The organism is Roseofilum halophilum BLCC-M91 (assembly GCF_030068445.1).
Taxonomy (GTDB): domain Bacteria; phylum Cyanobacteriota; class Cyanobacteriia; order Cyanobacteriales; family Desertifilaceae; genus Roseofilum; species Roseofilum halophilum.
Genome location: NZ_JAQPOK010000139.1, coordinates 1 through 41,200, shown reverse-complemented (window position 1 = coordinate 41,200; position 41,200 = coordinate 1). Strand labels below are relative to the sequence as shown.

The 41,200-nt window shown below is 48.6% G+C and carries 29 protein-coding genes; 11 read left to right on the top strand and 18 right to left on the bottom strand.

Annotated elements, in window-relative coordinates; all coding sequences use genetic code 11:
• Positions 1 to 291: 291 nt before the first annotated feature.
• The gene (locus PJF56_RS18050) at positions 292 to 924 is read right to left on the bottom strand and encodes a PQLLE family protein (RefSeq protein WP_283764095.1); all 633 of its coding nucleotides are present in this window, start codon (positions 922 to 924) and stop codon (positions 292 to 294) included.
• 153 nt (positions 925 to 1,077) lie between these two features.
• Between PJF56_RS18050 and PJF56_RS18045 the strand changes: the two genes are divergently transcribed.
• The gene (locus tag PJF56_RS18045; protein WP_283764094.1) at positions 1,078 to 2,394 is read left to right on the top strand and encodes a cytosine deaminase; all 1,317 of its coding nucleotides are present in this window, start codon (positions 1,078 to 1,080) and stop codon (positions 2,392 to 2,394) included.
• A gap of 46 nt (positions 2,395 to 2,440) precedes the next feature.
• On the opposite strand, the gene PJF56_RS18040 is transcribed toward PJF56_RS18045, so the two are convergent.
• Positions 2,441 to 2,911, bottom strand: a complete 471-nt coding sequence (locus PJF56_RS18040; RefSeq protein WP_283764093.1) for a DUF3592 domain-containing protein — start codon at positions 2,909 to 2,911, stop codon at positions 2,441 to 2,443.
• A 42-nt stretch (positions 2,912 to 2,953) separates the two neighbouring features.
• Complete coding sequence (gene pcrA / locus PJF56_RS18035; protein WP_283764092.1) at positions 2,954 to 5,347, bottom strand: DNA helicase PcrA; 2,394 nt, start codon at positions 5,345 to 5,347, stop codon at positions 2,954 to 2,956.
• A gap of 66 nt (positions 5,348 to 5,413) precedes the next feature.
• On the opposite strand from pcrA, the gene PJF56_RS18030 reads away from it, so the two are divergent.
• Complete coding sequence (locus PJF56_RS18030) at positions 5,414 to 6,244, top strand: ATP-grasp domain-containing protein (protein WP_283764091.1); 831 nt, start codon at positions 5,414 to 5,416, stop codon at positions 6,242 to 6,244.
• Positions 6,245 to 6,257: 13 nt separating this feature from the next.
• Positions 6,258 to 6,662 carry an acyl-CoA thioesterase gene (locus PJF56_RS18025; protein WP_283764090.1) on the top strand — a complete coding sequence of 135 codons (405 nt, stop codon included), beginning with the start codon at positions 6,258 to 6,260 and terminating at the stop codon, positions 6,660 to 6,662.
• 152 nt (positions 6,663 to 6,814) lie between these two features.
• On the opposite strand, the gene opcA is transcribed toward PJF56_RS18025, so the two are convergent.
• The 3 genes from opcA to fbp all read right to left on the bottom strand — a co-directional run bounded on the left by opcA (position 6,815) and on the right by fbp (position 11,094).
• Complete coding sequence (gene opcA / locus PJF56_RS18020) at positions 6,815 to 8,149, bottom strand: glucose-6-phosphate dehydrogenase assembly protein OpcA (protein ID WP_283764089.1); 1,335 nt, start codon at positions 8,147 to 8,149, stop codon at positions 6,815 to 6,817.
• Positions 8,150 to 8,465: 316 nt separating this feature from the next.
• Positions 8,466 to 9,995, bottom strand: coding sequence for a glucose-6-phosphate dehydrogenase (gene zwf / locus PJF56_RS18015; protein ID WP_283764088.1), 1,530 nt, complete (start codon positions 9,993 to 9,995; stop codon positions 8,466 to 8,468).
• 70 nt (positions 9,996 to 10,065) lie between these two features.
• Positions 10,066 to 11,094 carry a class 1 fructose-bisphosphatase gene (fbp, locus tag PJF56_RS18010; protein ID WP_283764087.1) on the bottom strand — a complete coding sequence of 343 codons (1,029 nt, stop codon included), beginning with the start codon at positions 11,092 to 11,094 and terminating at the stop codon, positions 10,066 to 10,068.
• 403 nt (positions 11,095 to 11,497) lie between these two features.
• On the opposite strand from fbp, the gene PJF56_RS18005 reads away from it, so the two are divergent.
• Complete coding sequence (locus tag PJF56_RS18005; RefSeq protein ID WP_283764086.1) at positions 11,498 to 12,349, top strand: Npun_R2479 family HD domain-containing metalloprotein; 852 nt, start codon at positions 11,498 to 11,500, stop codon at positions 12,347 to 12,349.
• A 64-nt stretch (positions 12,350 to 12,413) separates the two neighbouring features.
• Positions 12,414 to 13,187, top strand: a complete 774-nt coding sequence (hisA, locus tag PJF56_RS18000) for a 1-(5-phosphoribosyl)-5-[(5-phosphoribosylamino)methylideneamino]imidazole-4-carboxamide isomerase (RefSeq protein WP_283764085.1) — start codon at positions 12,414 to 12,416, stop codon at positions 13,185 to 13,187.
• A gap of 77 nt (positions 13,188 to 13,264) precedes the next feature.
• On the opposite strand, the gene PJF56_RS17995 is transcribed toward hisA, so the two are convergent.
• The 4 genes from PJF56_RS17995 to PJF56_RS17980 all read right to left on the bottom strand — a co-directional run bounded on the left by PJF56_RS17995 (position 13,265) and on the right by PJF56_RS17980 (position 17,905).
• A complete protein-coding gene (locus tag PJF56_RS17995; protein ID WP_283764084.1) occupies positions 13,265 to 14,524 on the bottom strand; it encodes a serpin family protein in 1,260 nt (419 codons plus the stop codon).
• A 204-nt stretch (positions 14,525 to 14,728) separates the two neighbouring features.
• On the bottom strand, positions 14,729 to 15,109 hold the full coding sequence (locus tag PJF56_RS17990; RefSeq protein WP_283764083.1) for a hypothetical protein: 381 nt from the start codon (positions 15,107 to 15,109) through the stop codon (positions 14,729 to 14,731).
• Positions 15,110 to 15,770: 661 nt separating this feature from the next.
• Positions 15,771 to 17,210 carry a glutamate--tRNA ligase gene (gene gltX, locus PJF56_RS17985; RefSeq protein WP_283764082.1) on the bottom strand — a complete coding sequence of 480 codons (1,440 nt, stop codon included), beginning with the start codon at positions 17,208 to 17,210 and terminating at the stop codon, positions 15,771 to 15,773.
• A 458-nt stretch (positions 17,211 to 17,668) separates the two neighbouring features.
• Positions 17,669 to 17,905, bottom strand: coding sequence for a photosystem II protein, Psb35-related (locus tag PJF56_RS17980; RefSeq protein ID WP_283764081.1), 237 nt, complete (start codon positions 17,903 to 17,905; stop codon positions 17,669 to 17,671).
• 286 nt (positions 17,906 to 18,191) lie between these two features.
• On the opposite strand from PJF56_RS17980, the gene ilvC reads away from it, so the two are divergent.
• The 4 genes from ilvC to PJF56_RS17960 all read left to right on the top strand — a co-directional run bounded on the left by ilvC (position 18,192) and on the right by PJF56_RS17960 (position 21,097).
• The gene (gene ilvC / locus PJF56_RS17975; protein WP_283764080.1) at positions 18,192 to 19,187 is read left to right on the top strand and encodes a ketol-acid reductoisomerase; all 996 of its coding nucleotides are present in this window, start codon (positions 18,192 to 18,194) and stop codon (positions 19,185 to 19,187) included.
• Positions 19,188 to 19,287: 100 nt separating this feature from the next.
• Positions 19,288 to 19,866, top strand: a complete 579-nt coding sequence (locus PJF56_RS17970; protein ID WP_283764079.1) for a DUF6391 domain-containing protein — start codon at positions 19,288 to 19,290, stop codon at positions 19,864 to 19,866.
• A 97-nt stretch (positions 19,867 to 19,963) separates the two neighbouring features.
• A complete protein-coding gene (locus PJF56_RS17965; RefSeq protein WP_283764078.1) occupies positions 19,964 to 20,173 on the top strand; it encodes a photosystem I reaction center subunit IV in 210 nt (69 codons plus the stop codon).
• A gap of 48 nt (positions 20,174 to 20,221) precedes the next feature.
• The gene (locus PJF56_RS17960; protein ID WP_283764077.1) at positions 20,222 to 21,097 is read left to right on the top strand and encodes a DNA-formamidopyrimidine glycosylase; all 876 of its coding nucleotides are present in this window, start codon (positions 20,222 to 20,224) and stop codon (positions 21,095 to 21,097) included.
• 342 nt (positions 21,098 to 21,439) lie between these two features.
• On the opposite strand, the gene PJF56_RS17955 is transcribed toward PJF56_RS17960, so the two are convergent.
• The 8 genes from PJF56_RS17955 to PJF56_RS22260 all read right to left on the bottom strand — a co-directional run bounded on the left by PJF56_RS17955 (position 21,440) and on the right by PJF56_RS22260 (position 40,607).
• Positions 21,440 to 24,838, bottom strand: coding sequence for a Swt1 family HEPN domain-containing protein (locus PJF56_RS17955; protein WP_283764076.1), 3,399 nt, complete (start codon positions 24,836 to 24,838; stop codon positions 21,440 to 21,442).
• A gap of 233 nt (positions 24,839 to 25,071) precedes the next feature.
• Positions 25,072 to 28,023, bottom strand: a complete 2,952-nt coding sequence (locus PJF56_RS17950; RefSeq protein ID WP_283764075.1) for a DUF1156 domain-containing protein — start codon at positions 28,021 to 28,023, stop codon at positions 25,072 to 25,074.
• 13 nt (positions 28,024 to 28,036) lie between these two features.
• Positions 28,037 to 28,426: a type II toxin-antitoxin system VapC family toxin gene (locus PJF56_RS17945; protein ID WP_283764074.1), complete on the bottom strand. Its 390-nt coding sequence runs from the start codon at positions 28,424 to 28,426 to the stop codon at positions 28,037 to 28,039.
• Entirely contained in the window at positions 28,423 to 28,656 is a 234-nt protein-coding gene (locus PJF56_RS17940; protein WP_283764073.1) for a hypothetical protein, read from the bottom strand. Before PJF56_RS17940 ends, PJF56_RS17945 begins: the two co-directional genes overlap by 4 nt.
• Entirely contained in the window at positions 28,653 to 32,306 is a 3,654-nt protein-coding gene (locus tag PJF56_RS17935) for a helicase-related protein (RefSeq protein WP_283764072.1), read from the bottom strand. The genes PJF56_RS17940 and PJF56_RS17935 overlap by 4 nt, the downstream gene beginning before the upstream one ends.
• A 479-nt stretch (positions 32,307 to 32,785) precedes the next feature.
• Positions 32,786 to 39,958, bottom strand: coding sequence for an eCIS core domain-containing protein (locus PJF56_RS17930; protein ID WP_283764071.1), 7,173 nt, complete (start codon positions 39,956 to 39,958; stop codon positions 32,786 to 32,788).
• 321 nt (positions 39,959 to 40,279) lie between these two features.
• Complete coding sequence (locus PJF56_RS17925) at positions 40,280 to 40,498, bottom strand: DUF4926 domain-containing protein (RefSeq protein ID WP_283764070.1); 219 nt, start codon at positions 40,496 to 40,498, stop codon at positions 40,280 to 40,282.
• Positions 40,499 to 40,511: 13 nt separating this feature from the next.
• Positions 40,512 to 40,607 (bottom strand): DUF6883 domain-containing protein, encoded by a 96-nt coding sequence (locus tag PJF56_RS22260; RefSeq protein ID WP_347179581.1) that lies wholly within the window; start codon positions 40,605 to 40,607, stop codon positions 40,512 to 40,514.
• Here PJF56_RS22260 and PJF56_RS17920 point away from each other — a divergent pair.
• A complete protein-coding gene (locus PJF56_RS17920; RefSeq protein WP_283764069.1) occupies positions 40,575 to 40,739 on the top strand; it encodes a hypothetical protein in 165 nt (54 codons plus the stop codon). The genes PJF56_RS22260 and PJF56_RS17920 overlap by 33 nt on opposite strands.
• Positions 40,740 to 40,750: 11 nt before the next feature.
• Positions 40,751 to 41,005: a DNA cytosine methyltransferase gene (locus tag PJF56_RS17915; protein ID WP_283764067.1), complete on the top strand. Its 255-nt coding sequence runs from the start codon at positions 40,751 to 40,753 to the stop codon at positions 41,003 to 41,005.
• Positions 41,006 to 41,200 lie beyond the last annotated feature (195 nt).

Sequence of the window (41,200 nt, the reverse complement as noted above, 5' to 3'; positions counted from 1 at the left end):
CTTTTCCCAGGGTAACGGCTACTCGGTTAAATGATTTTCTGATTTTACGCCAAACGCAACCGCACAATCGGGTGATTCGAGCGGTGCAAAACTGGAGTCGGAAATTGGAGCAGCGCAGATGACTCTTACATTGTATAAATGAACTCTGGAACGTTATCATCGGGCGATCGTGCGTCCTCCTCTGCGACGGTATTTAGACCATCATCCCTATCCAGAAGACATTTTTTGTCTGAACGTAGGGAGCAAGATGCTCCCACTACAGTAATATCAATCGATTGATCGCCTTTTTCTTTAAGCGTTTTCGATTCCTAAAACGGGTAACAATTCGGGACGATCTTCGATCGCAATTTGGGCGATCGCCAGAAAGTCCGCGATCCAATCAGCTAACACATCGATCGCATCATCTCGATGGCGTATGGCTGCTTCTATGCCGTCTTGATAGCTTGCATAGGCCTTATCAACCGCTTCTACCTTAACTTTTCCGGCCTCTAAACGCTCCTGACTTAGGCCATAATCGGCTAAAACATCCACAAGGCTCAAATCATCTAAACTCTGAGTATAGAACTGTTTGGCTTGCATCAGCCAACCGGATAAACTCGGTTTGCGATCGCCCATTAACCCCAGTTTTACATGGGTTACCCCATCTTTGCGAAACGCCACACGAGCGATCCTTAAATGCATATCGTAGCTCGGTTGAGCTACTGCTAAAGCTTCTTCCACAATGCTCATATCCCGTTCTCCGGGTATGGGTTGCTTCATCAGCGCTTCCCAAGCTGAATCGTACAGGGCTTTTCCCCGCTCCATGCGCTCCGGGGTATAGCCAAATTCGAGCAAGTCATTTTGAATCTCTGAATGGTTGAGAGCGCCTTCGAGGGCGACTTTAGACGATAGAAAAAAGCGATCGATACTTTCACTCAAAGACATAGACAAATCAACTCCACACCATGGTTCTTTACTCTATAACATTTTTTATGCCGCCTCTCCTCTGGGAGAGAGGGTTGGGGGTGAGGGCTGCATGTCTCGTACAAAAGAAAAGGCGTAAAGTAGTATAATCAATCCTTTGCGCCCTACTCCCCCATGACCCCTCAGAGTATTCTAGAACAGGATCGCTACTGGCTCTGTAACGCCCAAGTTCCTCTGTGTCTGTTTCTTCCTAAACATTGCCCTCCCACAATTACGCCGAACTCAGAAAAATTGGTGCGGGTGGATATTCATATCGAGGAGGGCATGATTACGGAAATTTGCGCCAGTGGCGATCGCCCTCCGAGCAATGAAAAGGATGTCTATGATATGAAGGGGGGCCAAGTTTGGCCAACCTTTGTCGATATCCATACCCATCTGGATAAGGGCCATATTTGGCATCGGAGCCAGAATCCTGATGGTACATTTTCTGGGGCGATCGCCGCTTCTATGGAAGATGGCGATCGCTATTGGACAGCCGACGATCTCTATCGGCGGATGAATTTCGCCCTAAAATGTAGTTATGCTCACGGAACCACAGCCATCCGCACCCATCTCGACTTTAGAGGCGAAGAAACAGAAGTCACTTGGGAAGTCTTCCAAACCCTCCAGCAAGAATGGCAAGGGAAAATTCACTTGCAAGCGGTGAGTTTAAGCACGTTAGAAGAATTACTGACCCCAGAAGGACGACAGTCGATCGATCGCCTAGCGGAAATGGGCGGAATTTTAGGGGGAATGCCCCTGATGAACCCTAATCTGGAGCGCCAACTGAGTCAGGTGTTTCCTATGGCTAAAGAGCGTAACTTAGACCTAGATTTTCATACCGATGAAAATCTAAATCCAGAAGCGCGTACCCTCTATCACGTAGCCAAAACAGCCCAAAATCATCAATTTCAAGGGCAAATTACCTGCGGTCATTGTTGTAGTTTAGCCGTACAACCGCCAGAAATGGTTCAAGAAACCCTAGAAGCAGTCAAAGCGGCTAACATTGCGATCGTCAGCTTACCCCTGTGTAATCTCTACCTGCAAGACCGACAACCGGGAAAAACCCCCACCTATCGCGGGGTGACCTTAATTCAAGAAATGCAACAGATGGGAATTCCCGTCATGTTCGCTTCTGACAATTGTCGCGATCCCTTCTTTGCCTTTGGCGATCATGACTTGCTAGAAGTCTTTAATCAAACCGTGAGAATTGCCCATTTAGATATCCCCTATGGAAATTGGCCGCAAGCGGTGACCACAATTCCCGGTAAAATCATGAAATTACCCAATCCAGTAGCGATCGCCGTCGGTTTACCCGCTAACCTCATTCTCTTCAAAGGACGACGCTTTACCGAACTGTTAGCCCGTTCCCAACATGACCGCATCGTACTCCGTAACGGTCAACCCATCGATACCACCTTACCCGACTATGCCGAATTAGATCGCCTTTGAACTCCAACTTACAGCAGTTACACCGCTTTACACTCTCAGCCACCATTCAGCTTGTCGTATCCCCTCCCTGACGGATAGCAAAATAGAGTAACACCACTCCAATGAAGAAAAACACACTACCATTCAATCCTGTAATCATCGCAATCAGCCACAAATCCCAAAACGAATCAATTTTTGCCTGATTGACTTCTTCAGGATTATAGAGAACAATTACCGATTGTCCAGTCTGAAACGCGGGGGGATTACTACCCCTATTCGATTCAAATTCGACCGCTTCTCCATTAGCCGTTTCAAATTGTATCACTGGATGAAAAACGTAAGACCGGCTCGTGCTACTACTGCTATTGCTGCTTCTTCTCCGGATTAACTCCACCACTGAGCCTTCTGCTTTTTTAGCCACTTCAAGGAAGGAGCGAGTATTAAACCCCAGAACGCCAGTGACAATCAACAGGAGAAAACCAATACTGGAAAACGTAATCCCCACGACTTTGAGTGTTTTCTGATTCGAGCCTGACATATCGCACTCCTTTTCCAAAAATTCCTGCAAAAAGACTAAACTTTATAATTTTTGCAAAGGGACTACTTTAGGATTGAGGATTTTTCGCCCTAAACCAGTAAACTGAACGGCAACCGATTGCTGTTCTTCCTTAGCGCCGAAAACATGGGTAATTTGCCCAACTCCAAAGCTCCGATGCAGTACGCGATCGCCCACTTGCCAATCCGTATTTTTTTTCTGGCTCTTTTTGCCCTTACTGGTAGGTTTACCGGCTGATTTTTTCTCTGGTTTACTCACCGTTTTGGGCGGTGACTTTTTAGGAGCTGGACTCGGAGCAGTAACTAGGGCTTGGTAAGCCGTACCTCCCTTTAACAATTCCCGGGGTAATTCCCCTAAAAATTGAGAGGGAGTAGCCGATTCTCGATTTCCCCATAACCGACGCTCCTGGGCATGGGTTAAAAATAATTGTTCCTGAGCGCGAGTAATGCCGACATAACATAAGCGCCGTTCTTCTTCTAGGGCAGCCGGATCATCCATGCTACGAAAATTGGGGAATAAACCCTCTTCTAAACCCACTACAAACACAATCGGAAATTCTAGCCCCTTGGCTGCATGAAGCGTCATCAGGGTAACCGCATTTTCCCCTTCTTCTAGTTTATCTAAATCCGATTGTAAGGGAGCATAATTGAGATAACTGGATAAATGGGGATCTCCAGTTTCTTCCTCATATTGGGTAATGGCACTCAACAGCTCTTGCAGGTTTTGTAGGCGATTTTCAGATTCGTCCGTTCCTTGGTATTTCAAATCTTTGAGATATTCGGAGTCGGTTAAAATACCTTGGGCAATGGTTGAAGCATTGTCGGTTTCCACCCGCGCTTGCCAACGGGTAATCAGGTTATAAAAGCTCATCACTGCTTTGGTTGAGCGTCCGGCTAATGTCCGCACAGAGGTTTCATCACTGATAATTTCCCATAGGGGAATCCCCAGTTCTGCGGATGCGCCTAAGAGCCGATCTAAGGTAGATTTGCCAATCCCACGACGGGGCACATTAATGATGCGTAGCAAACTGACGGTATCGGCGGGATTGATTAAGAGTCTTAGGTAGCAAATGGCATCCTTGATTTCCTTGCGATCGTAAAATTTTAATCCCCCCACCATCCGATATTTGATATTCTGACGTACTAAGACATCTTCAAAGGCACGGGACTGGGCGTTGGTGCGATATAAAATGGCAAAGCTGCCCCAATTCACATCGGGATTCTTTTGTGTCAGTTGACGAATCTGACGGATGACAAATTCTGCTTCCTCGATTTCATTATCGGCTTGGTAACAAGTAATGGGAACGCCTGAATCACGAGTGGGGCGTAACACCTTGTCAATTCGTTCTTGGTTGTTCTGAATCAGTGCATTGGCGGCTTGTAGGATATTTTCCCGCGATCGATAATTTTCTTCGAGTTTAACGATTGTCTTGCTCTGGCGATCGGGTAAACCATCGCCGAAGTCTTGTTGAAAATCCATCAAAATCCTGAAATCTGCCATGCGGAAACTATAAATGGATTGATCTGCATCGCCGACGACAAAAATGGAGCGATTTTCCCAGTCTTTATAGTCACGGCTATTGACTTCTCCTGTTGCTAACAGGCGAATCAAGTCATATTGGGTGCGGTTGGTATCCTGATATTCATCGACTAAAATATGACGGAAGCGGTTATGCCAGTAGGCTAAAACCTGCTCATTTTGGCGCATTAACTTCACAGGGACTAAAATTAAATCGTCAAAATCGAGGCCATTATTTTCTGCTAGTCGTTTCTGGTACATTTCATAAACTTCAGAAATGACCCGTCCTCGATAATTGGGTTGTTCCTGCTGAAAGTCTTGGGGGGATAAACCTTTGTTTTTGGCATTACTAATGGCGTAACGCACGGATTTATGATTGAATTTTTTGTCATCAAGGTTTAAGTCTTTGGTGACAATTTCCTTCACCAGACCTTGCACATCGGATTCATCAAAGATGGAGAACTGTTTATCCCACCGTCTGCCCCTTTCATCCTGATATTTATCGATGTCGTAGCGTAACATGCGAGCGCAGGAGGCATGAAATGTTCCCACCCATAAGGGTTTAATATAATCATGATAGATGCGCGATCGCAACCGCATCTGTTCTGCATCCCCCAAATCATCCCAATCTCGTCCCGTAGCACTCGTCGCTAACTGCTCGGCAAAGAGGCGCTCAATGCGCTCCTTCATCTCCCGTGCTGCCTTATTCGTAAACGTTACTGCCAGAATCTGTTCTGGATTGACCCGATGCCGTAAAATTAAATTAGCAATCCGATAGGTGAGGGCGCGAGTCTTCCCCGAACCTGCTCCAGCAACCACTAACATTGGGCCGCACACATGCTCAACTGCGTTTCGTTGTGAAGGGTTAAGAACCCTGAGAAAGTCTGAGGTTTGGGTCATGGTCGGAACAAGGCTGAGTCTACGGCAAATCAAAAAAAACATTATAACATCTCTTAACCCCGCCTAATGTTTACCAATATTCGCCTTTTGCTGGAAGCTTGCCAGTCTTTAAACCTAGATTATGAGATTGTTCATCCCAACCAAAATCTGATTAAAGTTAATCTGGATAAGCCCTATTTCTTTGTTAATGGATTTACCCCGATGTCAACCGGGGGCATGATGAGGATTTTGAAGGATAAGGATTATACTTATCATATCCTTAAGGATAGGGTGTTGATGCCGAAAACCTCTGCATATATTGACCCTGATAATCCAACCTATAAAAATTATGTAACTTATAAAACAATCCCCAAAATAGTCACGGACATTGAAGACACTTTTGATTGGCCAGTCATCATCAAGAGAAATACAGGATCTTGTGGAGTGAATGTGTTTTTGTGCGATCGAGCCTCTGAGATACAAAAATCCTTAGAGAAAATTTTCGATCTGCACACTAAAGATTATGATTATGTGGCGTTGGCGCAACAGACGATTAATATTGAAACAGAATATAGAGCCATTTTCTTAAATCAATCATTGGTGTTGCTTTATGAAAAAAATATTCAAACAGCCAACTTTGTGGGTAACTTGAGTCCTCTCCATTGGCAAGGCGCTCAAGCTATTCATATTGGCGATCGAGACAAAATTAGCACCATTGAGCAGTTTATCCAGCCTGTTTTTGAGGTGTTACCGATTAGCTATGGAGGATTTGATATTGCGGAGGATAAGTCAGGAAATTTGTGGCTAATTGAAATGAATTCTAATCCGAATTATGGTATTTTCATTCGCGATAATCCAGAGGGGCTGGTGGTAGAGGTATTTGAGAAGCTTTTAAAATCTCTCATGGAGTCAGATTAAAGGACAGAATATCATGCCATTTTGCTATACTCGGACGGTTCGCTTTGCAGAAACGGATGCTGCTGGTGTGGTTTATTTTGCTAATGTGTTTCAGTTGTGTCATGAAGCCTATGAAGCGTCTTTGGCTGCTGCTGGAATTGACTTAAAAGAGTTCTTTTGTCAGCCGAAGATGGCTTTTCCAATTATTCATAGTAAAGCGGATTTTTATCGACCTCTGACTTGTGGAGATAGTCTAGAAATTGAACTGACTCCGGTCTTTTGTCCACCGGATGAATATGAGATTAATTATCATATTAAAGTGGGCGATCGCCTGGCAGCCCAAGCCACCACCCGCCATGTCTGTATCAACGCTCACCAGCGCACCCGGCAACCCATACCAGAATTCTTACTCAACTGGCTCGATCAATGGTCAAATTAATGACTGAAAATAAGGTGGGCAATGCCCACCCTACGATAGTTGACTTTGTTGGGTTTCACTGCCGTTCAACCCAACCTACAGTTTTAAGTTGGGCAGTCATTTATTTAGCCCCCTCTCCCGTGGGAGAGGGGGTTGGGGGTGAGGGCTATGCCTTATCGCAACTTCAAAATTTGGGCAGTAACCGCCAAACTTTCCTCATATAAAACATCTCGTCCCCAGCGTTGCAACTGTTGACTCATCATCTCTTCTGCCTTTTGATCCGTAACCGCAGTCACCTGTTCGGTGCGACTATTACTGGCACTGCCACCGGCTTCCATCCGCATACATCCGGTGGTTTCGGAACATAAAATCGTGCAACAATTGGCACTAGGATTACTAGAATTGAGCAAAACCCCGACTAAATCCCCTGGAATTTCGCCCCAGTCAGCCGTCGGAATTCCGGCTAACTCCGCATAAATTTTCTTATTTTCTGGGCCAGAAAACTCAATCCGTTTAATATCATAATCGCCGCCTTCATCGTTATAAGCTACCGGTTGCCAACCAAGGCGACTGGCTAACCATCCCAAAAACATCAAAGCTTGGGCATCATTGCCTTTTTCATAGTCAATGGTTACCTGATCGATATCGCCTAGGGAATCTCGGCGCTCTGGCGGATCGAAGGCGGCGGCGGTTAATTCTTGCCAGGGATAAAACCGATGCCAGTTTAAGTCGGCAATATAGGTTTCTGATTCGATTAACTCATAAATTTTGAGCAATTCGGAAGCCGGATCGCTAAAATAACAGGAATCGACGACGATACAATTGGCTTGTTCAGCTAAATGTTGAAATAAGGGTTGCTCTGGGTTGGGGGTTGCTTTCCACCAAGCAAACTTGGGTAAATCGGGGATTAATAGGGAGGAAATCAACTCTTTCACCCGTTCTAGGGCTTCTTTTGTCCCGCGTAGGGTAATGTATTCACAGCAGACCAAGGTGCTGCTGCTGCTGCTTTTTTGAATGGGACAATAGGCAGAAACCTGGGCGCTCACGCCTCGATCTTCGCCTAAAACGGGGCAGAGAGTAATGATCCGACAGGGATTTTGGGAGGCGATCGCCTCACTGACACTCGATCCCCGCAAATCTACATTACTGAGATCGGCTACCTGAGAAGGCGATCGCTTCCCATACTCCTCGCGCAAACGGTGTAGCGTCTCCCCATCAATGCGACTGGTGATCCTCAGATCGTAAGCCATCTGAGCCTCACGCACCGCCTCCTTCATCATCGGGCCATTAATACCATCAATGGAGCCACTATAGAACCCCAAACCAGCCAACAACTGTTGGAATTCCTCCGGCTCATAGATCACCATACTAAACGTCGCCGCTCGCGTAGCCACTGGCGTAGCCTTGCCTGTATTTTGGCTCAACCAAATCTTATTCAGTTCCGCCTCAATCTCTCCTAGAGAAATATCCTTCGGTTTTTGTAACGTAACAATCGGAGTAGAAGTCATGACGAGTAATGAGTAATGAGTAATGAGTAATGGGTAATAGGGGAATGGGGAATAGGGAATGGGGAATAGGGAATGGGCAAGAGGCAAGAGGCAAGAGGCAAGAGGCAAGAGGCAAGAGTTAATTCTCCATATCTTCTCCGCGTCTCCGTGTCCCCGTGTCCCCGTGTCCCCGCGTCCCCGCGTCTCCGCGTCTCCGTGTCCCCGTGTCCCCGTGTCCCCGCGTCCCCGTGTCCCCGCGTCTCCGTGTCCCCGTGTCCCCGTGTCCCCGCGTCCCCGCGTCTCCGCGTCTCCGTGTCCCCGTGTCCCCATCTTCGCTTTAAAGTCTCCGCCACCTGCGGCCATCTCGGTTCAGCAATAACTCTGCCTCCACCGGTTCCCAAGTCCCCGCCTCATAGAGGGGAATCACTTCCGGAGGAGCCGGAGCATCCCAAACATCCAACACTGGCGTTAACACTCGCCAAGACGCTTCCACCTCATCGCCACGGGTAAACAGAGTCTGGTCGCCTAACATACAATCAATCAACAAGCGGCTATAAGCATCCGTATTCGCTTGACCAAAGGCGCGATCGTAGCGAAAATCCATATCAACCGATCGCGTCCGCAAAGAACTCCCCGGCGTTTTCACCTCAAAGCGCATCGAAATCCCCTCATTCGGCTGAATACGCATCGCCAGCACATTCGGGTTCGCCTGTTTCGCCGCCGACTGGAACATCAAATAGGGCACATCCTTAAACTGAATCGCAATCTCCGACACCTTTTTCGGCATCCGTTTCCCCGTCCGCAAATAGAACGGAACCCCCTTCCAGCGCCAATTATCAATATTCAACTTCAGCGCCGCATAAGTAGGAGTTACCGACTCCGGACTCGCCCCCTCCTCATCCCGATATCCCGGAACCTGCTTACCCTTAATCCAACCCGACGTATACTGACCCCGAACCGCACATGCATCCAAATTGCTCAAAGAAGCCAAATGGGTTGCCTGTACCACCTTCACCTTCTCATTACGAATACTATCCGCATCCAAAGAATTCGGCGGCTCCATCGCCGTCAACGAAAACAACTGCATCAAATGGTTCTGCACCATATCCCGCAGCGCCCCAGACGTTTCATAATAGCCAGCTCGTCCTTCCAAGCCCACCATTTCCGCCACCGTAATTTGCACATGGTCAATAAACTGGCGATTCCACAGGGGTTCAAAAATGGCATTAGCAAACCGAAACACCAACAAATTCTGTACCGTTTCCTTACCCAAATAATGGTCAATGCGGTACACCTGCGTTTCATCACACACTTGAGTTACCACCCGGTTCAGAGTCCGGGCGCTACCCAAATCATGGCCAAAGGGCTTTTCAATCACCAACCGTTGTTTAGTGGGATCGTCCAACATCCCCGCATTCCCCAACTGTTGGGTCGCCTCTCCAAAAAAGCGAGGCGCAACCGAGAGATAAAACACCCGGTTACCGCGAGTTCCCCGTTGACTATCGAGTTCTTCCAGAAACACTTTGAGCTTTTGATAACTTTCCGGGTTGTCAATATCTCCAGGACAGTAAAACAGGCCTTGGGCAAACTCATGCCACAACTCTTCTGACTGAAGACCGCCCCCAAAATCTTCCACACCTTCGCGCATATGCTCGCGAAAAAAGTCATGACTCCACTGGCGACGAGCCACCCCCACAATAGTCAATTCTGGGGGCAGTCGTCTCTCTAATTTCATTTGGTAGAGAGCCGGGACTAATTTGCGTTGAGTCAGGTCTCCAGATGCACCAAAAATAATTAAAATCTGGGGTTCAGGAATACGATCTTGTTGCAGTCCAACGCGCAGAGGGTTTTCTGTGAGTGTAACCATAGAGAGTCAATTGACGATAGTGGGTTTAATCTAGATGTACAGAATGTTGGTGTGGGGTTATTTTATCTCGCTAGGCACGGTTGAGGAAAGATTCGGCTAAGGCCACATCTTCTGGAGAGCCGATAATCAAGGGCGTTCTGGCGTGCAGTTCTTTGGGGATTACCTCTAAGATATCTTGAGTCCCTGTACTGGCGCGGCCTCCTGCTTGTTGGGCGAGGAAGGCTAAGGGTGCTGATTCATAGAGTAACCGTAGTTTACCCTCTGGTTTTTTCAGAGTCCCCGGATACAGAAAGACTCCCCCTTGGAATAAAATGCGATGAAAATCGCCCACTAAGGCTCCGCCATAGCGAGCCGTGCATCCTTCGTGGCGGTGAACATAGCGCACATACTCGCGCATGGGTTCGTCCCATTGCCAGAAATTCCCTTCATTGACGCTGTAGACGGCTCCATGGCTGGGAATTTTGATATTTTCTCGGCTGAGGATGAATTCTCCTAAGCTGGGGTCTAGGTTGAAGGCGTGGACTCCGTTGCCGACGGAATAGACGAGTATGGTACTGGGGCCATAGAGGATATACCCGGCGGCGATTTGTTTGTGTCCGTCTTGGAGGAGGTCGGAGGCGCTTTCATCTAAATCTATGCCTTCTTGTTTGCGGATGGAGAAGATGGAGCCAACGTTGAGGTTGGTATCGACATTCGATGAGCCGTCGATGGGGTCGTAAATCAGGGTTTGGCGGCCGATGGGGCAGTTTTCCGGGATGTAATAGGGTTTTTCCATTTCCTCGGAGGCGAGGCGACAGACGAGGCCGCTTTGTTTGAAAACGCTGATGAATACGTCGTTGGCGTAGACATCCATTTTTTTGACGGATTCCCCTTGGACGTTGGTTTCTCCGGTGAATCCGAGAACGTTATCCATCAGTCCGGCTCTGGACAGACGACGGGAGATGAGTTTTCCGGCGAGGGCAATGCGATTCATGATCGCACTGAGGTCTTGAGCGTCTGGGGAAAAGCTTTGCAGTTGTTGGAGGACGTGGCGGGATAGGGTGGTACAATCCCGGTCTAGGGCATGTTCTTGGGCAACTTCGACATGGGCATCGGCCATGGGTCGGGTTCCTCTTTTAACGTTCTAATGCAATGGACAGTTTGTCATCCCTTGAGATGGACTTGTTGATTATGTTAAGGAATGGGGTTACTCAATGGCTCTAAGCTTAAGATGAACTATAGAAATGGCTGGTTGGGAAAGGGAGCCAGGGTTTAATTACCTATGCTAGAGGGTGACTGGGGGGTTGAGGTTTTGGGGGGCATTGGCAGGATTAATCAGGAAAAAAGAGGATCGATTTTGCTTAAGAATGGAGAGACTGTACTCATGGGTTCTGAGAGGGCGATCGCCGGATTGATAAGCTGAGTCTGGTTGTTGTTTTAAACTCTCTGACCGGCGGTTGAAGTTATCCTTTATAATTGACGAAGATCCAATGCCAGATGAATGCACGTCCGCGAAGACTCTAATGTTAAATCTGACTTCTGTTGTCATTAATGAATTCTTGGTAAAAATCCGGGAAGGTTACCACCGGACTTATGGTGGCTATAAACCTGATTATGCGGATATTATCGTTTGGGCTGGAAGTATGGCCCTGGAAAATATTGCCAATAGTGATGCCCTTTATCATAATGTGGAACATACGATTTTCGTAACATTGGTGGGGCAAGAAATTCTTCGCGGAAAACATATTCGTGAGGGTGGTGTTTCGGCAGAAGATTGGCTGCATTTTATGATTTCTTTGCTCTGTCATGATATTGGTTATATTAAGGGGGTTTGTCGTCAGGATCGGCATTCAGAACGGTTGTATGATTCTGGGATCGATAATAGTATGATTGAGTTGCCACCAGGGGCAACGGATGCGGGGCTTACGCCTTATCATGTAGACCGGGGTATGCGGTTTATTGAGGAGCGGTTTGGGGGACATAAATTAATTGATGCAGAGGAAATTAAACGCAATATTGAGTTGACTCGTTTTCCGGTTCCCAAGGATGAAGATCATGCGGATACGGCGAATTATCCGGGTTTGGTTCGGGGGGCGGATTTAATTGGTCAGTTGAGCGATCCGCAGTATTTACAAAAGATTCCGGCCCTGTTTTATGAGTTTGAGGAAAATGGGGCTAATAAACAGTTAGGGTATGAGAATCCTGGGGATTTGCGGAATAATTATCCGGCGTTTTTCTGGAATGTGGTTGCGCCATATATTAAGCCTTCGTTGAATCATTTGAAGTTGACGCAGGAAGGGAAGCAGGTGATTGCTAATTTGTATGCGAATGTTTTTCGGGTGGAACATGAGGCGCAAACGGATCAGTTTGTTTGAGGGAAAAAGAGAAGGGAATGGGGTAGGATAGAGGGGATTTTGAGGTGTTAGGAGAATAAGTGTTATGGATGTGATTCCGGCGATTGATTTGCTCCAGGGGAACTGTGTGCGCTTGTATCAGGGTGATTATGAGCAAAGTCAGGTGTTTGATGAAGATCCGGTGGCGATCGCCAAACAATGGGTTTCTCAGGGGGCAAAACGCTTGCATGTGGTAGATCTCGATGGCGCGAAGTCGGGAGAGCCGGTGAATTTGGAGGTGATTCGGGCGATCGCCCAAGCGATTCCGATTCCGGTACAAGTGGGAGGCGGCTTGCGAAACCGTGCCGGGGTGGCCAATTTGCTCTCGACTGGGGTCAAACAGGCGATTCTCGGTACGGTGGCGGTGGAAAATCCCGAACTTGTCCAACAGCTCTGTCAGGAGTTTCCAGGGCAAATTATGGTGGGGATTGATGCCCGTGAGGGTAAGGTGGCGACGCGGGGATGGTTGGAAAACTCGACCATTTCTGGAATTGAATTGGCCCAAAATTGCGCCCAGATGGGAGTTTATGGCATTATTTATACGGATATTCATCGGGATGGAACCCTGAAGGGGCCCAATATTCCCGCCTTGCGAGAAGTAGCGGAAGCGGTGGATGTGCCGGTGATTGCTTCCGGCGGAGTCAGTAGCGTGACGGATTTGCTCAGTCTCTTGGCCCTAGAACGTTTGGGGGTGACTGGGGTGATTGTGGGTAAGGCGTTATACACCGGTGATGTGGTATTGAAGGAAGCGCTACAGGCGATCGGCCCCGGTCGTTTACAGGATATCCCCCCCGATTTAGATTCAACAGCGATCGGCTAGGGGCCAGGTCAACAGGGCCTCGGTCACCTATTTCATCCGCCTTCAATCTTAGTAAGATCAAATCTGAATAATCACTTTTAGATGGCAGGATTGACCATCGATCCTAAAAACAAAGGAGTTTGGGTTTCCCGATCGTAAATGGCGTAGAAAAAGGGGCGATCGACAACCATTTCAAAGGGATTAGAGGGCGGACGAATCGAGGTGGCGACAATGCCAACGGAGGTTACCGCAGCCGCTTCTGTGCCTTTTTCATTCACTTCAATAAAGGTTTTATGTTTCACGCGATCGATTTTGGCAGACGAGTCGCTGATGCCAGAAAAATCAGCATTGTCACTAAAGGCAATGTCCATGCCTAATGCGGATAAAACGGGTTTGAGTTCTACGCCATATTCCAGTTGAAATCGAGGCAGGGTAATAGAACCGTCCTGTTGGGCAAATTGCCCTAGCCAGGTTTGCCAAGTGGTACTGTTGAGTTGGCTATAGAATTGGGATAGGTTATGGTCGGCTTGGGGTAGAAAGATATAGAGACTAAATCGGCCTTCACCATAGGGTAGGCGAATGGCTTGGAATTGTTCGGTTTCGAGATAATCGTAGCTCCCGGTTTGGAACATCATGGGATGTTGTTTTTCTTGTCCGTTGGGGAGGTGAAACGGACGGTTTTGGGTAAGATTAGGATTAAATTCGTTTTGCCAGTTTCCTTTAAAGTAGGTGGCATTAATCAGGAAGAGAAGATCGTTGGGATTAACCTGATCGACAATTTGGGGGATTTTACCTTGGGTTTGCTTGCTCACCCAATGATTGATGTGTTTGGGAGTGGCTGGATCGGTAAAATCCAACGATCGCAGATTGGCATCATAATAGGCTTGGGTTTGTTGCAGAAAGTCGGGTTTGAAGTTAATGTCATTTCTGCCCCAAAGGGAATTGGCTAATTTGAGCTGAACGGATGGATCGCTCTGTTCTAAACGCTGCTTGAGGTTGGCGTAGGCTTGATTGACTTCGCTTAAGCTCATGCCTTGTAGTTCTAAGGCATCATGCATGGCGGTTTGAGTGTCTCCTGATGCGCCATTGTAGGTCATGGTGAGGGCGATCGCCACACTGGAGGGAGAAATTAAGATATTTTCCTTTTTTTGCTGGGCTAATAAATGCTGCCATAGCTTAAAGCTAAACCGGGTTTGAGCATCGGTTAACTGGGGATTCACAGGAGTATCGGTAGCCGTGAGAATTGGAGATGAGGCGATCGCCCCTGGAGTCGTCGGACGAAAACATCCCCACAACCCCAAGAGGACTAAACCTGCTGTCATCAGTATACCGATCTTTTTTAGCGTTTGTGCATTCATGCTCCGCACTCCAGAATATAGGGATCTATACTTCTAGGCTGTCATAGCGATCGGCAGATGGCAGTGGTGTTACCCTTTCTGTAACCAAGGGAAGGGCATGGGGGAATGGGCAATAGGCAATAGGGAAATAGACTATCCTCCCCATTCACCTATTGATTCAATACCTAACTTTCCTGAGTTTATGTTGAGAAATTGAGTTAATTTCTAGTTAGCTTTGACTAGAGGAAAGGTATAGTTACTGTCCATGCCAGGAGGTTTTTTTGTTTCTTCACCATCCTCAGATTGCTCATAGATCATGGCTCTATATCCGGTGTTAATGGGAATAATGGCTGCCTTAAATCCTTTACCCTTAATGGTAACTTTTGTGAATCCTTCTAAACTGAGGAAAGACCCCATCAACAGTTTGAGGGAAATGGTTTGGAAAATGACTCTCGTCCAATCGACTTTGAGGCTTTGATCGAGAACCACATAATCATTGAGAATACCATGGCGGTCAAAATAGGCAACAACGCTGATATATCGTTTTTTGCGACGAGACTGCTGGTAAATGGCAAATTTTCTTAATGGATGTTGTTGAAGAACCATGACTTAAAGTTAAAAAAGATTAAGGTTTGAAGCAAATTTTTTTAAAAAAGGTTGAATTTAAGGGCGATTGAGGCTTTTGGCCGGGGTTTCTCGGCTGGGATCAGGGAAACTTTTGTCTGGCCTCTCTTCCAGCATACAGGATTTTTAAAGTTCTATCACTGCGGCTGAATACTCCCAAGATCGTCAATCTTCAGTGATATTAGCGAACTTTTAACCGACATCCTGTTCAAAGAGAACAAAATATCCGAATTTTTACGATTGGGTTTTACCGGTGCTTGAAGTCAGGACAGGCGTACAAGGGGAATTTACTTAAAATACTAAATAGAAAATCCGGATTTCCCCCTAGACCTCTGACCCCCTATTTCCGTGAAGATAGGGGGATGGGGGGACACGGAGACACGGGGATGGGGAGATGGGGAGATGGGGGGACACGGAGACACGGGGATGGGGAGATGGGGAGATGGGGAGATGGGGGGACACGGAGACACGGGGATGGGGAGATGGGGAGATGGGGGGACACGGAGACACGGGGACACGGGGACACGGGGACACGGGGACACGGAGAAATACCCATTACCTATTCCCTATTCCCTATTCCCTATTCCCTATTCCCTATTCCCTATTCCCTATTCCCTATTCCCTATTCCCCATTCCCGACTGGCTATAGGGTTTGTAGGGCTTGTTTAAGGCGATCGCCATCTTGTCCGTTCTGATTCCAGAGTAACCAAGATTGGATCAAGTCGGGGCCGTGGACTTCACCGGTTAAGGCAGCGCGTACACTCCGCATCACTAAGCCTTTTTTCACCTTTTTTTCTTTGGTGACAGCTTTAATGGCATCTTTGAGGGTGTCTTCCGTCAGGGTAGCGCCCTCGACGGTGGCTAAGAGGGACTCTAGAATCTCTTTTACGCCCTCTTTTTGCAGTTGTTCCCGCGCTTCTTCAGAGAAGTCGATCTCTTGGGTAAAAAACATTTGCCCTAATTCCACAGCTTCGGGCAACCGGGTTAAACTGGGGCCGATTAAGGCAACGAGTTGTTCTAACCAGGGGCGCTCTTGGGAGTCTACGTCATAACCGGCGGCTTTCCAGAGAGGAAGAATCAGATCGGTTAATTCATTGACGGGGAGATGATGGAGATATTGGCTGTTAATCCAGTTGAGTTTGTCCCAATCAAATTTAGCACCGGCTGGATTGACGCGATCGAAGCTAAAGGTTTTGGCCGCTTCCTCTAGGGTAAAGAGTTCCTGCGTCGCATCGGGAGCTGTCCAACCCAACAGGGTCATATAATTGGCTAGGGCGGGAGCAATATACCCCATCTTATGGAAGTCGGAGATGGAGGTTACGCCATCGCGCTTGGAGAGTTTGCGCCCTTCTTGATTAAGAATTAGGGGCGTGTGGGCAAATTCGGGAACCTGTCCCCCCAAGGCTTCGTAGAGTAATATCTGTTTGGCGGTGTTGGCGATATGGTCTTCGCCGCGAATGACATGGGTGATGGCCATGTCCATATCATCGACGACTACGGCTAAGTTATAGAGGGGTTGGCCGACTCCTCCGGCTTCGGCAGCACGAGCAACGACCATATCTCCGCCTAAGTCGCCAGCTTTCCAACTGACACTTCCCCGGACTAAATCTTTCCAGACAATGGTGCGATCGTCGTCGATCTTAAACCGAATTACAGGTTTACGACCTTCGGCTTCAAAGGTGGCTTGTTCCTGTTCCGTCAAATGGCGATGGCGGTTATCATAGCGGGGAGCAAGTCCGGCGGCTTTTTGCTTGGCTCGCATGTCGTCGAGTTCTTCTGTGGTGCAATAGCAGCGATAGGCGAGTTTTTTATCGAGCAAGGTTTGCACGGCTTGCTTGTACATATCGAGCCGTTGGGACTGATAAAAGGGGCCTTCATCCCAGGTTAAACCGAGCCACTTCAGGCCTTCGAGGATATTATCAGTATATTCGGGGCGCGATCGCTCCTGATCTGTATCTTCGATCCTAATAATAAACTTTCCCCCCAGATGGCGGGCGAATAACCAGTTAAATACAGCCGTCCGTGCTGTACCAATATGCAGATTTCCGGTGGGACTCGGTGCGATTCTGACTCTAACGCTCACAAAAGTTTTCTCTTTCGATACAACTTTTTCTGATTTTAACGCTTGAGGTTGAGAAGCGGGTAAGATGCCCGCACTCCTCGAATTCTTTGATCTGACTGGAGTGGGAGCATCTTGCTCCCTGGATTTTTAATTAGGGTATTTCCGCTTCGCGGACATCAATAAGCGGACTTGAGATAATACAGCGCTTCGCGCTCTGGGTGGGGAAATGGGGGAGCGGGGGAATGGGGGGAGTGAACAACAGACTCAATAAGGGCGAGTGAGCTATTCTGGCTCTTCTTAAAAACCGCCATTCATGTACCTCATACAGCGCGAAAACTGCTGTAATGAGTAATATCGAATCTGGTTCAACAATTGTCATTCGATTAGAGACAGAAAAACGCTAACTCCAAAAAAAAGGAATTAGCGTTAAGACATAGAGGTGAGTACGGGAAGTTAGGGTACTCACGCTACCGAGATGACTAGCTCGCCAGGTTGTTGCTGCCATAGGTATCTAAGCTATATCCAGGGACGCGGTTGGTGTAGTCGGTTTCTTGACCGGTTACAGATTTAGCGATGCTATTGAAGCCATCGGAATCCCAGTTGCGTTCGTGGATGGATTTGGTTTGTTCTCCCATGAAGTAGGCTTGGGTTCCGATGACAGAAGCAGCAACCCAACCAGCGATGAAGAGTAAGGAAAGAATAACTAAGTTAACCATGATGTTCTCCTTTGTGTGAACTTTTGTTTCGTCTCTTGTAAACTAATGTAACGAATTCTTGCCACATCTGTCAATATGATGTTAATCACACTCTAGTGTGACCTAGATCCCTCTGAGCGGTTCAATCCATAGCAATCCGATTTACCTATTACCGCGCGTTTCATGTCTGCGAAGCAGAAAGCGCTATAGACTTGAATGCTCTCCATCTTCTTCCCATTTTCCCCACAACGCGCTATACTTAAAGGCTGGCATAAAATACAGACCAATCACCAAGGAGAATCCTGTTATGGCCCGGATGTACTACGACGCGGATGCTAACTTAGACTTATTCAATGGTAAAACCGTTGCTATTATTGGCTATGGTTCCCAAGGACATGCCCACGCACTGAATTTAAAGGAGAGTGGGGTAAATGTGATTGTGGGGTTGTATGAGGGAAGTAAGTCAAAAGCGAAAGCAGAAGCTGCCGGGTTAACGGTTAAGCCTGTTGCGGATGCGGCCAAAGCAGCAGAGCTGATTATGATTTTACTGCCAGATGAGGTGCAGAAGACAATTTATCAGAATGAAATTGCCCCTAACCTGAGTGAAGGTAATGTTTTAGCGTTTGCCCATGGGTTTAATATCCACTTTGCTCAAGTGGTTCCCCCAGAGAATGTGGATGTGATTATGGTAGCGCCAAAAGGGCCGGGACATTTGGTGCGGCGAACCTATGAACAGGGGGAAGGGGTTCCTTGTTTATTTGCGGTTTATCAGGATGCAACGGGACAAGCCCGCGATCGCGCCATGGCCTATGCTAAAGGTATTGGCGGAACTCGTGCCGGTATCCTAGAAACCACGTTCCGCGAAGAAACGGAAACCGACCTATTTGGCGAACAAGTAGTCTTGTGCGGTGGCTTAAGTGCCCTGATTAAGAGCGGTTTTGAAACCCTGGTAGCGGCAGGATATCAGCCGGAATTAGCCTATTTTGAATGCCTCCACGAAGTCAAGTTAATTGTAGACTTGGTAGTAGAAGGAGGACTAGCCCAAATGCGCGATAGTATCTCCAATACTGCCGAATACGGCGATTATACTCGCGGCCACCGGATTATCACCGATGAAACCCGGGCCGAAATGAAGAAAATCCTCCAAGAAATTCAAAGCGGCCAATTTGCCCGCGAATTTGTCTTAGAAAATCAATCGGGTAAAGCCGGATTTACGGCCATGCGTCGCCAAGAAGCCGAACATCCCATTGAAGAGGTCGGGAAAGACTTGCGAGCCATGTTTAGCTGGCTGAAAAAAGCATAGTTTCTGATTTTGGGCGGGTTCTTAACCCGTCCTCACTGTTAATGAGTCTGGGAATTTCTAGCTACCATTTAAGTAGGTCTTAATTCATCCAACCATAACCATGACAGAAACAGCCTCTTCCTTTGACTTTGTGCCTCAAGCGACTCAAGACCGGCAAACCCTGGAACAATTGGGTTTTCTGCCGGGTTTGAAAGAAGTGTTAATGGTGCGCCAAGTTCATGCCTTAGAACATGCTACCGTTTGGGTGCTGACGGAGTTAGACAGCAGTGGTGAACTGTTGGGAGGCATGTCTACAGAACAGGGATTTTATCTGTATGGCCAGGTTAACCCTCAAACCTTACGGCGAGCCGTGTATAGTGCCCTTGACCGCATTACCAGAGGAGAATGGAACCTGGCCGTTCATCCCCGGTGCGGAACCAATATTTCTGTGGCGTTGCTGCTGACGGCTGGTTTTACCCTGGGCGTGAATTTCATGATGCCCAAAGACCCCCTAGGGCAATTGCTGGGTGTGGGAGTGGCGGCGATGGCGGCTTCCCAGTTAGCCCCCGATGTGGGGCCCATTGCCCAACGCTACCTAACGACCGCCATTCCCTTTAACCTGGAAATCGTCAGAATTGAGGAAACTCAAGATATGTGGGGGAAACCGGCCCATTTTGTGCGCGTGGGATGGCAGGATTAGTAACAAAACTTAAAATACTAAGCGTGCCGACGAGAGCCGTTGAGTAGTACCCTGAGAAACAATGCTCGTTAACAAATACTCAAAGGAAACAGTCATCATGGTTCAACGTGGTTCTAAAGTCCGTATTAAACGCAAAGAGTCCTACTGGTATAACGATGTCGGTACGGTAGCCACCATCGACAAAAGCGGGATTAAATACCCCGTTGTGGTTCGCTTTGAGAAAGTGAACTATACCGGTTTTAGTGGTAGCCCTTCTGGACTCAATACCAATAACTTTGCAGAAAGCGAGCTTGAAGAAGTTAAGTAGGTCTTAACATAGTCTTTTGGCGAAGTCTATCTAGGATGAGCAAGAGTTGTGCCTGAACTACCAGAGGTTGAGACGGTTCGTAGAGGACTCAATCAACTGACGCTAGGGCAGGAGATTGAGGGTGGGGAAGTGTTGTGCGATCGCCGGATATCTGGCTTAAGTCACAGCATTGCCCACCCTTCTTCTGTGGATGAATTTTTGCAGGGGGTAAGGGGAGCGAAGATTAAGCAATGGCATCGTCGCGGCAAGTATTTGTTAGCTGAGTTAACCCGCAAAGGAGAGCCTGGAGGCACTTTGGGGGTGCATTTGCGGATGACGGGGCAGTTGTTATGGGTGGCTCCGACGGAACCTCTGGCGAAACATACGAGGGTAAGATTGGGGTTTAAGTCGGGAAAAGAGTTACGGTTTGTGGATCAGCGTCGCTTTGGTCGGGTTTGGTGGGTTCCTGCGGATGTAGCCCTAGAGAAGGTGATGACGGGCTTAGGAAAATTGGGGCCAGAGCCGCTTTCTGAGGAGTTTTCGGTGGTCTATTTGCGCGGCAAGTTGGAGAACCGCAAGCGACCGATTAAAACGGCTTTATTGGATCAGAGTTTAATTGCTGGACTGGGTAATATTTATGCGGATGAGGCGATTTTTCTCTGTGGAATCCATCCAGAAACGCGCTGTTGCGATCTGTCTAATTCCCAGGTGGAGGGGTTAACGAGGGCGGTGGTTCAGGTGCTGGAAGATAGCTTGCGGGAGGGGGGTACGACGTTTAGCCATTTTTTGAATGTGCAGGGGGTAAATGGCAATTATGCGGGGGTGGCGTGGGTGTATGGTCGTAGGGGTGAACCCTGTCGCCGTTGTAACACGATAATTGAGCGCATGAAGTTGGGGGGGCGATCGAGTCATTTTTGCCCCCAATGCCAATCAATTAAAAATTAAAAATGCCTTGATTTGTAGGTTGGGTTGAGGAACGAAACCCAACAAATACGTTGGGTTGAGGTTGGGTTTCACTTCGTTCAACCCAACCTACAGGAAAATGGCGAAGGTATTGATAGAGAAATGGTATTGTAAACTATTACAGCAAGTTGAGGCGATCGCATGATTGTGCTGCTCCTCATAGGCGATCTGCGCTTATAGTCAATTCAAATAGCAATGAGACACGGTTGTAGGGGCGGGTTTGAAACCCGCCCCTACAATAGACCAATTATGATTGTCTCAATCTTAATTGAATCTACTATAATCTTTCACCAGTCGCTTCGCTACTCTCTTCCTCTCGCAGAGTCAACTCTGCTCAAATGACTGACTGTTAAACTTCAGTGTTCGGCAGTTCTCAGTCACAGTACGAACGACATCATCAGGTACTCCGTCAGGAATCTCTGCTTCGATTTCGAGCGTGATTTTGATCTTGGCACCGTTGAGAGCAGTGAGATGCTGGATGACCTCATTAGCGATCGCTGGTGCATCCCGGTTTATCCGCATCGCATCGATATCGACGTTGCCATAAAACCTACGCAGGACAGTCGTTTGGCTATCTCCCATCCCATTGGCAGAACCACCATCACTGCCCGTTGTACCGTCACCGGAGCCATTGGTTGATGAGCCACCGCCTGACGTTCCTTCCCCCGTGATAGTCGTTGAACCACCAGAGGTAATGGTGGTTGCCTGGGCTGCTTCTGCATCAAACTGCTGCTGGGCAATGTCAGGCTTCACCAGGAGGCTTTGAATACTAATGCTTGGATTTATGCCTGTTGCTGCTTTAAGTCCCAGGTATTTACCTTTTTCTTCATCAAAAGCTTCGGCAAAGGCGAAGTTGTCAGCCCAAATCGTTGACGCTACGCCGTCTCGAACAGCTTCCACCAGCACGTTTTGATCCTTGAGGCGGGGCAGATAGAGGTACTGAGTTAAATATTCCCAGAGACGCTTGAGGTCGATGTGGTTGCTATCCCGCCAGAGGTACTTGTCGAGGGCTTCCAGTCGCAAGTTGGTAGCTGCATAGGTGGTTAGAAGATCGCTTTCATGGCTGGCTTTGCGGCTCGCTTGCAGAATAGGGGAGTCTTGATTGGGTAGTCGAGTTTCATTCCACTCAATGCCACCCTGAGCATCCGGTTGATCGGGAATTAAGAGCCACTGATAGGTATCGCGGAGGATATTCTCAACATCCTGGTGAGATTGTTTGAGCTTGGTGGCAGCCTGCTTGCTTTGAAAGACATCGAGGTTGAGAGCATCTTTGTCATTCACGATCGCTTTCCAGGCCAGATATTGAGCCGTGTTGCGTTCCAGGTTTTCAATTTTACTTTTATCCGATGCCAGAAAAAGCAGGGTGTTTTTGTAATAGCGGGGGCTGCTGCCCTTATGGTTCAGGGCATTCTCGACCCACTGGCGGGCTGCGCTATCTTCTGTGCCTTTGCTATGGGGATGTTGCGGATCAAGCACCACCAAGCGAATTCCCAGGGTTGGATCGTCTGGGATATCGGCGGTGGAGTCGGGGGCGACATGGACAGCACTGAACTCTCCCCGATTTTTATCGGCCTTGAGGCGTTTGATGATTTCTTCCCAGACGAGGTAGCGATCGCTCAAAAACTGATTGGCTCGTTCTTGGGCGGTGCGGTTGACATTGGGCTGGGTTGAAATCCAATAACGATTCCCGTCGATATAGAGATAGGTCGCCTGATCGGTAAGCCGTCGCAGGGCATCGCCAAAGGTGGCAACACTTTCCCCTGGTTGAACACAGCCCAGCTTGACTCTGCGATCTTCTAACCCACGATTGGCAGCTCGCAAGGTAGGCGCAGACCCCATGTAGACGGTGCGGGTGACGCGGCGACAGGCAGAGTAACGACCCAGATTCGGATTGTTGCGATCGAGGGAAAGGGGCAGAGAATTGGCTCCATCCACATCCTTATCAATGACGGGAAGCCAATTATCGTCGAGATAGCGCGTCAGTTCCGACTGGACTTGAGCATCGTCCATGGGGATATGAGCGGGCATGATGATGAGATTTTGGTCGTTGCGTTCCCAGAGGGAATGAATAACCTTTGCCATCAGTCTCAGTACGCCACGGGTGCGCTGGAATTTATCCAGACTCGACCAGTCGGAATAAAGGCGATCGAACAATTCGGGATGAATGGGGTAGGCATCTCGCATTCGCCGCTCGTAGTCAGCTTCCTTGCATTCGCTAGGAAACTCCTGTCCCTGAGTGCGATACATATCGGCAAAGGCTTTCACCACAGCGTCCCGTTGCACAAATAGGCTGGGGTCGGTTGTAGTTTGGAACAGCCGCCGCCGCACAATCTCAAAACTCTCTTCCGCGCTGGCGGGTCGCCAAGGGGATTCCACCCGACCGATCGCATTTTTGAGTCTGTCTAGGGCTTCCTTGCCGCGTTCTCCTCCGGTTTCAATATCGGTACTTCGGGTTTGTCCTGTTTTGGAATCTTGGGTTTCAGAGGCGGGGATGCTAACGGCCAAGAGGGTTCGGTCTGCATTCTTTGCCGATTCGCTGAGGGTCTGGGCAAAGGTAAACTGGGTGTCGAAACTGCCTCCTGCGGTATCGCTGCGATCGTATAACTCCCGCGCATAGGCCACCCATTCATCAATCAGAATCAAACAGGGTGAAAAGCGATTGAACAATACCTTGAGGGCATCGCCAGGGTTGGTGGAGGTTTCATCAGCCTGACGAACGAATTCATATCCCTCCGCTCCGCCCAGTTGCCATGCCAATTCCCCCCAGAGGGTTTTGATAAATGGGCGTTTTGCGGCATTGGAACCATAGGGAACGATACCGCTGGGCTGAAGTTTGTTACCGACTAAAACGGCTACGTTAACATTCTGGGGTGGTTGCTTGAGGTCTGTTGCCTGAAAAATGGGTTCCATGCCCGGAAGATCAGAGATTTGCAAGGCTTGGCAAAGGTGATAGAGCGCGAGCATTGCGTGGGTTTTGCCACCGCCGAAGTTGGTTTGCAGTTCAATGACCGGATCGCCCCCCTGACCACTGAGCCGCCGCAGGGCGTTGGTTAGCAGTTGTTGCAGACCTTCAGTGAGGTAGGTGCGACGATAAAACTCGGTCGGGTCGCGGTATTCGTCAGATCCTTCGTCGAGGTAGACTTGCCAGAGGTCAGCAGCAAATTCCGCTTGTTGGAACTGACCGGAGGCAACGTCAGGATGGGGAGTAGCGATTTCTCGCCAAGGCTTGAGACTGGAAAGAGGTTGGCCTTCCGTGGGGGCGGCGCGGCGGGTTTCGCGGCGCGCTCGGTCTTCGTAGCGAAGTCGCATGAGTTCTTGTTTTTGCTTATCGACTTCGGCGGCTTCGGGGGCAGAAATGGCAGAGAGAAGACGGCTGGCAGTATCGAGGGCGCGATAGGTGTCGTCGGTGGAGAAGGGTCTACCGTGAGCGTATTGGTTGCGGATTTCTTTGAGTTCGCTGACAAAGGCGCGTTGGGTTTGGCCGAGGGGTTGGCTGAAGACATCGCGCCATTCGCAGATCATGATGTAGAGGAGTTCCGCGATGTCTTGTTGCAGAATTTGGGCGGTGTCACGACCCATTCGATCTTCTTTGAGGTAGCTGGCGGCACGAACGAGCCAGTGTTTGCTGTGGGTGGCTTTCATTTCTCGCTCGACGAAGGGATATAAGCCTTTAAGGAGGGTGTCAAGGGCGCGACCGACTCGTTCTTTGTTGTTGATTGCCATAGGTTTTTGGGTGATGGTGTGATGGGGAGGAAGATATAGTCAATTCAAATAGCAATGAGACACGGTTGTAGGGGCGGGTTTCAAACCCGCCCCTACAATAGACCAATTATGATTGTCTCAATCTTAATTGAATCTACTATATGAACCACAAAGGCACAAAGGAGACTAAGAACTTTGTGTACTTTGTGTCTTCGTGGTTATATTCACCACAAAGGCACAAAGGGCACGAAGGGTTAGAACAGGCTGGTTTGGATGGGGTCGTTAGGTTTCACTTCCGATGCTAACCGATTTATTTCGGGCCAAGAGATGACGAGGCTGTTATAGGAAATTGCTTCTTGCGTCCAGCCTTTTCTATCGCACAAGCTATAGAGGCGATAGGCGAGGTCGCGAGCAATTTCGCCTTTGTCTCCCAGTTTAGCAAGGAGTTCGGCGGCTCCAGTTTCGCCTTTTTGGTCGAGGGCGTGGATTAGGTATTGAGCCACTTCCCAATCGGGCATCCGGTCGTCTTGGTTAGGGTTCCAGTCTGGTTTTAGTTCATCGCGTTTGAGTAATCGCACTTTTCCGGCTTTCGCTTCTAGGATTCCTGCTTCGACCATGCCGCTAACGCTGGTATTTTTGGCTTTGCTGAGGGTTTCGGCATCGCCGTATTGCCCTTCGTTAAACTGATGTTGCTCAAACCAGGTGAGCGCCCAACGGGTATCGCCGTCGAATTCGCCTTCTTGCTCGGTGAGGAATTCGTCGAGGATCTGATTAATCAGTTGCAGGGCAGTGCGGACGCGCAGGGGGGAGCCATCGTTTTCGAGGACGGCAGCGTATTTAGAGAAAATGGCCATGCCGGGGCCAATGCTGGCTTGGGCAAGGTCAACGGGGGCGATGTTGCCTTGTTGGAGGGTTTTGAGGGCGTGGGGGAGTTGGCGTTTGAGTTCCGTGAGCAATTGGCGACGGGTGATTTTGGCTGCGTCGGTGGGGCGGGGGCGGCAGACGAGGACGATGGAGGAGGCGAGGGCATTGGTTCCTGATGCCACCATGCGGTTACTCAGTTCGCTACGCATCGGCCATGTGCCATCAATGCTGAAATTTTTGTTGATCAAGCCTTCTAACATCGTTTCCCAGCCTGTGGAGGCTACAGACTCATCATCTTGACCTTTTTGATCGGTTTCTTCTTGTTTGAAGGCGTAGTAAACCGTTAGCGGATAGTCTGAGTAAACAACTTTATTGAGACGCTCAAAGGTTTTGCTCAGTCCTTCTTCAAAAAATTCTTTGGCTTTTTGTTTGCTGCCGCCAAATCGGTAGGGTGTAGCAACCAATTCTTGGGCTTTGGGTACTAATAAGGTGCTGCAAATGTTGGGATAAATGGAACCCAGGGAACGCCGCAGCCAAACATAGAAAAAATCTGACAAATCTGCATACCCGATATTGTCGAAATAGGGCGGATCGGTGGAGATGAGTTTGGGGGTGGTGTCGTTGGGGTGGGGGGCGATCGCGTCGTGTTGGATAGCTTGTCCATTTGAGTTAATCTGATTTCTTTCTAGAACTTCACAAATTGAGGACAAAGAAACTTGTAAATCACCTGCTGCACCAGAAAAGGGGTTGACATCAGGATAATCCCATGTCATGGGGATTGCTTGTCTTGCAAATGCAGTAACAGTTTGATCCCTACTTGCAGTCCATCGGGCAATTGTGCATAGAGTATTAGCTGCTCTACTAACTCCAAATGCCAAATAAACCGCGATCGCCTCTCCATAAGCCCTAGCCCCCGTTCCAACCTCATTCAGAGGCACATCATCATCGGGTAGCCCAGCAGCAATGGCATCCTGGGTGGCTTGTTCCCGTGCCTCGCTGACCAAATCGCTGAAAGTGGTGAGGGCAACCAGTTGACGCGGGGTGAAGAGATCGGAAATTTTCTTCATTCCATAGTTCGGAGTCTTAAAATCCCTTGGATTGTGCGGTAAGTCGGCATCTGGTTTCCAAGTGGGTTGTGCTGAATCAGCAATTTCAACGTGTTCTTGTTGAGGCGATAGATAAACCCGTCCACCTTGTCCCTCAGCGACGATCGCCATCAACTGCGCCCCCATGCGTCCCGCTCTGCCCTCACTCCGCACATGATCCAACGGCACAGGCGTTTCGCAGGCAAGACACCGCGCCCCCTTCCGTTCCACCGTCCCCTCCGGTGCTTTCCCCTCCCCCGACTTCACCACAAACCGGATTTTTGGAACCACAAAGGCACCAAGATCACGAAGAGATTCCTTGGTGTCCTTCGTGTCTTCGTGGTTAATCACCTCCGGCTCCACCCAAGCTTCCTTCCCCTTCTTCGTCGAAAGCGAAAATTTATTTGCCAAAGGCATCTGACATCCACAAGCCGGATTCGGACACTTCACCGTCCGCGCCCACAACCACGCAATCACCGTTGCCTCCTTCGTGCCTTCGTGGTTAATTTTCACCTTCGGATACAAATCCCCAATCCGCTCAAACGCCCGTTCCCGCATCCAAGCCCCATAAAACCGCACATCCGCCGCCAAACCCTGCGCCCCATGCCACGAACTTATCTTCTGCTTCTGCCGATCCTCCGGATTCACAGGCGGTAAATCCTTAAACTTTGGCGGAATCTCAATCAACGCCTTATTAATCAACACTGCCACCGGATTCAAATCGCTGGCGTGAGCCTCCAACCCCAAACGTTGAGCCTCTAGAGGAATCGACCCACCCCCGGCAAACGGATCATAAGCCGGAGGCGCATACTTGGCGATGTATTCCCGCACCTCCTCCGGTTTCTTCGGTGGCTCTTCTCCCCGCTCCCATGCCAAACAGCGAGCGATCTCCCGTTGTCCCTCCAATAACACCCCAGAATTGGGGTCATTGATATCATTCCAAGACACCAACCCCCGCACCACCTGCTTCTGATTTCCTTTCTTATCCGTCTCTACCTTAATCCGTCCCAGAATATCAAAAAGCCGTTGCCGTTCCTTTTGCTGCTCTGCTTCTGTGGGAAACCGCTCCGGCCAACTACTGGGATCGTCCACCAAAGAAGCCCATAACACTGCTCTAGCAGTGGCTGTAGGTTTTCGAGACCACCATAAATGTAACGTCGAGGGATGACCGTGGCGAATGGACTTCTCGCGGGCAGACTCCATGTTGATGGCTTCGAGAGGGAGGGCGACTTCAATTAGCTTTTTGCGGTAGGTCATAGGGGCATCAATACTACTTCAGAATTTGAATATGGGGATAGTTAACGATCTTTGCATCCATCGTCAGCAACGGACAGTCATAGACTTGCGCTGTTGCCACAATGATTTGATCCGCCGGGTCATTGTGAAACCCTTCCAGTTGGGTTGCTTTCACCACAATAGGCAACGTCAAATCTAGCAGTTGCACGCCGGGATAAGCCAATGCGGTATTAAGCCATTGGTCAATCGGCTCTGGCAGGTTTAGCCGATTTTTCTCAACCAGCTTCGCAACTTCCCAGCAGCTAAAGATACTTACCCCTAGCCCCTCTGATCGATATTGCTGGAGCCACTGTTCGTGTTGTTGGGTTAACCTGTTATCTTTTTGCACCCACCAAATCCAGATGTGCGTGTCTAGTACAATCACTTCAAAACCTCCCAATCTTCGGCAGGTACGGCAGGTTCAAACGGATCATCGTAGCGATAAGGTTGTTTTCCCTGAAGAGGATACTCGGTTTGTTGGGATGGGGATGCTGGCTGTTCCTTTGGCTGCTCCAGAATAATGATTTCCACAGTATCCCCAGCATGAAAGGGTAAACCCTTCAGCACCAGGGTTCCATCTTCCATCAGGGTCGCAGCGAGCTTATGGGCATTCATAGGGTTGTCCTCCTTGGGTCATATCCTCCATTCCACAACTCTTTCCAGGGGTAGTTCACACTACACGATCGAAAATCTGGCTGTTGAAACGGTTCCTTAACATAGCGCAAGATACAACCCTTGCCTTGAACCTGATAATCCCCACCAGGCTCGCGCACCGCATACGCATCCCCCTCTGGGAAAGCCCGATCCGCAGGAACTTGCACCAGCGCCAAGATAAAATGATCGGGTTTATTGAGGGCTGCGAGGATTTCATTTTTCGTCACCGTGACCGTTTCAGCTCCCTCTATCCTACCCTTGACTTCAATGAACCGTAGCCGTCCGCCCTCACCCCCAGCCCCTCTCCCAAGCTGGGCGTTCGCATCGCGTCTCCGAAGGAGTTGGGGAACAGAGGATTCAATGTCATAGCCACACTTCTGATCGCTCACATCCTGTGGCTCGTATCCTAATGCTCGTTCAGCGGCCATCACCGCGTTCATGGCAGCCATCTCGACTCGTTTCGTTTCTTTGGCAAAGGTAGCCGGGGCTGAATCTCGCTTGCCTTCTAGCCGTTGCAGGAGTCCAATCGGCACCACCATAGCTCCACCCACGACCACCGGTGGCATAGGAGAAAGCTGCCGTTCTTGCTCTAATTCTGAGAGCCGCCTTTGGAGCCGAGCGGCCAACTCATCAGCCCGTTGCTGGGCTTTGGCCGAATTGAGCTTGGCATTGGGTTTACCCGCTTCTTCCTGTAGCCGCAGGTTTGCTGCCCGTTGATCCCAATAGTTAATTTCCTTTGTGAGCCGATCCTTCACCGCTCGAACCGTTTTCTCGATCAGCTCTTCCTTGTGTTCCCGTACTTCCTGAAGATGTTGGGGGACAAGTTGGGTAATGGCATAGGTCGTGGCTTGAGCTTCGAGATCTGAATCACGAAGGCACAAAGCACACAAAGGATCTAGAGTTTTTAATACTGTCCGTTCATCAGGGGTCAGGGGACGATAATCCAAGTAAGGTGCATACCCTGCATTTCTTACGTTGTGCCCTTTGTGTCTTTGTGGTTCCCACATCTCCACATACTGCATACGGCGTGAGACGACCCGCCGCCGTCCATTCCTATCAGTGCGAGCATCCTGGATGGAATGCTCTAGGTACACCAGCGCCCGGACTTCCTCACTTGGATCGTTTTCATCGACGAGAACAGCCCCCTGGCGAAGTAGATCGCGGTGACGCTCTAACGTCAGATCAATTGTGGCATCGAGGAGGGGATGACCCGGACAGACGAAATCAGCGAGGGGCTTTCCTGGGATGCTAATCAACTCCTTCTCAAAACAGACCCGCTCATACCGTTTCAGAATGGCTTCACCCACGCCGATGAGACGGTCTCGATTGCGGATCGCCGCTGGAACATGGGTAATCTCGTAACGCTTCGGTTCCCGTTGCCGAATGGTTCCCCCTAAGCGTTGAAAGGCTTCTAGGAAAAAGGCTGCGATGAAATGAGGCTGGAGTTTACGAGCTTCTGCCCGTTCCATCTCTTCACGAATCTTCTGAACTTTGGTGGAGTCCATGGAGTCTCGTGCCAGGACACGCTCTTCCAATAGCTCTTGCAGATGCTCTCGATCGAGGCGACTCACCACCTGATCTAATTTGGCTTTGACTTCGGGGCGATCGCCATAGCGGATAGCTTCAATTAGGAGTTCTCGCAGTTCTTTTCCGGCGATCGCTTTACCGAGGACATCAAAGACTTTCCCGCCGAGAGCCTTTTGCTCGATTTCCAACTTCTTCAGCAGCGCTAGATAGACATCTCCCTCGCGGGTTTCCTCTGCGACCAGGTTCCACAGGTGACAGACCTCTGTTTGGCCAATCCGGTGAATCCGACCGAATCGCTGCTCCAGTCGATTCGGGTTCCAGGGCAGGTCATAGTTCACCATCAGGTGTGCCCGTTGCAGGTTAATCCCTTCCCCGGCGGCATCGGTGGCGATCAACACCTGAACGGCGACATCTTGCTTGAAGGCTTCTTCTGCTTTCTTTCGCTCTTCACGGCCCATGCCACCATGAATTGTGACGACCGCTTCAGGTCGCCCGATCAGGGTTGTAATCTGGCTGACAAGATAATTGAGGGTGTCCCGGTGTTCAGTGAAGATGACGAGCTTGCGCCGATGGCCACCAGCATAGAACATCTCAGCACTGTTTTGGAGGAGTTTTGATAGCTCATCCCACTTTCGATCCTTGCCACCACGCCGCACCTGCTGCGCTAAGTTTTCAAGTTTCTCAAGCCGATCGATTTCTGCTTGGAGTTCAGCGATCGTTCGCGCCGCACTGGCCTGATCGACGACTTCCTCTTCGGTGGCTTCTCGTTCCTCACCGGAAGAATCCTCAAAATCATCGTCTAAGTCTTCCAGATCAATGGTTGGCCCAAAGTCTAGCTCTGCTGAGAGTCCTCGCTTGAGGAGTTCCTCTTCTCGGAGTCGTTTCTGTAACCGCTCCCGCCGTCGCCGCAGGGATTGATAAATTGCTTCAGGGGACGAGGCGAGGCGACGTTGCAAGATGGTCAAGGCAAAGCCTACCGTACCTTTGCGGCCATCATTGAACAGGGCTTCAGCTCGGTTAAACTCCTCTCGCACATAGTCAGTGACTTGCTTATAGAGGACAGCTTCCAGGTCAGAGAGGATGTACTTTACCGTGTGTGCCCGACGTTCAGGGAAGAGGGGCTTGCCATCAAACTTCAGTAGGTCTTCCTTGACCAGACGACGGATGATGTCGGAAGTATCACAGACATGCACCCCGTCTCGGAATCTTCCCTCGAAGCGATCGCCATCGAGCAGCGCCAGGAAAAGCTGGAAGTCTTCCTCTTTCCCGTTATGAGGAGTCGCCGTCATCAGCAGGAAGTGACGGGTCAAGGTAGACAGGAGCTTACCTAACTTGTAGCGCTTGGTTTCCTTAATTTCACCGCCAAAAAATGAGGCAGACATTTTGTGAGCCTCATCCACCACCACCAAATCCCAATCGGTTTGCCCAAGCTTGGCTTGCAGGTCTTCATTCCGGCTGAGTTTATCGAGCCGAACAATGACGAGTGGTATTTCACCAAAGGCATTCCCAGTACGAGCCGCTTCGATGCGATCGTTGGTTAGGATCTCAAAAGGCAGATGGAATTTCTGAAACAGTTCATCCTGCCACTGAACTGCGAGACTACCGGGGCAAACGATCATGCATCGCTGTAAATCCCCACGGATTAGTAGTTCTCGAATAAAGAGACCCGCCATGATCGTCTTTCCAGCCCCAGGATCGTCAGCCAGAAGGAACCGGAGCGGTTGACGGGTCAGCATCTCGCTATAGACGGCTGTGATTTGGTGAGGGAGGGGTTCGACTAAAGAGGTGTGGACGGCCAGCAGTGGATCAAATAGATGAGCCAGCCGGATGCGATGAGCTTCTGAGACGAGCCGTAGCAATCCGCCGTCGCCGTCAAAGCTCCAGGGCCGTCCTTCGGTGACGACCTCTAAGGTTGGCTCCCGGTCTCGAAACAAGATTTCAGTATGGGGCTGTCCGTTCGTATCCTTGTAGGTCAACTCGACCACGTCGGTACCGTGCCACTTAGCATCAATGACCGTGACGTTATGGTTTGGCAGAATTCCTCTGACAGTTGCACCGCGTGTAAGTTCTTCGAGTTGAGCCATAGGCTATGAGTTTTCGGTAATAGAATCTTTGTGACAAGTCGGACGTTCACCGTTCCTCGACGTTCAGATGCGCTCTGTTCTTTTTATAGCCCAAGATCTTGACAACGGGAGGAACACGCTTAACTAACCCACAGCGTCAGTAGGGATAACTATTTATTATACCGACATTTTCTGGATAGTCAATCACTTTCCAATCCTGTGCAATGCCTCGATCGAGATCTTGAGTTCCTGTTCAGCCAGGTTTTTATCCGTCAACTCTTGTTCCTGGTGGGCGATATAGGTATTCCGAAAATCATTGATGCGGGTAACAGTGTCCAAAAACTTGCGTCCGCCCTGAAACCTTAACTGATACCATTTCTCTATGATGATGCGTTTAATATTCCTTGCTGTAGGGTGCGTTACGCTGTCGCTAACGCACCCGAAGAATCCACAGTGATTAAGTGCAAACTTAAAGAGAAATGGTATTAGACCTAGAAGTGTCATTTTTTGTCTTCGGGATCGACGCGAGCGATGACAAATAGGGTTTTAGGATCGCCTCCGGGTTTAATTTGGGTTTTGGTGCTGAGAGGTTGAGCGCTGGCAGTATCTGCTCCGTCTGGTGTACCGGCAGGTTTAACTTGGGTGGTTTTGGCTTTTTGGGATTCTGGAGTGGATGGAGTTGCTTGATCTCGATCTGAGGTATCGGTGTCTGGACTTGCCTCTGATTTAGATTTATCGGTAGTCGCTTCTTGCGGTGCAGGTTTGGGGGGTAGTTCCGTTGTCCCATCCTGTTGGGGTGGAGAAGATTGTGCTTTAGCACCACCCATTTTAGCCATTTTTTTCAGCATGTCTTCGATTTTTTTCTTGGCGACGGCTTTGGGATTGCCTTGGGCTAAAACTTTATACTCAAAGCTACTGGCACCAATTTCGGTATAGCCTGCTATCTTGACTAGATCGAGGTCAAACTTGAGGGCGACTTCTGGTAGTTTTTTCTCTACGACTTCTCTGGTAGGGTCTTGGCGGAGAATGGTTTCAATATGTTTGGCGATTAAGGTGCGGGTAAATTCGGGAATGCCTTCACTATCATCGGCCATGTCTGCCATTTGCTGTTCTGGGGTACTTTGGTATTGGGGTTTCTGCACCCGCACAAAGACTTCCATTGTGCCTTTTTTCTTGCTGATATCTTTATAGACATCTACATCTGTTTTCAGGCTGGAGGAACTTTCCATCACTTTGGCGGCGGTTCCTACGGCAACCGCTCCAGCAACAACGGCAGTCTGGCTCAGATCCAGGTCTCCGTCTTCATCGCGCTGAATAATGCGATCGCTCCCTAGATGACTGAATAGGGGTTTGGGAGGCGGCCCGTCGCCTTGACGCTGTACCAGGTTTTGGGGGAAGAAGGGACTGCGCTGGACTTGGGGTTTATGACCCGATTGTTGCACAACATGGGTGAGTTCGTGGGCAATGAGGTGGCTTCCGGAGGAGGTATCGGGACGATAGGTGTTGCTGCGAAAGTAGATATCTTGTCCGGTAGTGAAGGCTTTGGCGTTGAGGGAGCGACTGAGGGTATCGCCTTCTGTTTGGCGATGAATTCTAACTCCGCTAAAGTCTACACCAAAGGCTTGTTCCATGGGTTCGCGGACGGTATGGCTGAGACTCTCGCCTTTTCCTTGCGATCGCTGAATGCGTTGTTCAATCGAGTGACTAACCGGAGCCGCGAGTCTGCCCGAAGCCTCTTTACGACTGGCTTTCTTCTTCTCCTGGGGTGGCACTTTGGCGGTAATTTCATATTCGATTTCGCGATCGAATTTATCCATCAACCCCGTCTTATCATCTATATCAATACTCGTCAGGTCATACTGTTTCTTGTACTTGGGCAATAGTCCTTTGAAATAAGTGACCGGTTTCTTATCCTTAATTCTGCGAGCTTTCTTCTCAATATCCCTGGCTAACTTAGTCAGAACTTCACCTTCATCGATCAGTTTGGCTTTCAGGACAAATTTACTGGATGTAGATTGGTCGTCAACAATCAACTTTTTCTTCTTATCTTTCCATTTATCTTTCTTCCGTTGTAGCTTTTTCAAGGGCACTGCACGAAGCTGAACCAAAGGCGGTAATTCTGTTTGCAATGCTTCTTGGGGAATTGTGGAATTGCCAGCCATCGGTTGACGACTAGCAGTTTTAGAACTCTTTTTAGGAATTTTCAGCTTCTTAATCGTCCCCGTTAACGTATATTTATTACTGTATTTTCCTCCAAAACCACTCTTTACTTTCACATCTTTTACTTCAGCAAACTCTTTTCCTTTTTCTACTGAAGATTTAATATTTTTCGCTCCTTTTTTGACATCTTTGGGGTCGCGCTTGTTCGTAATCAGCTTTTCTCCTTCACCCTCTCCCTCAGAAATCATTTGCTTGACTTCAGTCTTCTGCTGCTTGACCTTACGCTTATATTCGTCTTTTTGTTTTTGCTTCTCAGTTTTTTCTGTCTCCTTTTTCTTCTTAGGAGTAAACTTTTCTTTAGCTTTATTTTTAACTGCCTTAGCTTTTTCCTTAGCTGAGTTATATTTCTTCGCACCCCAGGCCTTTGCTTTGCCGAATGCTTTCTTAAATGGCGCTGCGACTTTCTCAAACATTTTTTTCAAGCCTTTGCGGAAAGGGCCTGTGATTTTATCCAGGATTTTGCGAATCTTATTAGCTATACCGCCTAACCCAATTAAAGTGGCTAAAAATCCGAGTGCAATTGGAATTAATCCCGCTAACACCAGTTCTATTGATTTGGAAAAACCAGCCGTATCTCCCTTGGCAATCATTGACAAACCGGCAAAAATGGTTTTAATTAATTCAACTATGTGTTCGTAGTTTTGGGCAAACCAAATTATAACATCAACGATCGCCTTAATAATTTTGACAATTCCTGCTGCTGGATTGAGTGTTCCAATTAACCAGGTAATGGCAGCTTTAACTACTTCAATGCTGACCATTATGGTCAGTTCTTTGATGAACAGTGTTTTCATCTCGTCAATGACATCGCCGAGGAAATTCCAAGCTGCTGCTACTCCCTTGGTGATTAAAGTATAAAACAACTCAACAATAGTGGCTGTTTTTTCTTCCATACCGTCGATGATTTCATCAATATTCGCTCCTTCAATTGCAGATTCAATCACACCGACAATATCAGAACCAAAAACCTCAGATGCAATCGCAAAAATAGCATCTTTGGTAAATCCCATTACCTGCATGAAGATATCGAAAAATCCGGCGAGGTCAAATTTGGCGGGGAGTTTAATCGGGCCGATATTGCCAAATAGCCATTCAACTAAACCATTAAGAAAATGTTTGGGGAAATTTTTGGCGAAATTGAGAAAGCCATCTTTGAGTCCGGTGAAGAAGTTGCTCATAAATCCACCGGGATCGTCAATAATGGCATCTAAAACTGCACTATCGACTCCAAATTTAGATAAAATCCATTTAATTGGAGTCAAAAGCGCTTTAAGAATGGCTTTGATGACATCTCCAATAAAGGCTAAGGCTTTCTGTACTAACCCTTGGTTCGCGGCTTTGAGGGCTTCTATGCGGTCATCAATTTCTTTTAAGCCTTGTTTATAACTTTCGGTAATGTCGTTAACTAAGTTGTCTTGATAGGATTTAACATTGTTTTCTAGATTATCAAATTGCCCTTGAATATTAGAAATCGCGCCTTCTGCTAGTTGCTTTTCTTCTGGGCCGAGTTTGTCTACGGCTGCCTGAAATTTGGACTTTCCTTCGTCAATGGCAGCCTTTGCTTCGAGCATTTTCTGTTCCACGTAGGGCGCGATCGCATTGGGAGCCAGTTGTTCGTATAGCCCAGATACTTTTCCGAGAACGGCTTTAACTTCGCCTGTTTCGACTTTGGGCTTAAAACCAGCATCTCCAGCAATGGACTGTCTTAAGAAGTTGACGTAAACTTCTCTGGCATCGCTATAGATTTGATTGACTTCATCCGGGAGTCCGGTAAATAGCTTTTCTTTGGCCCACAGGAAAATATTGAAAATCTTGAATTTTTTCCAGAAAATTTTAATTTTAATGCCGTGGCGATGGTAGTAATAATTTTTCTGCCATTTTTTGAAGGCGGCTTTTTGCACGATCTCAAAGGCGCGGCGAGCAACCTTTTTCCCCAGTGCCATTCTGCGTTGGACTTCCCCATCCATCTCTGCTAGGATGCCATCTACTTTGGCTTGAGATTCGGTATAAATGGCATTTAGCTCTTCCGTAATTTTCAGCCGCGCCGCTTCATTTGTACCCTTGGTTTCCTCTTTCTTGGTGGTCATGTCCGTCATGGTTTGGAGGCGCTGATCTTTCATCGCTTGCGTGGTTTGTTGCGATTTTTCTTGGTTGCGCGTTTTGGTATCGGCGATCGCCCCTTCTTCCTCTTTGCGGAAATCTTCCGGCCCTTCTTGACTAAATTTCTCCGTCTCCTGCAACCCTTGCAGCGCCTTATCTCCTCCAAATGCCGGATCGCTGAAGGTTTCCATATCTTTCGTCGTCAGGCTTTTCCCCGTCCCCGTCCCCAGATCCACCGATTCGGCTTTCTCCGGTTCCACCTCCTTTTCCCGTTGCAAAATCCACTGGGGAGAGCGATGGATCGTTTCGGCTAAGGTCTTCGCTCGCAGGATCTGTCGGGTAATATCCATTTCCGTAGGGGCGGGTTTCAAACCCGCCCCTACAGAACCCGCCCCTACAGAACCCGCCCCTACGGAACCCGCCCCTACAGAACCCGCCCCTACAGAACCCGCCCCTACGGAACCCGCCCCTACGGAACCCGCCCCTACAGAACCCGCCCCTACAGAACCCGCCCCTACGGAACCCGCCCCTACATCTGACGCTTCAATGGTTTTCGCTTGCACCGGTTGGGGATCGGGCATCTCCATCACCGTATCCGCCATGCGATCGGCTTCCACCTCATACCGATCCTGGGGCCCGCCCACCATCAACTTCGCCTGGCCAAAATCCCCAAATGTTTCCTTTAACCCCTCCTGCTGTTCCGTTAACTTATCTTCTACCTTCTCCGTAGAAGTCTCTGGGGGAGCAGCCTTATCCACTTCAGGAACAACATCCTGCATATCATTAATCTTGTCTTCAACCCCCTCGATCTCCTTAACCGGCTTAATATCCTCGTCTTTCATCTCTGGGGGCGCTTGGGCAGCCTCTGGCATTCCTCCACCCGCATCAGTTGTCGCCGAACCCACTTCCTTGTCAATGGTGGCTTCTGCTTCCTTACCAACGCCTCCACCACTTTCGACTTCCTTCATACTCTTGGGTTCTTCAATACCCAAAGCCGCGAACAGGTTCTGTACAAAGGCTTCTCGGTCAAACGTTGCCGGGTCTTGACTGGCGGCTGTGTCACCTTTCCTTTCCTTGGCTTTGCGGTCAGCTTGGTTTTCATCCACTACTGCGTCCTGAACTTCCACCGCTTCCTGTTTGGGGTCATCATGCTTAGAAAACTCTGTCCCCTGTTGTTCAATTTGCCCAGTAACTGCCAGGAATGCCGGGTTCTGGTGGGGGTCGTCGGGAACCTGGCCGGGAACCACATCAGGGACAGGAACAGGAGCGGCTGTGTCGTCTGGAGGAGGTGGAGGCGCTTGTTTTTTTAGGTCTTCCGTAACATCCGGCTCGCTAGAGTCATCGGTTTCTTGAGGGGCTACTTCATCTTTTGGTTGATCCTCATCCTCTTTCTCTTTTTTATCTCCTTTGCCATCATCTTGTTTTTTTTCCTTATCTTTTTCTACGTCTTGCTCGGTCTTGGCAGCATCTTTATCTAATTTTTCAATGTCGTCTTCACTATAGTCATCGTCGCTAATTTCCGTGGTCTTTTCATCGACTTCGCTGATACTTTTCTTGTCTTCACTATCATCTGCACTCTTGTCCTCACTCTTGTCTTCACTGGTGTCCTCACTCTTGTCTTCACTGGTGTCTTCACTGGTGTCTTCATCCCCTTCTTTCTGAATATCCGGCTGAGTTTTCACACTGGGGCCGGTTTGTTGGATGGTGTGGGTGAGTTCGTGGGCGAGTAAATGTTTGCCACCGGTAGAGGTGGGGTTATATTGTCCGGAATTAAAATAGATATCTTTCTTGTGAGTAAAGGCTTTCGCGCCCAGGTCTTTGTTCATCTGCACCGAGTCACTATCGGTATGGACGCGAACCCCGCTAAAGTCGTTGTTAAAGCGAGATTCCATGAAGCTTTTGGTCTCTTTGGGTAGGGAGGAGCCGCCCCCTTCTTTACTCTTAATGGTGCGTTCTATGCCGCTACTGGCCTCAAATGAGCCATCGCTATCGGCTTGCAGGGTTGCGGGTGCATCATGGATGGGTTCGGGTTCTGGCTTCAGGGTGATGTTAACGTTCTGTTCATCTGTGTTGATGTCCGGTAACTGGGGTGGTGCGGGGGGTTCTTCTGCATCGTCTTCGCGCTTGAGGGTAATACTTACGTTCTGTTCGTCTTCGCTTTCTTCCTGGCCGCCTAAAATGGCTGCATAGGGGATGGCTTTGGGGCGACGACTTTTTGGCCGACCATTGCCGCGCTGTATTCTCTCTTGTAGGGGTTTGAGGTTCAGGTCGGCACTGGTTTCAGGTTCGGGTTCTCGATCGGGTTCTGGGTCTTGTTGTAGGGTGGAGGAGCGATCCATGACGCGATCGGCCATGCGGTCTGCTTCTTGTTCGTAGCGATCGCCTGCTGCACCTACAATTAATTCTGTCTGGATCTTCGCCCCATCACTGTTGGTTCGCTGGATCTGAGCCGCCAGGGGTTTCAGGTTAACATCAATGCCACTCTGTTCTTCCTGCGGTTGCACGCGATCCGCAAGAGGTTTGAGGTTAACATCAATACCACTCGATTCTTCTTTGGGTTGCAGATTTCCCCCCAAAGGCTTCAAATTAACATCAATACCACTTTTTTCTTCTTGACGTTGAACGGTTTTCGCTAACGGTTTTCGCTTAATTTCTTGTGTTTTTTTATTCAGTTTTTCCGGTTCTGAACCAACTTTATGGGGTTTTGTGGGTTCAGTCTCGGCTATTTTGGGTTTCAGTGTCGCCCCTTTTTGCTGGATGGTGTGGGTCAGTTCGTGGGCTAAAAGCCGTTTACCGCCCGTTGAACTGGGGTTATATTGCCCGGAATTAAAGTAAATATCATGACCATGGGTAAAGGCTTTAGCTTTTAGGTCTTGGCTCAGTTGTACTGCTGTACTATCAGTATGAATTCTAACTTGACTAAAATCATTGCCGAAGCGATCTTCCATAAACGATCGCGTGCGATCGGGTAGAGGTTGCCCTTTTCTTCGCTTCGCTTGTATCCGTTTTTCTACAGATTGACTCGTCTCGAATGTACCATCTCTGCGAAATTTGGGCCGGTCTTCTTCCTCTGTTTGAGATTGCAATAGGGCCGGATTTGTACGAGTCGGAGCTACGGAAACTTGACTGAATTGATACCCTAGGGGAGAGAGTTGGGGGCGATCGCCTTTACCCGTTCCCTCCTCATTTGGAGGCGTAGCACTCATGGCGCTCATCTGTACCGTTTCACTCTCCGTATCCGTCTCCACAACCGGCAAAGACTCCGTAAACGGTTTCGGTGTAGGGAGAGCATTTTTCGCCGGAGTTGCAGGAGTCGGAGTAACTGGAACTTGGGTTTTAGTTTTCGTTGCCATAGCCGATCATCTCGCTTGTGGCCCCATAAAGGAGATAGGTAGATTCTATCCTAACATTTGGGGATAAGCGAACTTAAAATAGCCATATACTGGATGAAATGTTAGAGAAATGACGAGACGTTAGTCGATCGCCAGACTCAACCAACCTATATTAGGCAATGGTGTGAGTTTCCATCCCCAAGCATAATCTTTGCAGCCATACACTGTACGACAATGATTCTTTATGATAACATCTCCATCCAGCAAATAGCAGACCGGGATGGTATAGCGATCGCCGCACTCCTCAAATGTTTGTGTTAATCCAGACAAGAATTGATTGCTCTAAACAGCTACTTTTTCAGGATTTATCGGATCGTGATACAGTACCATCAGTTGATGTTCATTTAAGGTTTCAATAGCATAGGCTTTCCCGTCATTATCGCTAAATTCCACTTCAAAAACTTGGGGTTCGTATTGTTCTACAATGGTTCCCACCTGCCCTCGATAGAGTCCAACTTCTGGTAAATTTTCGAGTAAGGCAACCACATCTAGAAGTTTCATAGTCTATGCTCCATTAAAGAATATAGCAAGTCACTAAACGAGGAATATTTTCGTTGTTGTCTACAATCCACACACTATGAATTGTAGCGGTTTTATTGTCGGTATTCATCAACAGCTTGAAAATCAGCATCAGTTTCAATTTCCCCAACCCTTAAATCAACATCCCAAACTCTATGATTTTATTGAGGGGGTCTCTAAGCAACCCGTACAGAAGCAAAAAATATCACCTTTGGAACCTTAACTGCTACTGGAATGAGAGATTATATCGCTACGATTTGTTTTGATTGCCAAGATCCCAAGCGCTATAAACAGGAATTTATTAAGCGAGTTTATCAGCGTCAAAAATACCAACCTATTTCTGCCCAAGATTATGCCCGCTTACAAGGTTTCCCTGAATGGTTTCAGCTTGCCCAGCGAGAGAGTACAGCCAAGAAACAGTTAGGTAATGCAGTTTCTGTGCCGGTTGTTTATTATTTAGCTCAATCCTTAGTTAAAGTCTTATTTTAAGAGTTATGAGTAAATCCAGTCAAGAATTAATTAAAGAAGCAATTCAATCTGTCATTACAGCGCTTCGCGCGGTAATGGGTAATGGGTAATGGGTAATGGGAAAACCATTTTTTACGCTAGAGTGCCCATTCTTCAGGCTTTTCATGGGACAACACTCTCAAGGAACATTTCGATTACTGTACCTCATAACATCGA

Coding starts and splice junctions, on each gene's coding strand:
- PJF56_RS18005 (WP_283764086.1), top strand. CDS start 11,498: ATGTTAAATCTGACTTCTGTTGTCATTAATGAATTCTTGGTAAAAATC.
- PJF56_RS18030 (WP_283764091.1), top strand. CDS start 5,414: ATGTTTACCAATATTCGCCTTTTGCTGGAAGCTTGCCAGTCTTTAAAC.
- hisA (WP_283764085.1), top strand. CDS start 12,414: ATGGATGTGATTCCGGCGATTGATTTGCTCCAGGGGAACTGTGTGCGC.
- zwf (WP_283764088.1), bottom strand. CDS start 9,995: ATGGTTACACTCACAGAAAACCCTCTGCGCGTTGGACTGCAACAAGAT.
- PJF56_RS18025 (WP_283764090.1), top strand. CDS start 6,258: ATGCCATTTTGCTATACTCGGACGGTTCGCTTTGCAGAAACGGATGCT.
- PJF56_RS17965 (WP_283764078.1), top strand. CDS start 19,964: ATGGTTCAACGTGGTTCTAAAGTCCGTATTAAACGCAAAGAGTCCTAC.
- PJF56_RS17995 (WP_283764084.1), bottom strand. CDS start 14,524: ATGAATGCACAAACGCTAAAAAAGATCGGTATACTGATGACAGCAGGT.
- PJF56_RS17935 (WP_283764072.1), bottom strand. CDS start 32,306: ATGGCTCAACTCGAAGAACTTACACGCGGTGCAACTGTCAGAGGAATT.
- pcrA (WP_283764092.1), bottom strand. CDS start 5,347: ATGACCCAAACCTCAGACTTTCTCAGGGTTCTTAACCCTTCACAACGA.
- PJF56_RS17925 (WP_283764070.1), bottom strand. CDS start 40,498: ATGAAACTTCTAGATGTGGTTGCCTTACTCGAAAATTTACCAGAAGTT.
- fbp (WP_283764087.1), bottom strand. CDS start 11,094: ATGGCCGATGCCCATGTCGAAGTTGCCCAAGAACATGCCCTAGACCGG.
- PJF56_RS18040 (WP_283764093.1), bottom strand. CDS start 2,911: ATGTCAGGCTCGAATCAGAAAACACTCAAAGTCGTGGGGATTACGTTT.
- PJF56_RS17930 (WP_283764071.1), bottom strand. CDS start 39,958: ATGGCAACGAAAACTAAAACCCAAGTTCCAGTTACTCCGACTCCTGCA.
- PJF56_RS17940 (WP_283764073.1), bottom strand. CDS start 28,656: ATGAATGCCCATAAGCTCGCTGCGACCCTGATGGAAGATGGAACCCTG.
- PJF56_RS17950 (WP_283764075.1), bottom strand. CDS start 28,023: ATGACCTACCGCAAAAAGCTAATTGAAGTCGCCCTCCCTCTCGAAGCC.
- PJF56_RS17955 (WP_283764076.1), bottom strand. CDS start 24,838: ATGGCAATCAACAACAAAGAACGAGTCGGTCGCGCCCTTGACACCCTC.
- PJF56_RS17915 (WP_283764067.1), top strand. CDS start 40,751: ATGAGAGATTATATCGCTACGATTTGTTTTGATTGCCAAGATCCCAAG.
- PJF56_RS17990 (WP_283764083.1), bottom strand. CDS start 15,109: ATGGTTCTTCAACAACATCCATTAAGAAAATTTGCCATTTACCAGCAG.
- ilvC (WP_283764080.1), top strand. CDS start 18,192: ATGGCCCGGATGTACTACGACGCGGATGCTAACTTAGACTTATTCAAT.
- PJF56_RS17980 (WP_283764081.1), bottom strand. CDS start 17,905: ATGGTTAACTTAGTTATTCTTTCCTTACTCTTCATCGCTGGTTGGGTT.
- PJF56_RS22260 (WP_347179581.1), bottom strand. CDS start 40,607: ATGAATACCGACAATAAAACCGCTACAATTCATAGTGTGTGGATTGTA.
- opcA (WP_283764089.1), bottom strand. CDS start 8,149: ATGACTTCTACTCCGATTGTTACGTTACAAAAACCGAAGGATATTTCT.
- PJF56_RS18045 (WP_283764094.1), top strand. CDS start 1,078: ATGACCCCTCAGAGTATTCTAGAACAGGATCGCTACTGGCTCTGTAAC.
- PJF56_RS18050 (WP_283764095.1), bottom strand. CDS start 924: ATGTCTTTGAGTGAAAGTATCGATCGCTTTTTTCTATCGTCTAAAGTC.
- PJF56_RS17920 (WP_283764069.1), top strand. CDS start 40,575: ATGAATTGTAGCGGTTTTATTGTCGGTATTCATCAACAGCTTGAAAAT.
- PJF56_RS17970 (WP_283764079.1), top strand. CDS start 19,288: ATGACAGAAACAGCCTCTTCCTTTGACTTTGTGCCTCAAGCGACTCAA.